The 41549-nt window shown below is 64.8% G+C and carries 36 protein-coding genes (2 of these 36 running past the window's edge); 13 read left to right on the top strand and 23 right to left on the bottom strand.

Annotation, left to right across the window (positions count from 1 at the left end; genetic code table 11):
* On the top strand, positions 1–1699 hold the 3' portion of the coding sequence (locus CK230_RS09850; protein ID WP_176480058.1) for a M23 family metallopeptidase. Its footprint begins 281 nt before the window's first position; 1699 of the gene's 1980 nt are visible here — the last part of the coding sequence; the start codon falls outside the window, past its left edge; the stop codon is at positions 1697–1699.
* A gap of 98 nt (positions 1700–1797) precedes the next feature.
* On the opposite strand, the gene CK230_RS09845 is transcribed toward CK230_RS09850, so the two are convergent.
* Positions 1798–3351: an MFS transporter gene (locus tag CK230_RS09845; protein ID WP_095816950.1), complete on the bottom strand. Its 1554-nt coding sequence runs from the start codon at positions 3349–3351 to the stop codon at positions 1798–1800.
* 268 nt (positions 3352–3619) lie between these two features.
* On the opposite strand from CK230_RS09845, the gene CK230_RS09840 reads away from it, so the two are divergent.
* Positions 3620–4252 (top strand): TMEM175 family protein, encoded by a 633-nt coding sequence (locus CK230_RS09840; RefSeq protein WP_095816949.1) that lies wholly within the window; start codon positions 3620–3622, stop codon positions 4250–4252.
* Here CK230_RS09840 and CK230_RS09835 read toward each other — a convergent pair.
* The 8 genes from CK230_RS09835 to CK230_RS09800 form a co-directional block, all read right to left on the bottom strand.
* Positions 4226–5761 carry a L,D-transpeptidase family protein gene (locus CK230_RS09835; RefSeq protein ID WP_095816948.1) on the bottom strand — a complete coding sequence of 512 codons (1536 nt, stop codon included), beginning with the start codon at positions 5759–5761 and terminating at the stop codon, positions 4226–4228. The two genes, CK230_RS09840 and CK230_RS09835, sit on opposite strands and share 27 nt — an antisense overlap.
* Before the next feature lie 129 nt (positions 5762–5890).
* Positions 5891–6259 (bottom strand): MmcQ/YjbR family DNA-binding protein, encoded by a 369-nt coding sequence (locus tag CK230_RS09830; RefSeq protein WP_095817018.1) that lies wholly within the window; start codon positions 6257–6259, stop codon positions 5891–5893.
* Positions 6260–6373: 114 nt separating this feature from the next.
* On the bottom strand, positions 6374–8980 hold the full coding sequence (gene clpB / locus CK230_RS09825; RefSeq protein ID WP_095816947.1) for an ATP-dependent chaperone ClpB: 2607 nt from the start codon (positions 8978–8980) through the stop codon (positions 6374–6376).
* Positions 8981–9291: 311 nt separating this feature from the next.
* A complete protein-coding gene (locus CK230_RS09820) occupies positions 9292–10332 on the bottom strand; it encodes a DUF4167 domain-containing protein (protein ID WP_095816946.1) in 1041 nt (346 codons plus the stop codon).
* A 305-nt stretch (positions 10333–10637) separates the two neighbouring features.
* Complete coding sequence (prmC, locus tag CK230_RS09815; protein ID WP_095816945.1) at positions 10638–11516, bottom strand: peptide chain release factor N(5)-glutamine methyltransferase; 879 nt, start codon at positions 11514–11516, stop codon at positions 10638–10640.
* Positions 11509–12588, bottom strand: a complete 1080-nt coding sequence (gene prfA, locus CK230_RS09810; protein ID WP_095816944.1) for a peptide chain release factor 1 — start codon at positions 12586–12588, stop codon at positions 11509–11511. Before prfA ends, prmC begins: the two co-directional genes overlap by 8 nt.
* 139 nt (positions 12589–12727) lie before the next feature.
* Positions 12728–14998 (bottom strand): phosphoenolpyruvate--protein phosphotransferase, encoded by a 2271-nt coding sequence (ptsP, locus tag CK230_RS09805; RefSeq protein WP_095816943.1) that lies wholly within the window; start codon positions 14996–14998, stop codon positions 12728–12730.
* Positions 14999–15081: 83 nt separating this feature from the next.
* Complete coding sequence (locus tag CK230_RS09800) at positions 15082–16335, bottom strand: aspartate kinase (RefSeq protein ID WP_095816942.1); 1254 nt, start codon at positions 16333–16335, stop codon at positions 15082–15084.
* A gap of 214 nt (positions 16336–16549) precedes the next feature.
* On the opposite strand from CK230_RS09800, the gene CK230_RS09795 reads away from it, so the two are divergent.
* Entirely contained in the window at positions 16550–16846 is a 297-nt protein-coding gene (locus CK230_RS09795) for a hypothetical protein (RefSeq protein WP_095816941.1), read from the top strand.
* 31 nt (positions 16847–16877) lie between these two features.
* Here the strand turns inward: CK230_RS09795 and CK230_RS09790 are convergent, their stop codons facing one another.
* Positions 16878–19112 (bottom strand): diguanylate cyclase, encoded by a 2235-nt coding sequence (locus CK230_RS09790; protein ID WP_141246011.1) that lies wholly within the window; start codon positions 19110–19112, stop codon positions 16878–16880.
* 471 nt (positions 19113–19583) lie between these two features.
* Here CK230_RS09790 and ubiG point away from each other — a divergent pair, with 471 nt between their 5' ends.
* Positions 19584–20333 carry a bifunctional 2-polyprenyl-6-hydroxyphenol methylase/3-demethylubiquinol 3-O-methyltransferase UbiG gene (ubiG, locus tag CK230_RS09785; RefSeq protein WP_095816939.1) on the top strand — a complete coding sequence of 250 codons (750 nt, stop codon included), beginning with the start codon at positions 19584–19586 and terminating at the stop codon, positions 20331–20333.
* Between the two features lie 12 nt (positions 20334–20345).
* On the opposite strand, the gene CK230_RS09780 is transcribed toward ubiG, so the two are convergent.
* Together CK230_RS09780 and CK230_RS09775 are read right to left on the bottom strand one after the other, a co-directional pair.
* A complete protein-coding gene (locus CK230_RS09780; RefSeq protein ID WP_095816938.1) occupies positions 20346–20849 on the bottom strand; it encodes a flavin reductase family protein in 504 nt (167 codons plus the stop codon).
* Between the two features lie 151 nt (positions 20850–21000).
* The gene (locus CK230_RS09775) at positions 21001–21933 is read right to left on the bottom strand and encodes a DMT family transporter (RefSeq protein WP_095816937.1); all 933 of its coding nucleotides are present in this window, start codon (positions 21931–21933) and stop codon (positions 21001–21003) included.
* A gap of 99 nt (positions 21934–22032) precedes the next feature.
* On the opposite strand from CK230_RS09775, the gene CK230_RS09770 reads away from it, so the two are divergent.
* Positions 22033–22527, top strand: a complete 495-nt coding sequence (locus tag CK230_RS09770) for a MarR family transcriptional regulator (protein ID WP_095816936.1) — start codon at positions 22033–22035, stop codon at positions 22525–22527.
* On the opposite strand, the gene CK230_RS09765 is transcribed toward CK230_RS09770, so the two are convergent.
* From CK230_RS09765 to CK230_RS09750, 4 genes are all read right to left on the bottom strand, one after another.
* Positions 22524–22949: a DUF1178 family protein gene (locus tag CK230_RS09765; protein WP_095816935.1), complete on the bottom strand. Its 426-nt coding sequence runs from the start codon at positions 22947–22949 to the stop codon at positions 22524–22526. The genes CK230_RS09770 and CK230_RS09765 overlap by 4 nt on opposite strands.
* Complete coding sequence (locus CK230_RS09760) at positions 22946–23812, bottom strand: carbon-nitrogen hydrolase family protein (protein ID WP_095817017.1); 867 nt, start codon at positions 23810–23812, stop codon at positions 22946–22948. The genes CK230_RS09765 and CK230_RS09760 overlap by 4 nt, the downstream gene beginning before the upstream one ends.
* Before the next feature lie 2 nt (positions 23813–23814).
* Entirely contained in the window at positions 23815–24078 is a 264-nt protein-coding gene (grxC, locus tag CK230_RS09755) for a glutaredoxin 3 (protein WP_095816934.1), read from the bottom strand.
* A 76-nt stretch (positions 24079–24154) separates the two neighbouring features.
* Positions 24155–24955, bottom strand: a complete 801-nt coding sequence (locus CK230_RS09750; protein ID WP_095816933.1) for a ComF family protein — start codon at positions 24953–24955, stop codon at positions 24155–24157.
* A 65-nt stretch (positions 24956–25020) separates the two neighbouring features.
* Between CK230_RS09750 and CK230_RS09745 the strand changes: the two genes are divergently transcribed.
* The gene (locus tag CK230_RS09745) at positions 25021–25893 is read left to right on the top strand and encodes a methyltransferase domain-containing protein (protein ID WP_095816932.1); all 873 of its coding nucleotides are present in this window, start codon (positions 25021–25023) and stop codon (positions 25891–25893) included.
* Positions 25894–25922: 29 nt separating this feature from the next.
* On the opposite strand, the gene CK230_RS09740 is transcribed toward CK230_RS09745, so the two are convergent.
* The 5 genes from CK230_RS09740 to argJ all read right to left on the bottom strand — a co-directional run bounded on the left by CK230_RS09740 (position 25923) and on the right by argJ (position 29127).
* A complete protein-coding gene (locus tag CK230_RS09740) occupies positions 25923–26108 on the bottom strand; it encodes a Flp family type IVb pilin (RefSeq protein ID WP_095816931.1) in 186 nt (61 codons plus the stop codon).
* Between the two features lie 105 nt (positions 26109–26213).
* Positions 26214–26534 carry a hypothetical protein gene (locus tag CK230_RS09735; protein ID WP_095816930.1) on the bottom strand — a complete coding sequence of 107 codons (321 nt, stop codon included), beginning with the start codon at positions 26532–26534 and terminating at the stop codon, positions 26214–26216.
* 153 nt (positions 26535–26687) lie between these two features.
* Positions 26688–27110 (bottom strand): (deoxy)nucleoside triphosphate pyrophosphohydrolase, encoded by a 423-nt coding sequence (locus CK230_RS09730; protein WP_095816929.1) that lies wholly within the window; start codon positions 27108–27110, stop codon positions 26688–26690.
* A complete protein-coding gene (locus tag CK230_RS09725; RefSeq protein WP_176480057.1) occupies positions 27107–27886 on the bottom strand; it encodes a GNAT family N-acetyltransferase in 780 nt (259 codons plus the stop codon). Before CK230_RS09725 ends, CK230_RS09730 begins: the two co-directional genes overlap by 4 nt.
* The gene (argJ, locus tag CK230_RS09720) at positions 27886–29127 is read right to left on the bottom strand and encodes a bifunctional glutamate N-acetyltransferase/amino-acid acetyltransferase ArgJ (RefSeq protein ID WP_095816928.1); all 1242 of its coding nucleotides are present in this window, start codon (positions 29125–29127) and stop codon (positions 27886–27888) included. The genes CK230_RS09725 and argJ overlap by 1 nt, the downstream gene beginning before the upstream one ends.
* A 188-nt stretch (positions 29128–29315) precedes the next feature.
* Here argJ and CK230_RS09715 point away from each other — a divergent pair, with 188 nt between their 5' ends.
* Positions 29316–29912 (top strand): TetR/AcrR family transcriptional regulator, encoded by a 597-nt coding sequence (locus CK230_RS09715; RefSeq protein ID WP_095816927.1) that lies wholly within the window; start codon positions 29316–29318, stop codon positions 29910–29912.
* A gap of 50 nt (positions 29913–29962) precedes the next feature.
* Here CK230_RS09715 and CK230_RS09710 read toward each other — a convergent pair whose 3' ends face one another.
* On the bottom strand, positions 29963–30883 hold the full coding sequence (locus tag CK230_RS09710; RefSeq protein WP_095816926.1) for a peptidylprolyl isomerase: 921 nt from the start codon (positions 30881–30883) through the stop codon (positions 29963–29965).
* Between the two features lie 262 nt (positions 30884–31145).
* Here CK230_RS09710 and secA point away from each other — a divergent pair, with 262 nt between their 5' ends.
* Complete coding sequence (gene secA, locus CK230_RS09705; RefSeq protein WP_095816925.1) at positions 31146–33878, top strand: preprotein translocase subunit SecA; 2733 nt, start codon at positions 31146–31148, stop codon at positions 33876–33878.
* A 283-nt stretch (positions 33879–34161) separates the two neighbouring features.
* Here secA and CK230_RS09700 read toward each other — a convergent pair whose 3' ends face one another.
* A complete protein-coding gene (locus tag CK230_RS09700; RefSeq protein ID WP_095817015.1) occupies positions 34162–36744 on the bottom strand; it encodes a LuxR family transcriptional regulator in 2583 nt (860 codons plus the stop codon).
* A 242-nt stretch (positions 36745–36986) separates the two neighbouring features.
* On the opposite strand from CK230_RS09700, the gene CK230_RS09695 reads away from it, so the two are divergent.
* From CK230_RS09695 to CK230_RS09675, 5 genes are all read left to right on the top strand, one after another.
* Positions 36987–37259 carry a DUF4242 domain-containing protein gene (locus tag CK230_RS09695; RefSeq protein ID WP_095817014.1) on the top strand — a complete coding sequence of 91 codons (273 nt, stop codon included), beginning with the start codon at positions 36987–36989 and terminating at the stop codon, positions 37257–37259.
* A 539-nt stretch (positions 37260–37798) separates the two neighbouring features.
* Positions 37799–38245: a hypothetical protein gene (locus CK230_RS09690; RefSeq protein ID WP_245429872.1), complete on the top strand. Its 447-nt coding sequence runs from the start codon at positions 37799–37801 to the stop codon at positions 38243–38245.
* 318 nt (positions 38246–38563) lie between these two features.
* Entirely contained in the window at positions 38564–39967 is a 1404-nt protein-coding gene (locus CK230_RS09685; RefSeq protein ID WP_095817013.1) for a lipopolysaccharide biosynthesis protein, read from the top strand.
* Positions 39967–41247, top strand: coding sequence for a GNAT family N-acetyltransferase (locus tag CK230_RS09680; protein WP_095816923.1), 1281 nt, complete (start codon positions 39967–39969; stop codon positions 41245–41247). Before CK230_RS09685 ends, CK230_RS09680 begins: the two co-directional genes overlap by 1 nt.
* Positions 41248–41316: 69 nt before the next feature.
* Positions 41317–41549, top strand: partial view of a YncE family protein gene (locus CK230_RS09675; RefSeq protein ID WP_095817012.1) — the 5' portion only. It continues 928 nt past the right edge of the window; the window shows 233 of its 1161 coding nt (coding positions 1–233); the start codon lies at positions 41317–41319; the stop codon falls past the right edge of the window.

Genomic DNA, 41549 nt, shown 5'->3' with positions numbered 1-41549 from the left:
ACCCCGCCAGATCGCCCGGGCGAAGGACCGGCGGCGCATGGAAGTTTCGATGGTCACCAAGGTCGGCGACCGTGACGTTATCCACACCATGCCTTTCGTGCAGATCAAGATGGCCTTGGCCGCCGGCCACACCACAAACCGCCCCTACCCGCCATTCGACCCCCTGCAGGTCTTCGGCGACGACAGCGACGACAATGCCCAGCCGGCAACGGCCGCCGCGGCCGCCGCGCAGATCTACGGCGCCAAGGTTGAAAGCGAAATGAGCCTCAAGACGGTCAATTTCCCGATCGAGACGGCTTCCTTCGACGAAAAGAGCGACCTGTCCGCCGACGAGGTGGAGAAGGTGGTACGGGACGCCAGCAACGGCCTGAGCGACGGCGCCGTGCAGGTGGCGGCGCTGCACTATATCGATCCGCAGCGATTCGGCGACGCCTTCGCCGAATCGATGGCCGGCTCCTATGACGTGAAGATCACGCAGGAAAACGTTTCGGTGACGCCTCGCGCCACTCTGGACGACCAGACCCCGGCCTTCGCCGAGGAAATCATTCCCTTCACCGAGGATACGGACATCGCCGAGGCCTATGCCGATTCGGGCTACACCGGCGCTGACGCCACCGGCATGGCGGAAGCGATCGGCAAGCTGTTGAACACCACGGCGCTCAAGGCCGGAACGGTGCTGCGTGTCGGCCTCGAAGTACGAGGCGACATCGCCAAGGTCGTGCGCACCAGCGTCTATGACAAGACCACGCACATCGTCACCATCGCGCTCGACGACCGCGGCCAGTATGTGCCGGCCCAGGAGCCGGAGCCAAATCCCGAGCTTTTAACGGCGTTCGACGATTCGCAGCCCGTGGTGGTGCGCGGCAACCTGCCCAATATCTATGACGGCATCTATCGCACCGCCTATTCCTACGGCATGTCGAAAGCGATGACGCAGAAGCTGATCAAGCTTCTTGCCTCCGACGTCGATTTCCAGTCGCGGCTTTCGCCGGCCGACCGGCTGGAAGTCTTGTTCTCGCAGCCCGACGGCGACGACCAGACCTCCGACAATTCCGAGCTTCTCTACGTGTCGGCGACCTTCGGCGGGCAGACGCGGAATTTCTACCGCTTCCAGATGCAGGACGGCAGCACCGACTATTTCGACGAGAACGGTTCGAGCGCCAAGCAGTTCCTGCTGCGCAACCCGCTGCCCAACGGGCGCTTCACCTCCGGCTTCGGCGCGCGCCGTCACCCGATTCTCGGCTATGTGCGAATGCACACCGGCACCGACTGGGCCGCCCCGATCGGATCGCCCATCATCGCGGCCGGCAATGGCGTCGTGGAGAAGGCCGGCTGGGCCGGCGGCTATGGCAAGCAGATCATCATTCGCCACGCCAATGGCTACGAGACGTCCTACAACCACCAGAGCGCTTTTGCCGAAGGCATCGAGCCCGGCGTCCATGTCCGCCAGGGCCAGGTCATCGGCTATCTCGGCCAGACCGGCCTGTCGACGGGCCCGCATCTTCACTACGAGCTGATCGTCAACGGCACCAAGGTCGATTCGATGCGCGTGCGCCTGCCGGTCGGCAAGGTGCTGAAGGGGGACGATCTCGTGGCCTTCAAGAAAGAGCGCGAGCGCATCGACGATCTTCTGAAGCAGGAAGACGGCAACTCGCTGAAGGTCGCCAGCGCCAAGGCTGATTCGCAGCTTCCGAACTGAGCAGTTCCAGGAACCGCTCTACCTCTTTCGACGCAATTCCAGACGGTAGCCTACGGCGAAGTCACCCGGCTTAACCGCTTACACTTTTCCTGGAATTGCTAATCACGCGATTCGTCTGTCTGCCGCGGCCAAGGCGATGCCTGTCCGGGAACCGTGAACCAGGCGATGAGGGAAGCAAGCACGCAAAGCAGCGCCGTGACCGCCGCGACCGCGGTGAAAGCCGAATCGCTTGCCGCCACCCTGGCCGCATCGAGATTGGCCGCAAGCCCGGAAGCGGGCGGCTCGCCGAAACCTGGCACCCCGGAAGCATTGCCGATGATCCGCGCGTAAACCCAGGCCGCCAGCGAACCCATCGCCGCCACCGCGATCAGGCCGCCGACGCGCGAGACCGCATTGTTGATGCCGGACGCGGCACCGGTGTCCTTGTCCTCGACGGACGTCATGACCGCGGTCGACAGCGGTGACACGACCTGCGCCATGCCTAGCCCCATCAGCGCCATCAGCGGAAAGGTCCCGGTCCAGAAATTGTGGATGCCGAAATGCGTGAGCAAAGCGAGGCCGGCAAAGGCGATGGCGACGACCATGCTGCCGCTGGCGATCGGAAAGCGCGGACCGATCCGGTCCGACCATTGGCCGACCGGCCCTGACAGAAGCGCGATCAACGCCGACAGCGGCAGGAAGATGAAGCCGACCTCGGCCTCGCTCAGTCTCCAGCCGGCGATCAGAAGCATCGGCAGGTAGAACAAATTGGCCGACAGCGCGAAATAAAGGAAGAATGTCGCCAGATTGGCGCCGGCAAAGGCCCTGGTCCGGAACAGGCCGAGATCGATCATCGGATCGCGCTGCCAGCGCTCATAAGCGATGAAGACAAAGAGCAAAGCCACACCGGCAACGATCGCGGGCGTTGACAGCATTCCGCCGCCTTCGGCGTTCATTGCCGTCAGCCCGTAGGCGAGCAGGCCGAAGGAAAGCGTCGCCAGCCCGGCGCCCCCGAGATCCAGGCTGCGTTTCTCGGTCGGCTTGTCGGCCGGCACCTTGGCCAAAAGCAGATAGATCGAGATCAGCCCGAGGGGCAGGTTGATGGCGAAGATCGCGCGCCAGACCCCATTGCCGAAAGTCGTCAAAACGAAGCCGCCCAGAACAGGGCCGAGCGCCGTGGTGAGCGCCGATGCGGCGGCCCAGATGCCGATCGCCCGGCCGCGCTCCTTCTTCGGATAGGCTTTGGCGATGATGGCGAGGCTGCCCGGCACCATGATCGCCGCGCCGATGCCCTGGATGGCGCGGAAGGCGATCAGCACTGCCGGATCGGGCGCCACCGCGCAGGCGAGCGAGGCGGCGATGAACAGCGCGATGCCGGTAACGAAGGCGCGCCGCAACCCGAACCGGTCGCCTGCAGCACCGCCCGCCAGGATGAGCGCCGAGAGCGTCAGCGCATAGGCGTTGGAAATCCACTGCGCTTCCGCCAGGCTGGCGCCGAGATCGGCGCGTAGCGCCGGCATGGCGATCGCCAGGATGGACCCGTCGATGAAACCCAGCGCCGAGGCAAGAATCGCTGCGACCAGCACGAACTTTCGCTGCGTCTGAGGGCAGAATGTACCCTTCGCGCGCGCGGGCGAATGCGAATCAACAGTCGTTTCGTTCGCGGATGACATGATTCCTGCTTAGCCCTCGGGAGTGATTGCAACAACGAGCCAGAGCATCACTGTTCTTGAAACCAGGCGACCGAGCATGATGCCGAAAAGTGTGAAGCGGTTTTTCGGGCGACATCATGCTCCATCTCTTTTGATTCAGAGACGGATTCAGATTTCAGGTCGATTCGACCTGAAATCGTCCGGCTCTGCCGGGTGGGGAGGTGGCACCAATCCTGATGCAAACCGCCAGCGGCGTGCTAGGTTCCAGCATTGCATAGAGGGGGAAGCCATGAAGCGGCCGCTCGAACCGTCGGCGGAAGGACGCGGGCGCATCGTCGGCATAACCGACGGCGTCTTCGCCATCGCGCTGACCTTGATCGTGCTGGAGATCAGGGTTCCGTCGCAGGAGGCGGTGCATTCGGAAGGCGAGTTGCTCGGAGCGATCCTCGCGCTGGCGCCGAGGTTCCTGACCTATGCGCTGAGTTTCCTGACGCTGACCATCTTCTGGTTCGGCCAGCAGGCCCAGCATGGCCTGATCGCAAAGTCGGATCGCAGGCTCGCGACATTGAACCTGTGCTTTCTCGCCTTCATCGCGCTGCTGCCCTTCTCGACCGACCTGCTGGCCGATTTCCTCGAGTTCAGGATCGCGGTGCTGGTCTATTGGCTGAACCTTTTGATGCTGGGCGCCACGCTGTTCGCCAGCTGGTGGTACGCCGACAGGAACGGCATGATCGCCGAGGACGTGGACGCTGAAACGCGGCGCACCGTCTACAATCGGATCGTCAAGGCGCAGGCGCTGTGGGCGGTCGGCGCAGCGCTGTGCCTGATCACGCCGCTGCTCGGCATAGGTTTCATCCTGCTGGTGCAGCTCATCTATGCCGCGGCACCGCGCGCCTCACTGCTGCGTAAACTCATCGGTTGAGGTCCCGCCGACCTCCGCGATTGTTGGTCCGCCGACAAATTCCACCGTGACGCCCGGCGACACCAGCTTGGCAAGCTCGCGCGCATCCCAGTTGGTCAGGCGCACGCAGCCATGGCTCTCGGTCTTGCCGATCTTGGAGGGCTCGGGGGTGCCATGGATGCCGTAGGTCGGCTTGTCGAGCGCGATCCACACCGAGCCGACCGGACCGTTCGGCCCCGGCGGGACGGTCAGGATCTTGTCGTTCTGGCCCTGCTTGAAATTGATGTTGGGATTGTAGGTGTAGTTCGGGTCGAGCGCGATGCGCGAGACAGCATGGATGCCGGTCGGCGACGGCGTGTCGGCCGAGCCGATGGTCGCCGGATAGGCCGCGACCAGCTTGCCGCTGCCATCATAGGCGTAGACTTCCTTCTTGGTCTTGTCGGCGACGATGCGCGTCACCGGCGTCGAGACCAGCTTGCCGAAATTGGCGACCTTGATCATCGTGCCGGGGCGATTGAAGTCGACGCCCTTGTTGATCGACTTCAGATAGGTCTCGTCCATGTGGAAACGCTCGGCCAGCGCCTCGGTGACCGAGGTGTAGCACATGCAGTCGAGCTTGGCCTTCTGGCTGTAGTCCTCGGGAACCGAGGCGACATACGGGCCGGCCACATCTTCTGGCGTGATCGTGTAGGACGCAAAGGGGTCGCCGCCCGACTGGGCGAGCGCCGCCTGGATGCCAACCGCATCGGTCGATTTCAGATTCGTGCCGTTTATTTCGTTATAGGCGGCCAGCGCCTTGTCGACATTGGAGCCGAAGCGCCCGTCGATCACGCCCGGCGAGGCGCCGCCGCGATCAAGCAGCACCTGCAGCGCGGCAACATCCTGACGCACCCCGAGCGACAGCGACGGATCGACACTGGCCTTGCCGCCCGTGTTCGGCGGCAACGAGGCCTCCGGATTGGTCTGCAGCACCTCGCCCTGGCCCGGCTGCTCCGGATCGATCGACGCCTCGTTCAGCGGTTGGCGCTTGATGGTATTGGAATTCGGCTCCCCCGGGTAGGTGGTGGCATAGCCTTCATCATTGTTGGGCGCCGGCGGATAGGCATCGACGGAACTGTCGTCGCCGTTGGGATCGTATTCGTCGACCGGCGGCGGGATGACCCGGCCATTCTCCTCCAGCTGCCGCCGGCGGAAGCGAGCCATGTCCTCGGGATTGTCGAGATAGTAGCGGTCGTCGTCCTCGGCCGGCGCGCGGCCGAGCTCCTGCATGCGCTGCCGGCGAAGTGCGCGGCGGTCGAGCCTGCTCCCCGGCGGCTGGATGGCGATGACCTTACCGGTGTCGGCATCGACCAGCACCCGATTGCCCCTGGCGTCGTAATAGATATCGATATTGCCTTCCTGGGCCAGCATCAGCGCGCCGCGCTCAGCCGGGCGCACGCCTTGCGGGCCATCCACGCTCGGCGCGGCGAACGCGCCGCAAGACGCCAGCCCGGCCGCGAGTGCCGAAAAGGAAAAGATCAAGCGCAGCATGAGGGTCAAGCTCTCCGGTCGACTCTGGTTTCTGGCGGGCGAATCTTCGCCAGCAAACCAGTTACCCAAATTAAGGTTCCAACATGAACCGGGCATGAAGATGGCGGCTTTCCAATGCCTTGAGGAACATTAGCTAGTCGGCGCGAGCCCCAATTGCCTGCGTGCCTGTCTGGTCAGCTTCAGGACGACCAGGCGGTGGCTTTCGCGCAGATAGTCCTGAAGCGCCGCATCATCCATGCTTTGGCTTGTCTGGCGCTGGATCCATTTCATGCCGCGCGAGGCGAGATAGGGCGCCGGCCGGCAACCTGGCTGATCCTTGAGCACGTCATAGGCCATCTCGGAACATTTGAAGGTGACGAAAAGCTCGCCGCCGTCGTTCCAGCCGCCGATGGCGAACACCTTGCCGCCGACCTTCCAGACATGGGCGCCGCCCCACTGGACGACATGCGTCGTCGCGGGCAATGAAGCGCAGAAGTGGTTGTAGTCGTCGAGCTTCATCGAGCCCTTCCCGGTCATCCGAATCGGCAGCTGATTATGGGCAGTCCCCGAAAATAGCAAAGCGCGCCGCACCGGTCGGGTGCGACGCGCCTGTTCATTCCAACGTGCCGGGGATCAGGCGGCGGCTTCCGTCGCCACCACGGTCGGTTTCGCCCGGAAGTTCAGCCGATCGGAACCCGCCGTGACCTTGACGGTCGAACCGTCGAGGATCTCGCCGAGCAGTATCTTCTCGGCCAGCGGGTCCTGCAGCTCCTTCTGCATCACCCGCTTCAGCGGCCTGGCGCCATAGGCCGGGTCGTAGCCCTTCGACGCCAGCCACTCGATCGCATCGTGATCGAGCGACAGCGTGATCTTGCGGTCGACAAGCAGGTTCTCCAGCCGCTTGAGCTGGATCTCGACGATGCGGTCCATGTCCTGCCGGCGCAGCCGGTGGAACAGGATCACCTCGTCGACGCGGTTGAGGAACTCCGGCCGGAACGAGGCTTTCACAACGGCCATCACCTGGTCGCGCACGGCATCGACATCCTGGTCGTCGCGAAGATCGACAAGGTAGTCGGCGCCGAGGTTGGACGTCATGATGATCAGCGTGTTGCGGAAGTCGACCGTGCGGCCCTGACCGTCGGTCAGCCGGCCGTCATCGAGCACCTGCAGCAGCACGTTGAACACGTCCGGATGCGCCTTCTCGATCTCGTCGAACAGCACGACCTGATAAGGCCGGCGCCGCACCGCTTCGGTCAGCGCGCCGCCTTCCTCATAGCCGACATAGCCGGGAGGCGCGCCGATCAGCCGGGCGACGGAATGCTTCTCCATGAACTCCGACATGTCGATGCGCACCAGCGCCGTCTCGTCGTCGAACAGGAAGCTGGCCAACGCCTTGGTGAGCTCGGTCTTGCCGACGCCGGTCGGCCCGAGGAACATGAACGAGCCGATCGGCCGGTTCGGATCCTGCAAGCCGGCGCGGGCACGCCGCACGGCCTTGGACACCGCCTGCACGGCTTCGCCCTGACCGACCACGCGCTTGCCGATCTCGTCTTCCATGCGCAACAGCTTCTCGCGCTGCCCTTCGAGCATCTTGTCGACCGGAATGCCGGTCCAGCGCGATACGACATGCGCGACGTGGTCAGGAGTGACCACCTCTTCCACCATGCCGGTCTTGCCGTCCTGGGCCTCGGCTTCCTTGAGCTTCTTCTCCAGTTCCGGGATCTTGCCATAGGCAAGCTCGCCGGCGCGCTGGAACTCGCCCTTGCGCTGCGCGATCGCCAGTTCGTTGCGCATCTCGTCGAGCTGCTTCTTCAAGTCGGCGGCGAGGCCAAGCTTCTGCTTTTCGGCCTGCCACTTTGTGGTCAACTCGGTCGATTCCTCCTCGAGGCCGGCGAGTTCCTTCTCCAGCCGGGCAAGCCGGTCCTTCGAGGCCTCGTCCTTCTCGACCTTCAGCGCCTCGCGCTCGATCTTCAGCTGCATGATGCGGCGGTCGATCTCGTCCAGCGCCTCGGGCTTGGAATCGACCTGCATGCGCAGCCTGGACGCGGCTTCGTCGACCAGGTCGATCGCCTTGTCCGGCAGGAAGCGGTCGGCGATGTAGCGGTTGGAAAGCGTCGCCGCCGAGACCAGCGCGGAATCGGAGATGCGCACCTTGTGGTGCTGCTCGTATTTCTCCTTCAGGCCGCGCAGGATCGAAACCGTGTCCTCCACGGTCGGCTCGTCGACGAAGACGGGCTGGAAACGGCGGGCAAGGGCGGCGTCTTTCTCGACATGCTTGCGGTACTCGTCGAGCGTGGTCGCGCCGACGCAGTGCAGCTCGCCGCGCGCCAGCGCCGGCTTCAACAGGTTCGAGGCGTCCATCGCGCCATCCGCCTTGCCGGCGCCGACCAGCGTATGCATCTCGTCGATGAACAGGATGATGTTGCCGCTGGCCGAGGTGACTTCGTTGAGCACGGCCTTCAGCCGCTCCTCGAACTCGCCGCGATATTTGGCGCCGGCAATCAGCGCGCCCATGTCGAGCGCCATCAACTGCTTGTCCTTCAGCGATTCCGGCACGTCGCCATTGACAATGCGCAGCGCCAGGCCCTCGGCGATCGCCGTCTTGCCGACGCCCGGCTCGCCGATCAGCACGGGGTTGTTCTTGGTGCGCCGCGACAGCACCTGGATGGTGCGGCGGATCTCGTCGTCGCGGCCGATGACCGGATCGAGCTTGCCCGCGCGGGCATCGGCCGTCAGGTCGCGCGCATATTTCTTGAGCGCATCATAGCCCTGCTCGGCACTGGCCGAATCAGCGGTGCGGCCCTTGCGGATATCGTTGATGGCCTGGTTGAGCGCCTGCGCGGTGACGCCGGCCTTGGACAGGATGTCGGCGGTCTTTGCCGACTTCTCCATGACAAGCGCCTGCAGCAGTCGCTCGACGGTGACGAAGCTGTCGCCGGCCTTCTTGGCAAGGTCCTCGGCGGTCGAGAACACCTTGGCGAGCGGCTGGGCAAGATAGAGCTGGCCATTGCCGCCTTCGACCTTGGGCATGGCCTCGAGCGCCGCCTCGACGCCCAGCTTGACGTCGCGGGCACTGCCCCCGGCACGCTCGATCAGGGACGCGGCAAGGCCCTCGTCATCGTCGACGAGCACCTTCAGCATATGTTCAGGCGTAAATTGCTGGTGGTTGCGCGAGAGCGCCATGGTCTGCGCGGACTGGATGAAGCCGCGCACGCGCTCCGAGTATTTTTCAAGATTCATATCTGTCTCCTTCCATCACCGGCCCGCTTTGCGGCACCGGATCAGATTGCGGTGACGGACCCGCTCAGAAGAGCCGAGCCCTGTTCAGCCGAGATATGGTGTATGGGGTGCAGTCCCTCAAGACGCCTTGATGTCGATCAAAGCAGAATATGCCACCGCATGTCGCCCCAAAAGTGCGCGGCGGTTTTGGGGCAAGCGACATGCATTGAGCAAAGAGAGCTAAAGCGCGCCGCGACGCGCTTTAGCCGCGCACGAACGAAAACGGCGGAGAAAGATCCCCGCCGTCTGCAAATGCCTGAATGGCGTTTCGGTCAGTGGTTCGCGTCGGCGGTCACAGGTTCGCCAGGAGCTTCGCCGGCGACCGGCGCCGGCTCACTGGCGACAGGCTCGCTCGCCGGCCTTGCCTCTTCGGCGGGCTTGGCGCCGGCCTCGCCGCCGTCGTTCGGCGCGTTATGTGCTTCGCCTGGATTTGCTTCGCCTGAATTTTCTGGGCTTGCGCTCTGCGGCTGGTCGCCCTGCTCGCCATTGCCGGCCTGGTCGGCATAGTTGCCGCGCGGGCGGCGCGGACGACGCGGCCGGCGACCGCCGCCATTGTCCATGGCGGCTTCGTTGAGCTCGGCCTGTGCGGCGAGCGCTGCCGGCGAGAAACTGTCGAACTGCGGCGCCTGCTCGGCCTGGGGTCCGGCCTCTCCAGCGGCCTCGGGCTGCGCCGTGGTCTCGTTGCGCCGGTTCTGGTCGAACTGTTGGCCGCCATGCTCGCCGCGCTGGCCGTTGTCGCCACGCTGGCCGTTCTGGCCATACTGGCCGTAGCCGCCGTTGCGGCGATCACGATGCCGGTCGCGGCCATTGTTGTCGCGGTTGTCGCGCTGGTTATTGTCACGCCGGTTGTTGTCGCGGCCGTTATCCTGGTTGTATGCAAGTTCCGCCGGCGTACCTTCGATCACAGGCTGCGGCCCCGAGCCGGTCGGCGCCTCGGCTCCACTGCCGCTGGTGTTGCCGACAGAATCGAACTCGTCACGATCCTCATCGAGATCGTCGTCGAAGTCGTCGCGGTTTTGCTGGGCGTTCTGGATCGGCATCTGCGCCTGCGCGGCGGCAATGATGCGATTGTAGTGCTCGGCATGTTGGAGGTAGTTCTCCGCCATCACCCGGTCGCCGGAGCTCTGCGCGTCACGGGCGAGTGTGGCGTATTTTTCGGCGATCTGTTGAGCCGATCCGCGGATCTTCACGTCCGGGCCGTTGCTCTCGTAGGTGCGGGTCAGGGGATTTGGCCCCTTGCGGTTGTTGTTGTTGCCACCGCCGCCATTGTTGTTGCGACCGCGCATGCGCCTGTTCTGCTGTTGTGGCCTCATTAGACTCTCTTCATAGTGAATTTTCGAAAAAACCATTCACGAACGGAGGCGCTCATGCAGCCAGCCGTTTCGTTTCTTCACCGGCGTTCGCCCGCATCAATTGCGTTGGCGCCACGTGCCATCCTGTTCCGGTTACATCACTTGCCGGATGATTCCCGCACGAAGCTTGGGCGTCGTTTGCGCAAGAAGGCAGCTATTTCCAAGGAAAACCGAATCGCTGGGAGCACTGCCTGCTTCGTCTCATCCGGTCGAGCCGGACCCTAACTGCATTCCCTTATATTGCCAAGCGGTTTTTTCGCGCTGCATCAGGGCTTTCGCCGCTCGAACACCAGAACTCTGTCATTGCCGCCGAGGTCGCGATGTGTCCCGGTTAACACATAGCCGGCTGCCACGAATATCCCGCTGACCTCGTTTTTCTGCGTGTGGCCGATCTCGACCGCTACTCTGCCTTGCGTTTCTAGAAATCCTGCCGCTTCGGCGGCGATGACCCGGTAAGGGTCCAAACCATCCGCACCGCCGTCAAGGGCCTGATGCGGGTCGAAATCCCGGACCTCGTCCTGCAGATTTCCAATCTCTCTGCTAGGTATATAGGGAGGGTTCGAGGCAATTACATGGTAGGACCCCGAAACTTTTTCGAACCAGTTGGAATGCAAGGCTTTGAAGCGCCCGCCGAGCCCCAGAACCCGGGAATTTCCGGCCGCGGTCGCCAATGCGTCTGGTGAAATGTCGACGCCCGTCGCGGTGGAAGCCGGAACGGCGGCGAGCAGGGCCAGCGCGATGGCGCCGGTGCCGGTGCCGAGGTCGAGAATGCGGCATTCGCCCAGCCGTTCGGCAGTTGCCCGGGCGAAAGGCAAGATGGCGTCGACCAGCGTCTCGGTGTCCGGCCGCGGCTCGAGCGTCTCCGGTGAGAGCGACAGTCGCAAGCCGTAGAATTCGCGGTAGCCGAGGATGCGGTGCACCGGCTCGCCTGCGACGCGACGCCTCAGGGCCGCTTCGATGGCCGAAAGCGCCGCGGAACCCACCTCGTGCCCCGGTTCGGCAATGGCCTGGGTGCGGGTCGTGCCGGAGAAATGTTCCACGATCAGCCGGGAATCGAGCGCGGGATCGTCAATGCTGGCGGCGGCCAGACGCTCGCGCGCCGCCCTGAGCAGCGGGCCGAGCGCGGCAGGCAGTCGATCAGCCATCGAGGCTCATATCGGCAAGCAGCTTCGACTGATGGTCGGCGATCAGCGCGTCGATGACCTCGTCGAGCTCGCCCATCATCACCCGGTCGAGCTTGTAGAGCGTGAGGTTGATGCGGTGGTCGGTGACGCGCCCTTGCGGGAAGTTGTAGGTGCGGATGCGCTCCGACCGGTCGCCGGACCCGACCTGCGATTTTCGCGACGACGAGCGCTCCTCATCCGCGCGGCTACGCTCCAGGTCGTAGAGACGCGCGCGCAGGATCTGCATGGCGCGCGCCCGGTTCTGGTGCTGCGACTTCTCCGCCTGCACCACCATGATGCCGGTCGGCAGGTGGGTGATGCGAACCGCCGAGTCGGTGGTGTTGACGTGCTGGCCGCCGGAACCCGAGGCGCGCATTGTGTCGATGCGGATATCCTCCGGCCGGATATCGATATCGACCTCCTCGGCCTCGGGCAGAACGGCGACCGTCGCCGCCGAGGTATGGATGCGCCCGCCGGCTTCGGTTTCCGGCACGCGCTGGACGCGGTGAACGCCGGATTCGAACTTCAGATGCGCGAACACGCCCTTTCCCGACACCGAGGCGATGATTTCCTTGTAGCCGCCGACCTCGCCGTCGCTTGCCGAAACGACTTCGAACCGCCAGCCGCGCGAGGCGGCATAACGCTCATACATCCGGAAGAGATCGCCGGCGAACAGCGCCGCCTCGTCGCCGCCAGTGCCGGCGCGGATTTCGAGGATGGCGTTCCTCTCATCGGCCGCGTCCTTGGGCAGGAGCAGGATCTGGATATCCTTCTGCAGCGTCTCGATGCGGCTCTCCACCTGAGGCAGGTCCGCCTCGGCCAGGGCCCGCATGTCGGCGTCGGTCGCCTTGTCGGCGAGCATCGCCTCGAGATCCGCCTGCTCCTGCTCGGCGGCGCGCAACGACCGGATCTTGCCCACCATCTCCTGGATGTCGGCATATTCGGAAGCCATCTTGACATATTGATCAGCGGCGGGTCCGGCCGCCATCTGCGCTTCGAGCATGTCGAAACGCTTGACGACTTGATCCATACGGTCGCGGGGCAGGTTGATCATGGTCTTCGAACTTCGATGGAATTCACGTCAGGGCGAGTCGAAAATGGCGAGTTTCGAGAACCGGAGCGGAATGTACATTTAGGTACGTGAGCACCGGAAGCGCAGAAAATCGCCATTTGCAGACCGCCCTCACGTGAATCTAGAGCGGAATAGAACGGTCGTCGGCAAAGGCTTGCAGCAGCGCCCGCATCGGCGTCCCCTGGCTGGGCGCCATCAGATTGTCCTTGAAGAAGTCTTTCAGCTCCTGCAGCGGCAGCTCGGTCAGCATCGCCTTGACCGGGCCGATCGAGGCCGGCGACATCGAGATCGAGCGGAAGCCGAGGCCGATCAGCGCCATCGCCGAAATCGGCTTGCCGGCAAGCTCGCCGCACAGTGTCACCGGCGTGTTGTTGCGGGCTCCGGCATCGGCGATCGTCTTCAGCACCCGCAGGAATGGCGCCGAAAGCGTGTCGAAGCGGTCGGCAAGCTGTGTGTTGCCGCGATCGACCGCCATGATGAACTGGAAGAGGTCGTTGGAACCGACCGAAACGAAGTCGACCGCCTTCATCAGCTCGTCGAGCTGGAACAAGAGCGAGGGCACTTCCAGCATCGCGCCGAGCTTGAGGCTGGTGGGCAGGTGATGGGCAAAGCGCGACAGATGCCGGACCTCGCGGTCGATGATCTCGCGCGCCTGCGCGATCTCCGACAGCTCGGTCACCATCGGCAGCATCAGCTTCAGCTCACGGCCGCCGCTGGCCTTCAGCAGCGCCCGGATCTGTGTCCTGAGCAGGCCGGGACGATCGAGCGTCAGCCGGATCGCACGCCAGCCGAGCGCCGGGTTTTCCTCTTGGATCGCGCCCTTGAAATAAGGCAGCACCTTGTCGCCGCCGATATCGATGGTGCGGAAGGTGACCGGCTTGCTGTGCGCGGCATCGAGCACGTCGCGGTAGAGCCGCTCCTGCGCCTCGGCGCGCGGGAAGGTCGAGGCGACCATGAACTGCAATTCGGTGCGGAAGAGCCCAATACCGGCGGCGCCCGACTCGGTCAGCTGCGGAAGGTCGACGGCGAGACCGGCATTCATCAGGAGATCAACCGGCACTCCGTCCTTGGTCAGCGACGGCTTCTTGCGCAGCTCGCGATAGACTTCCTGCCGCCGCGCCCGGAAACGGACCTTTTCGGCATAGGCGGCCTCCAGGTCGGACTGTGGCCGCAGATGGATGGCGCCTTCCTCGCCGTCGACGATGATGGCATCGCCGTTTTCCGCCATGGAAACGGCGCCCTTCATCTGGCCGGCGACGGGGATGCCCATGGCGCGGGCGACGATGACGACGTGGCTGGTCGCGGCGCCGTCCTCCAGCACCAGGCCGCGCAGCTTGTCGCGCGGATAGTCGAGCAGCTCGGCCGCGCCCATCGAACGGGCGACGATGATGGCGTCCTTCGGGAGCGCGGCTGCGACATCCTCCGGGCCGCGCCCCATCAGCTGGCGCAGCAGCCGGTTGGCAAGGTCGTCGAAATCGCTCATCCGCTCACGCAGATAAGGGTCGGTCATGTGCAGCATGCGGGCGCGCATGTCGCTCTGCACCTTCTCGACCGCCGCCTCCGCGGTCAGGCCGTTGCGGATCGCCTCTTCCAGCCGGCGCACCCAGCCGCTGTCATTGGCGAACATGCGGTAGGCCTCGAGCACCTCGCGGTGCTCGCCCTCGAAGGCGACCTCGCGCCGCTCCAGCATGTCGTCGATGGAGAGCCTGAGCGAGCCGAGCGAAGACTGCAGCCGGCGCACCTCCTCCTCGCTGTCCTCGTTGAAGAGGTTGGTGACGACGATGCGCGGCTCGTGCAGCACGACATGGCCAAGGCCGACGCCGTCATTGAAGGAAAGGCCGGTGAAGCTCACCGGGCGGCGCAGGTCGAGCTCCAGCCCCGGCTTGGTCAGGCGCGCGAGATCGCCGGTGGCGATCATCTCGGCGATCACCATCGCCGTCGTCTCCAGCGCCTCGATCTCGTCTTCGCGGTACTGCCGCATGGTCTTGTTCTGGACGACCAGGACGCCGAGCGTGCGCCCGGCCCTCAGCACCGGCACGCCGAGGAAGGAATGGTAGATCTCTTCGCCCGTCTCCGGCAGGTAGGCGAAGGCCGGGTGCTCCTGCGCGTTGGACAGGTTGAGCGGCCGCGCGCTGGCGGCGATCGTGCCGACCAGGCCCTGTCCGAGCCTGAGCTGCGACAGGTGGACGGCGTTGGGGTTCAGACCCTCGGTGGCGTAGAGTTCGAGCACCGAGTCGGCGCGCAGCACGTAGAGCGAGCAGACTTCGGCGACCATGTTGGAGGCGATGTCGCGCACGATGCGGTCAAGCCGCTCCTGCGGCTCCAGCGGCTCCTGCATGAGCTCGCGAAGCCGTTTGAGCAGAACGCGCGGGCCACTGGCCGTATCACGCATCGCGGCTTGTTCTCCAATGGGCATTTCGCCCGCCGCAGTTTCTCCCGCGGCCGGCGTTCACGCAACAACTGACTCAGTTCTTGCTATTGCTTATCCAGACCGTAGACGGAATGCAAAGTACGAACTGCAAGTTCCGTATAGGGACCGTCGATCAGTATCGAGATTTTGATCTCGGAAGTGGTGATGGCACGGATGTTGATCGCCTTGTCGGCCAACGCCTTGAAGGCGGTGGCGGCGACGCCGGCGTGGCTTCGCATGCCGATGCCAATGACCGAGACCTTCGACATGCCGGCTTCCGACTGCACGACATCGTAGCCGACTTCGGCTTTCAGCTTCTCCAGCACGGCAAGCGCCTTGTCGACGTCGCCGGAAGGCACCGTGAAAGTCATGTCGGTGAACTTGCCGTCCTCGGAGATGTTCTGGACGATCATGTCGACATTGATGTTGGCCTCGGCCAGCGGGCCGAAAATGCCGGCGGCGACGCCTGGACGGTCGCCGACGCGGCGCAGCGAAATCTGCGCTTCGTCCTTGGCGTAGGCAATTCCGGTGACGACCTGCTGTTCCACGATCTCTTCCTCGTCGCAAATAAGCGTTCCGGGCGGATTGAGCAAATCCCCCATTCCGGGCGCATCGGGATCGTCGAAGGACGACCGCACGAAGGTACGCACCCTGTGTACCATGGCAAGCTCGACCGAGCGCACCTGCAGCACCTTGGCGCCGAGCGAGGCCATTTCGAGCATTTCCTCGAAGGAAATCTTGGCGAGACGCCGGGCTTTCGGCTCGATGCGCGGATCGGTGGTGTAGACGCCGTCGACATCGGTGTAGATGTCGCAGCGGTCGGCCTTGACCGCTGCCGCGATCGCGACGGCGCTTGTATCGGAGCCGCCGCGGCCGAGCGTCGCGATGCGGTTGTCCGGCCCGATACCCTGGAAACCGGCGATGACCGCCACCTGACCCTCGCCGAAGCGCTTGATCAGGAAGGCGCCGTCGATGTCGAGGATGCGCGCCGCGCCGTGTGCATTGTCGGTCTTGATCGGGATCTGCCAGCCCTGCCACGAGCGGGCATGCACTCCCATGCTCTGCAGCGTGATCGCCAACAGGCCGGCGGTGACCTGTTCGCCCGAGGCGACGACCGCGTCATATTCGCGCGCGTCATGCATCGGCGAAGCCTCGCGCGTCCAGGCGACCAGTTCGTTGGTCTTGCCGGCCATCGCCGACACCACGACCGCCACTTCATGGCCGGCATCGACCTCGCGTTTGACATGGCGCGCCACATTGCGGATGCGGGCGATGTCGGCGACCGAGGTTCCGCCGAATTTCATCACGATACGCGCCATGGAAGCGAAATGCCTTTGACTGAAGCCGGCGCAAGGCCGGAACCGGAGGAAACGCCAGGGTTACGCCGGCGCGGAAATGCGCGGCCTCCTTAGCCAAAACAGCAAGGCTTCGCAAGCGAGCGCGCCTATAGCCGGCCCGGCGACACTCATCCTGACTGATTCCTGTCGCCGATCATGTCATAAGACCGACGAAACCGGCCTTTGGAGATTCTTCATGACCGAGACCCTGGAAATCGTCACCTTCCGCCTCAAGCCCGGCACCGAAGCCGGCTTTGTCGCCAATAACGGGATCATGACCGACTGGCTTGTCCGGCAGCCGGGCTTTCTTGCCCGTCACCTCGGGAAGCGTGAGGATGGCACCTGGGTGGACGTCGTGCGCTGGCAGAGCCTGGATCAAGCCCAGGCGGCGGCCGACCGCATCATGGCCGAGATCGGCGACAGCGAGGCCATGCAGGCGATCGAGCCAGGCAGCGTTGTCATGAGCCATGCCGAGGTTGCGCTGTCGCGCTGATGCATCTCGCCCGAAGCGCGGGCGCCGAAGCTCAGCCCTCGGCCGCGCTTCTGCCGGGGCTGGAAAGGTCCCAGTCGGGATCGGTCTTGCGCAATCCCGCGACGACCCGGTCGCGCCCGTCCGCCTTTGCCTGATAGAGCGAACGATCCGCCGCGTTGACGATTTCGGCCCATGAGGCGCCGAGCTCTGGGAAGGCGGACACGCCGAACGAGGCGGTGATGGTGCCCAATGTGCGCCCGCGATGCGTCAGATGCAGCTGCTTGACCGCCTTTCGCAGCGCCTCGGCGCGCTCGGCGGCATCGACAAGTGACGTTCCGGGCATCATCACCGCGAACTCCTCGCCGCCATAGCGCGACACCACGTCGCTTTCCCGGGCATGGTCGAGCAGCGTGCTGGCCACCTGCTTGAGCACGAGATCGCCGGCCTCGTGACCGAATGTGTCGTTGAACTGCTTGAAATGGTCGACGTCGAGCATGATCACCGCCATCGGCTGCCCCGAGCGCTCCAGGCGCCGCAGTTCGCGGCTGCTCGTTTCCTCGAGATAGCGGCGGTTGTAGAGCCCGGTATTGGGATCGCGGATCGATTGCTGTCGAAGCGTTTCGCGCAGCCGCAAATTGGCCAGCGCCAGCGCCAGCGTGTCGACGACGCCGCGCAGCACCTGCCTTCGCTCGGCCAGCCAGTCCGGCCTGTCGGCTGCATTGGGCTCGGTGAGATGGACGATGCCGAGCGTCTCGCCCTGCGCCGCCAGCGGCATGCAGACATAGCCGCGCCCGCCATTTTCGGTGATGTGATTGCAGCGAGGCGTCAACATGCCCGGGCCGGCGACATGTTCCTGGCCGCGGCGCAGCGCCCAGCAATCTTCCGGGACAAATTGGCCGACGCTGGAGCGGACATCGCCCCAATGCGCCATCTCCTCGACCAGGTTGCGCGAGGCGCTGGTCAGATGGACCGTTCCGCTCAAGCCGCCGAAAAAATCCGGCATCGCCGAGCCGACGACCGAGAATGCCTCCTGGAAGGTCACGCAGGCCTGCAGCAGCTCGCCCAGCTTGACCAAGCGGTTTGTGGCTTCCGACGTCTCTCTCAGCTCACGGTTGAGCACGGCCAACTCCTCGGCGCGGTCATTCACCGCCCGCTCGGCGCTGCGCAGTTCGCTGATGTCGCTGAGCGTCAGCACGATGCCGCCATCGGCCCGGTTGAGCGGATTGCAGCTGGCGATCACCGGCAGCTGCGAGCCGTCGGGCTTCACCAGACGCACTTCGCCTTGATGCCGCCGCCCCGTGGCAAGCGCCAATTCCACCGGGGACGCTCCCGTCCCGAGCCGGTCCCCGGTCGGTCCCCGCATTTCCAGGACCGATCGCCAGTCCTGCCCCTCGATCTTGCTCGCGTGTCGCCCGGCGATATCGGCGGCGGCCGGATTGACCGACATGACCCGGCCGTCACCGTCGATGACGGCGATGCCCTCGGCCACCGTGCGCACGATATCCTCGATGTAAGCTTTCTGATCGACGAGTTGCCGTCGCGACGATTCGAGCTCCGCCGCCATCGTGTCGAAGCCTTTCGCCAGCTGTCCGAATTCGTCCCCGGAGGCGTGGCCGATGCGGGCGCCGCTATCGCCGCGCGCCAGCGCTTCGATGCCGCGATTGAGGCTGGAAAGACCGGCGCCAAACCGGTTGAGCAGCAAAAAGGCGGAAAATGCCGCAATCAGCATGGCGGCGGCGGTGGACAAGCCGACAAGCCAGAGCATGGCATTTGTGCGATTCCGGGCTGCATGCAACAGGGGCGTGTATTCGAACAGGACGGCGCCGACGGTCTTGTTGGATGCGTCCTCGATCGGCACCGCGACAAGATTAATGGCCTCGAACACGTCATCGCTGTCCTCGACAAAATCACGCGGCTGACCGTCATCGATGGTGTGACCGATTTCGTTGCCGCGATCGTGATCGAAAGGCTTGCCGACATTCTGTTCCTCGCCCGGTACGTCGGCGAGGATGGTCTTGTCGCGATCGACGACGACGAGATCGCGCTTTGAGTTGCTGTGCTGCAATCTTACGAATTCGCGCAGCGCCTCGCGTCTTTCGAACAATGGTCGTGGCGCGTCAGCAGTCTTGAAGGCGATAGCCTCCGCCAATTGGCGCGCGACGCTCGCCTCCGCCAGCGCGGCTGATCTGGTCAGCGACATCTGGGACAGAATCGCAACAGCGCCCACCACGCCGATCAGGGCCGCGGCGCTCAACAGCGTGGCAGTGATCTGGGTCCTGATGCGCACCAAGCCTCTCAAGACTCGCGATGGTGGCAAATGTACATGCCAAATTCCGATCGTGCGCGGGGAAATCGTCAGGCCAGTAAATTTGACGTTAAGCGGAGCGAGCCGCGGCAACCCTCAGTCCGGTCGCGCCACGCTTCGGCGCCAGAGGATCGATGGGATTGCATGATGGCCTCCTTCCTGGGCACATGCCTCCCATTCGCCCGACATGGCGATCGCGTTTGCGCGCAGCCCGATCAAGCTGCCATGTTCTGACATCGGTCAACAGCCGGCGGGAATGCTGCCGGCAACGCGTGTGGCAGCAGCCGAAAAACCCTGCCTTGACTTTTGACGCCAAGGACCCGACTTCCTAACGCTCTACAGCGCCGCGCGTCCTCTCGGACGCGCAAAGGACGCTGTGGCATTTTGATTTTGCGCATGATCCTTTCCGAAAATCGAAGCCGATTTTCGGGGTTATGCGCCGGAGGCTTGCCTATGCCAGAACCCCGTCGATCGACCATCGATGCCGGAGAAGTCGAACGCTTCTCAGCCCTTGCCGCCGAATGGTGGAACCCGAACGGCAAATTTCGTCCGCTGCACAAGTTCAATCCCGTGCGGCTCGCCTATATCCGCGACCAGGTGGCGGCGCGCTTCGGCCGAGATCCCCGCGCCGCGCGGCCTTTCGAGGGCCTGCGCTTCCTCGATATCGGCTGCGGCGGCGGCTTGCTGTGCGAGCCGATGGCCAGGTTGGGCGCTGAAGTGGTCGGCGCCGACGCCTCGGCGACCAACATCGAAGTGGCCAAGCTGCACGCGGCGGAGGTCGGCGTCAGCATCGATTATCGGGCCACGACGGCCGAGGAACTGGCCGATGCGGGCGAGACCTTCGACGTCATCCTCAATATGGAAGTGGTCGAGCATGTCGCCGATGTCGATTTGTTCATCGCCAAATGCGGCCAGATGGTGCGCCCCGGCGGCATCATGTTCGTCGCCACCATCAATCGCACGCTGAAGGCGCTCGGCCTCGCCATCATCGGCGCCGAATATGTGCTGCGCTGGTTGCCGCGCGGCACGCATCAGTTCGGCAAGCTGGTGCGGCCGGACGAACTCGAAAAGGCGCTAGGCGCCGCAGGCCTCACGGTGATCGATCGCACCGGCGTCATCTACCATCCGCTGGCCGACCGCTGGCAGCGCTCGAAGGATATGGACGTCAACTACATGGTGCTGGCGGAGAAAGCCTCGGTTTGATCGCGTCAGACCTCAGGCTTCCAACGGCCGGTAGCCGCCCCGCCAGTAGATCAGGGCCTGCCCGGAATCCTGCGTCCTCACCGCCTCGACCGAGCCGATGACGATCGAATGCGTGCCGCGGTCGATCATCTCGTCGAGCCTGCAATCGAACGCGGCCACCGCATCGGTAAGCAGCGATGCGCCGGTCTTCAGCGTCGTCCACTCGACGCCCTCATAGCGGTCCTTGCCCTTGATGCCGCCGAAGCCGGAGAAGCGCTCGGCCACCCGCTGGTGCTGGGGCCCGAGCGAATTGACGCCGAAATGCCGGTAGCGCTCGATGATCGGCCAGGTCGACGAGGAGCGGTTGACGCAGGCAATCACCTTCGGTGGCTCCGCCGAAAGTGACACCACGGAAATGACAACGAGGCCGGTGCGGTCGTCGCCGACCCCGGCGGTGATGACGCTGACATTGCCGACGATGAGCCGCATGGCGGCGCGGAAATCCGCGACGCTGACCGGACCTTCTGCGTTGGCCATGGCTTTCTCCTTTTGCAATCCCAGGAAAGATGCGCAGTTGTTCTCTGTCTGGAACAGCGTCAAGGCGAACTTAGGACTGGGACAGCGAGCCAAGGCGCCGCCACCATCGCCGCCGGCATCCGCAGCCGGAACCCGCCGACAGCAACGAGGATTAGCTACGGGATGATGCCGGCTCGATCCGAAGCGGCGCAGGCGCGCCGGCCTGGCTTTGCGCCTTGGTCGTGATGAACACGCCGGCGGTGATGATGGCCGCACCGAGCCAGGTCAGAAGCTGGTAGTGCTCGCCGAGGAGGATCGTCCCGGCGAACAGGCCGATGGCCGCTGCCACATAGCCGATCTGGCTCAGATAGACCGGGCCGCCGACCGCCTGCAGCCGGAAGAAGAAGACGAACATTGCCGAGGCCGAGGCGACCTGTCCGACGATCACCAGCGGCACGCCGGCGAACGGTGCGAAGGCCTGCCAGCCCAAAAGGGTCAAAATGCCGACGAGGAGCAGCGTGGCCGAGGCCAGATGGCTGCCGACGGCGAGCTCGATCGGGCCGGTGCCCTCCGGCCAGTCGACGGTGCGATAGATGTTGCCGGCGGCGAGGCTGACCGGGATGAGCAGCCCGATCGCCACCCAGAAGTAATCCGCCGCCTGGCCCGCCTCGCCGCGCGTCAGCGCGACCATCACCGCGCCGACGAAGCCGACGCCGATGCCGATGACGCCGAGCAGGTTCGGACGCCTGACGCCGAGCAGGATCGAGAACACCAGCGTGATCACCGGCGACAGCGTGAACATGATGCCGGTGTAGCCGGCGCCGAGATGCGGGATGGCGGAGAACATCAAAAGATTGGGGATGGCATAGGAAACCGCCGCGGTGACGAAGAAATAGCGCAGCTTGTGCGGCGTCAGCCGGATGCGCTCGCCGCATAGCAGAAGCGCGAGGAGCAGCACGCCGCCGGCGCCGAACGAGATGGTGAAAGCCCAAACCATGGCGGGCACGCCGGCTCCGGTGGCGAGCTTGCCGAAAGGCAGCGTCATGCCGAGCAGGCCGCCGGTCACGACCAGAAGGCCGATCGCCGAATCCCAGAGAAATTTCATCGGGCTGTCCTGTCGCTGCGTGACCGCTTGGCGGCCGCTTCTTCCTAGGGTATGATAACGTAAAGATTCTTAATGTCAAGATACTTTGCGGTGAGCGATATGGATCGAGCAGGCAGGGCCATGGAGCAGTGGCGGCGCGAACGGCCGGATCTCGACGTCTCGCCGATGGGCGTCATCGGTCGCCTGAACGAAGCGTCGTCGCTCATCGCGCGCGATCGGCTCGCGCCGGTCTTCGCCCGTTTCGGACTGCAGTCCGGTGAATTCGATGTCCTGGCGACGCTGCGCCGCTCAGGCTCACCCTACGCGCTGACACCGACCGAGCTTTACGAGGCGACGATGGTGACGTCCGGTGCCATGACCGCCCGCCTCGATCGCCTGGAAAAGGCCGGACTAATCCAGCGCGCCCCGCACCCAAGTGATCGGCGCGGCGTGGTTGTGCAGCTCACCGCGAAAGGCCGCGAACTCACCGACACCGTACTTGCCGCCCATGTCGCCAACGAGCATGAAATCCTCGCCGGCCTGACGCAAGAGGACAGGGAAATGCTGGCTAAACTGCTGGAAAAACTAATCGGAAGCCTGAGTTCGCCGTCCTAATTCCGGTCGTCCGGGAAACTCGGGATCGGCATGAATTCGACGCCATCCTCGACGAGGCTTTCCGCCTCTTCCGGCGTCGCCTCGCCATAGATGCCGCGCGGATCGGTCTCTCCGAAGTGGATCTTGCGCGCTTCCTCGGCGAACTTGTCGCCGACATAGTCGGCATTCTCGCGCACCTTCTCGGCCAGCGCCTTCAACTGCGCCAGCGCCTGCTTCTGCGCTTCGCCCATGGCCAAAGCCATCTTCTCCTGCCTGCGCGAGGTCGAGACGGCCGGCGCCATCAGCGCCTTCTCTATCTTGTGCGAGCCGCAGGTCGGGCAATCGACGAAGCCGCGCTTCTTCTGGGTGTCGAAGTCGTCATTGCTGCGGAACCAGGCTTCGAATTCGTGCTCGTGCTCGCAGATCAGGGAAAAGCGGATCAAGAGGCAGCACCCCTGAGACGCAGCGCCTCGCCGTCGCCGGCATTGACGGTGAAGTCCCGCGCATTCCTGAGATTGGGGATCTTGCGGCGCGCGGCAAGCGACTGTGCCGGGTCGATCTCGGCGATGATCACGCCGGGCTCGTTATGCGCGGCCTCGGCGACGATGCGCCCCCACGGGTCGACGATCAGAGAATGGCCATAGGTCTCGCGCCCATCCTCATGCAGGCCGCCTTGCGCGGCGGCGATGACATAGGCGCCGTTCTCGATGGCGCGGGCGCGCAGCAGCACATGCCAATGCGCCTCGCCAGTCTGGCGCGTGAAGGCGGCTGGCACCGTCAGCACCTCGGCCCCGGCCATCGCCTCGGCGCGGAACAATTGCGGGAAGCGCAGGTCGTAGCAGACGGCAAAGCCGAGCTTCGTCCCTTCGATATCGGCCACAACCGCTTCCGTTCCGGGCTCGTAGGCCGCTGACTCGCGCCAGCTCTCGCCATTGTCGAGGTCGACGTCGAACATATGGATCTTGTCATAGCCGGCAATCGCGCCACCGTCGGGCGAAAACAGGAAGGCGCGGTTAGCGAGCTTGCCGTCGGCGCGACGGATCGCGGTCGAGCCGATATGCAGGTGGATGCCGAGCTCCTTCGCCAGCCTGCGCGCGGTGGCGACAACAATGTCCTTGTCCTCGGTGGTGAAAGCGGCAGCACCCGCCTCCTTGTCACGCACCAGCGCGCCCGTCATTTCCGGCGTCTGGACATAGGTCGCGCCCTGGCCGGCGGCCTGGCGGACCAGGATTTCCATGTCGGCGGCGTTGCGCTCGGGGCTCGTGCCCGAACGCATCTGCACGGCTGCGGCCTTGAAACTACCCATGATCATCTCCCGTTGGCGAGCATCACATCCAGCCGGCCCTGCGACTCCAGGTCATGGAGATCGTCGCAGCCGCCGACATGCGTGTCGCCGATGAAAATCTGCGGAAAGGTGGTTCGCCCATGCGCCCGCGAGATCATTTCCTGGCGCAGTTCCGGCGAGAAGGAGGCATCGTGCTCGGTATAGCTCACACCCTTGCGGTCGAGCAGCCGCTTGGCGGCGCTGCAGTAACCGCACATCATCCTTGTATAGATCGTCACATCGACCATCGGTCACAATCCTGCCAGTGCATGTCGCCCAATGGTTGTATGAAAGCGATCTGCACCAAAAACAACACTTGGGTTTCTATATAGTCGCGGACTCATCGGCCCGAAAGTCCCCAGGCAGGACGCGGGCGAAAGTGAGGACATCGACCGCTCCGGCGCCGCCCCGCTTCAGCGCCTTGGCGATCGCCCTCACGGTGGCGCCGGTGGTGTAGACATCGTCGACCACCAGCACCCGGCGGCCCGAGATTTGGATCTCGGCGTCCGGTGGAACGCGGAAGGCGGCGCGCACATTCTCTTCGCGCTCATGCCGTTCGAGCCCCACCTGCTGGCGCGTCAGCTTCACGCGTTTGACCGCGGATGGCGAGAATGGCAGCCGGCTGAGCTTTGCAACGGCGCGTCCAAGCTCCGCAGACTGGTTGAACTGGCGCCGGAAGAAGCGCCGCCAGTGCAACGGAACCGGCACGACCAGATCGGCCTCGGCAATCAGCTCCGCGCCGGCGCGGACCATCCAGTTCGCCATCCACGGCGCGAGATCGGTGCGGTCCTGATATTTCAGCCCCTGAACCATCTGCCGGGCGACGCCCGAATAGACGACGGCGGCCCGCGCTCGTTCGAAGGGCGGCGGATCGGCGATCGCTTCCGCCGACAGAAACCCCTCGCCCATGTCGTGGGTGAAGGGCGTTCCCATCACCGGGCACCACGGTTTTTCCAGCAGCCTCAGATTCGGCCAGCAGGCGCCGCACAAAACGCCGGGCTGCGACACATGGCGACGGCAGCCGGCGCAAACCGGCGGAAACAACAGACGCGCCGGCCAGGCCAGCGCCTGCCGCGTCATGTCCAGAACCGCGCTGGTCTTGATCTTGTGCACCGGATCGGCCACGTGAAAGGAAACCCCGCGCCACATTAACACCACTCCGGCGGGCGCGGACAACAGGAAGCTTTTGATTGCAGCCTTTGATCGACACTGAGCTCTGGCTCGCGCGCAAGCGCCGGGCTCTCGCCCGCCCCGTCGAGGGTGCCGATTTCCTGATGCGGCGAGCGGCCGAAGACCTTGCCGACCGGCTGGCTGCCGTGGAACGCCGCTTCGGCAAGGCGGCCGCGCTGTTCTGCCAGACGTCGGCGGCCGCCGAGGTGCTCGCAGCCAGCGGCAAGGTCGGCGAGATCGTGCGTGTCGAGATGGATGAAGCGCTTCTCGCCGGCGGCCTCGGCCTGGTAGCGCCGCCGGAGACCGTGCCGTTCGAGGAGGGCAGCCTCGATCTCGTCGTCTCCCTGCTCTCGCTGCACGCGATGAACGACATTCCCGGCGTGTTGGCGCAAATCCGCCGGGCGCTGAAACCGGATGGGCTTTTCCTTGGCGCTCTCGCTGGCGCGGGTACGCTCGCGGAGTTGCGCGAAAGCATGCTGACGGCTGAGACGGAGCTTTCCGGCGGCGCGAGCCCGCGCATCCTTCCTTTCACCGACGTGCGCGATGCGGGTGGGCTGTTGCAGCGCGCCGGCCTGGCATTGCCTGTCGCCGATGTCGAAACGGTCGCCGTGCGCTACGATACGCTGTTCGATCTCGCTGCCGATCTGCGCGCCATGGGCGAAACCAGCCCGCTCATCGACCGCAGCCGGCGGCCAGGCAGCAGACGCCTGTTTGCCCGTGCCGCCGAAATCTATGCCGAACGGTTCTCGGACCCGGATGGCCGCATCCGCGCAAGCTTTCCGGTTGTCTGGATGTCCGGTTGGGCGCCCGACGCCTCGCAGCAAAAGCCGCTCAAGCCGGGGTCAGCCAAGGTATCGCTGAAGGCGATCCTGGAGAACCCGCCGAAGGGTTGACCGCGTCTCTGATTGCCGGGTCGGCTTCGTCAGTGGGAAAAGGCCTGGACCAGCCTGCTGTTGTTGTCGCTGAACAACCACTGAAGCGCGTCCGCGGCCCTGCCCACGCCGCCGATGATTGTAAGCGACAGCACGGCAACGATCAGGCCATATTCGATGGCCGTGGCGCCTGTCTCATCTCTTACGAATTGCTGCAGCAGGTTTTTCATGGTCATCGATCCCTTATGCAGAAATTCTAATGTCCTACCCGTTAAGAAAGGTTAACGGCAAAAGCTTAACAGCGAGTGAAATGCCGGTGTCCCGAAAAATCATTAACCATGTCAGCACTCGCCGCTGCGGCTGCCGTCATTGCGGATGACGCAGATTGAACTGGGCATCGGCTGCAGCACACTGCGGCGCACGGTATATGTATTGGTACGATGGCCGATCGATCCGGTCGGCGTCATGTCGAGCCCGACAGCCAAGCCGTCGCGAGCGCCCTGCGATCGCGTCTGGCTGTCCAGGAAAGGCGTTGCGATCAGCGCCAGCGCCACGGCGGCCGAGCCGAAGAGAAGCGTGATTCGCAGGATGCCCATGCCGGCATCCGCGGCGCGGAAGCCTCGGTCGGGCCGGATCGAGTCCCAGTCTCTTTCAAGGCTCATGCCGTGTTTCCCACAGTCATCGACGATCTCGCCGCGCGAAACGGCCCCGTGCAATTTTTCACGTCGAGATAAATCTTCCATTAACGCTGGCTAAAGCAGCTCCGGAAAAGACGCTTCCAGCAAATGTGACAGGCCCCGAAGGCTGGTCGCGAATTACAGCAGGTCGATGAGGAACTGGATCAGCGGTGCGTCGGCCGGCGGCATCGGGTAGTCGCGCATCTGCCTAGGCCTGACCCATTTCAGCCCCTGCCCTTCCCTGGGCTGCGCGATCCCGCGAAAGCGGCGGCAGACATAAAGCGGCATCAGTAGATGGAAATCTTCATAGGAATGGCTGGCGAAGGTGAGAGGCGCCAGGCACGGAATCTCGGTCTCGATGCCCAGTTCCTCATGCAGCTCCCGGACCAGGCACTCCTCCGGCGTCTCGCCGGGCTCGACCTTACCGCCCGGGAACTCCCACAGGCCTGCAAGCTGCTTGCCCTCGGGGCGCTGCGCCAGGAGCACGCGCCGGTCGGTATCGACCAACGCGCAGGCGGCGACCAGCAGCAGGCGCTTTCCGGCTGGCTTGCTGTCGCTCATGCGCCCGGCGGCCGTCGATAGTGGTAGCGGTAGACTTCCTCGAAGCCGAGCGACCGGTAGAGCGAGAGCGCCGGGGCATTGCCGGCCTCGACCTGCAGCCAGGCCTCGCGCGCGCCACGCAGCCGCGCCCATTTCAGCGCCGACAGGATGAGATTGCTGCCATGGCCCTGTTTGCGCGCCGATTTTTCGGTGGCGACCTCGAACAGGCCGGCGAGATCGCCGTCATGGACGCAGATCAGCGTCGCCAGCGGCTCATTGCCGTCCTCCAGCGCGAAAAGCCCAGCTTCGGGCTGAATGGCGCCGATGACCTCGGACAGGCCGGGCCGCAGCGAGGCGTCCGAGCCGCTGGTTCTCAACGACGCGCCGATGAAGCGGCTGATGTCCTTGAGCGGTATCTGGTCCATGGCCGCGCCGAGCTCGAGATCCTTCAGCGGCAGCCGCATGACCATGGATTCGTCGAACCTGTTCCAGCCAGCCTTGTCGAGATGCGTGGACAAGACCTGTCCCGACAGCGGCGACATGCGAAAGGTCAGCGGCCTGCCATAGGCATCGAAGCGGCGCGCGGCGCGGCCGATGCGCTCTTCGATGGCGTGCGTGTCGCCCGGATCGAGCGGATTGACCGAGTTCAGCCGCTTGGCGGGGTGCCCGGCGGTCAGCCGCACCACCCAGGTGCCGTCATAGTGGACGGCCGCCGCCGGCCAGGCGCGAAAGCCCGCCGCCTCGTAGCGGCGCACGACCGCCAGCACGCTTGCCGGATGCCTGGACACCGGCGCCATCAGCTCCGGTAATCGCCGTTGATGGCGACATATTCCTTGGTGAGGTCGCAGGTCCACACCGTCGCCTTGCCGCGACCGATGCCGATATCGGCGCGGATGCGGATCTCGTCGCGCTTCATGTAGGCAGACGTCGCTTCCTCCGAATAGGCCGGATCGCGCTCGCCCTCATGCGCCAGGCGGTTGTCGCCGAACCAGATCGACAGCCGGTCGCGGTCTGCCGGCTCGCCGGCCTTGCCGACGGCCATGACGACGCGGCCCCAATTGGCGTCCTCGCCGGCGACGGCTGTCTTGACCAGCGGCGAATTGGCGATCGACAGCGCGATGCGCTTGGCCGAACGCGCCGACTTGGCGCCGGTCACCGTGACTTCGACCTGCTTGCGCGCGCCCTCGCCGTCGCGCACCACTTGCAGCGCCAGCGACTTCAGCACCTTGCCGAGCGCCCTGCGGAACGCGCCGAGCCGTGCATCCTTGGGATCAGCGATCGCCGGCGCGCCGCGCGCGGCGGCCTTGCCGGTGGCGAAGATGAGCAGCGTGTCGCTGGTCGAGGTGTCGCTGTCGACGGTCACCGCGTTGAAGGTCTTGGCCGTGCCCCGCGACAACAGGTCCTGCAGCACGGAAGCGGCGATCGGCGCGTCGGTGGCAATGAAGGAAAGCATCGTCGCCATGTCGGGCGCGATCATGCCGGCGCCCTTGGCGATGCCGTTGATGGTCACGTCGGTGTCGCCGAGCTTGACCGTCGCCGTCGCCACCTTCGGATAGGTGTCGGTGGTCATGATGGCCTTGGCGGCCTCGGTCCACAGATCCGGCTTGCCGTCCTTGACCAGGCCCGCGAGCAGATGGCTGAATTTGGTGGTGTCGAGCGGCTCGCCGATAACGCCGGTCGAAGCCAGGAACACCTCGCTTTCGGAACATCCTGCGGCCTTGGCCGCCGCCTCGCCGGTCAGCGCGGTCGAGGCCTTGCCCTTCTTGCCGGTGAAGGCGTTGGCATTGCCGGAATTGACCACCAGCACGCGCGCCTTGCCGGCGGGCAGGTTCTGGCGGCAGAAGTCGACCGGCGCCGACGGGCATTTCGACCTGGTGAACACGCCGGCGACAGCCGTGCCCGGATCGAAGACCATGGCGAGCAGGTCGGTTCTGTTCCGGTATTTGATGCCGGCCTCCGCGGTCGCGATGCGCACACCCTCGATGACCGGCATCTTCGGATACTTCTTCGGTGCGAGCGGCGAGATCGTAGCGGACATCGGAACCCCGGAACGGCGATAAAGCGAAAGGAAGGCCGGTTTGCCCGATAGCGCGCCCCGGCGCAAGGGGCGTTCTGGCCGCGCCTTCGCGCCTTGGCCGGCGGTTTTGCAATTGGAAACGCGTCGTTTCGTTTCGCCCGCGAAGCCAATATGATCGGCGGCAGATTCACCGGCTAAGGAAGACTGGAATGGGCGAAGCCGCCGCTCGCGGGCGCAAGTCGATCGGCGCAAAACGCAATCCAGAGAGCGCCGATGCCATCATCGAGGCGGCCGAAGGCGTATTGCGCGAGGCGGGTTATGCCGGCTTCTCGATCGAAGCCGTCGCCCGGCGGGCGCGGGCGGGAAAACCAACCATCTATCGCTGGTGGCCGAGCAAGGCGGCGCTGCTGATCGAGGTCTACCAGCGGCAGAAGCATGTCGAGACGCCCGACACCGGAAACGTCGAGGATGATCTGGCCGGCTTCCTCAGGAATCTGTTCGCGCATTGGCGCGACACCCCATCGGGCAACATCTACCGCTCACTGATTGCCGAGGCGCAGTCGGACGAGACGGCCGCGGCGGCACTTGCCGAATACTCAAAAGGACGCCGCAGCCATACCCGCCTGATGATCGAGCGCGCCAAGGCGCGCGGCGAGGTGGCGGCCGATGTCGATGCCGGGATCGTCGCTGATCTGATCGCGTCCTACGCCTGGCGGCATCTGCTGAGCAACCGCCTCGGCGAAGACGAGGCGGCGATCCGCGCTGCCGTGCGCTATGTGGTGCGAGGGATAGCCCCCGCCCCATAACGAAAGGGCGCCCGAAGGCGCCCTTTGCAAACTATCGGCCGGCGGCCGGATTACTTGCCAGCTTCCAGCGTGTCGATGTCCTTCTTGAGCTTCTCGTCCGGAATCTCGACCTTGGCTGCCGCGCGCAGCTCCTTGACCATGGCGAAATACTTGTCGCGGATCACCGCCTGCTTGGCCTGGTCCTTGACGTCGTCGAAGGCCGGCGGCTGCTTGGCGCGCTTGTCTTCGAGCTTGATGACGTGCCAGCCGAACTGCGTCTGCACCGGCTCCTTCGTGTATTTGCCGACGTCAAGCGCGAAGGCCGCCTTGTCGAATTCCGGCACCATCTGCCCCGGTCCGAACCAGCCCAGATCGCCGCCACTGGTTTTGCCCGAGGGGTCGTTGGTGTGCTCGTTGGCGAGCTTCTGGAAGTCGGCGCCACCGTCGAGCTGCTTGATGATCGCCTCGGCCTCTTCCTTCGTCTTCACGAGGATGTGACGCGCATGCACTTCATTGACCGGCGGCGTGTTGGCGATCTCCTGGTCGTAGCGGGCGCGCACTTCGGCGTCCGTGACCTTGTCGACCACTTCCTTCTCGACGACCTCGCCATGCAGCGCGCGCGCCTGCAGGAAAGCCATGCGGCGCTGGAAGTCGGCGTCCTTGTCGAGGCCGCTGTCGACCGCCTTCTTGGCCATGACGCGGATTTCGATCGCCGCCGAAAGGGCGGCCGCGCGGCGCTGGTCCGGCGGCAGCTGAGCGAACTGTTGCGAGAGTTCGCCTTCGGCGAGCCGCAGATCGGCCTCAGTCAGCTTCTCGCCATTGATGGTGGCGACCACGGCATTGGGATCGACCGGCGCGGCGGGAGCGGCGGCAGGCGCGGCAGCCTCCGCGGGCTTGGTCTCCTGCGCCATCAGCGGCGACAGACAGAGAGCCGAGAGCCCGAAGGCCAGACCGAAGCTGGCGAGCGAGGCGCGGCGGAACGACAGGGACATCAAGATAACTCCAATGGGATTGCCAATGAGGATCGCGTGAGCGGAAGGGTTCCAGATCAGTCGAATTGTGGCGGAATTTGGCGCTGCCCGTAGGGCTAACGCGGCGTTGACATCGATTGAGCCCCCTCTTATCTGTCCAACGACTTGGCGTCCAGAACCGTTTTCCGGGCGCTTTTTGCGTTTGTCCGCATTCACGCGGATTTGATGGGCCCGCCAGGCGCCTGTCGCAAACGGCCAAAATTGCTATCGAAAGGACCATTGGATGGTCAGTCTCGGCGGTCTCGCCCGTAAGGTTTTCGGTTCCTCCAATGACCGGCGTGTCAAGTCGACCCGGCCCAGGGTCGAGGCCATCAACGCCATGGAAAACGAGATGCATGCGCTTTCCGACGCCGAACTCGCCGGGCGCACGGAGAAATTCCGCCAGGACCTCGCCAACGGCGCTTCGCTCGACGATCTCTTGGTTCCGGCCTTCGCCACGGTGCGCGAAGCGGCCCGCCGCGTGCTCGGCATGCGGCCTTTCGACGTCCAGTTGATCGGCGGCATGGTGCTGCACAATGGCGGCATCGCCGAGATGCGCACCGGCGAGGGCAAGACCCTGGTCGCCACCTTGCCCGTCTATCTCAATGCGCTCGCCGGCAAGGGCGTGCATGTGGTTACCGTCAACGACTACCTCGCCAAGCGCGACGCCGAATGGATGGGCCGCGTCTATAAATTCCTCGGCCTGACCGTCGGCATCATCGTGCACGGACTTTCCGACGACGAGCGCCGCGAGGCCTATGCCTGCGACGTCACCTACGCCACCAACAACGAGCTCGGCTTCGACTATCTGCGCGACAACATGAAGTATGAGCGCTCGCAGATGGTGCAGCGCGGCCATTCCTACGCCATCGTCGACGAGGTCGATTCCATCCTGGTCGACGAGGCGCGCACGCCGCTGATCATTTCCGGTCCGCTCGAGGACCGCTCGGAAATGTACAACACCATCGACGCCTTCATGCTGAAGCTCGGCCCGGCCGACTACGAGGTCGACGAGAAGCAGAAGACGACGATCTTCACCGAGGACGGCACCGAGAAGCTCGAAAACATGCTGCGCGACGCCGGCCTGTTGAAGGGCGAGTCGCTCTACGACGTCGAGAACGTGGCCATCGTCCACCACGTCAACAATGCGCTGAAGGCGCATCTGCTGTTCCAGAAGGATCGCGACTACATCGTGCGCAACGGCGAGATCGTCATCATCGACGAGTTCACCGGCCGCATGATGCCCGGACGGCGCTATTCGGAAGGCCTGCACCAGGCGCTCGAGGCCAAGGAGCATGTGCAGATCCAGCCGGAGAACCAGACGCTGGCATCCGTCACCTTCCAGAACTACTTCCGCCTCTACAAGAAGCTCGCCGGCATGACCGGCACGGCGCTGACCGAGGCCGAGGAATTCGCCAACATCTACAATCTCGAGGTCACCGAGATCCCGACCAACCTGCCGGTCATCCGCAAGGACGAGGACGACGAGGTCTACCGGACGGTCGAGGAGAAGTACAAGGCGATCGTCAAGGAGATCCGCGAAGCCAGCGCCAAGGGCCAGCCGACGCTGGTCGGCACCACCTCGATCGAGAAATCCGAGCAACTGGCCGAGCGCCTGCGCAAGGACGGCTTCAAGAATTTCGAAGTGCTGAACGCCCGCCACCACGAGCGCGAGGCGGCCATCGTCGCCCAGGCCGGCAAGCCCGGCGCCATCACCATCGCCACCAACATGGCCGGCCGCGGTACCGACATCAAGCTCGGCGGCAACGCCGAGATGCGCATCGCCGAGGAACTGGGCGACATGCCCGAGGGCCCAGAGCGCGAAGCCCGGGAAAAGGAAATCTACGACGATGTCGAACGCCTGAAGGAAAAGGCGCTGGCTGCCGGCGGCCTTTACGTTCTGGCCACCGAACGCCACGAATCGCGCCGCATCGACAACCAGCTGCGTGGCCGCTCCGGCCGCCAGGGGGATCCGGGCCGCTCGAAATTCTTCCTGTCGCTGCAGGACGATCTGATGCGCATCTTCGGCTCCGAGCGCATGGACGGCATGCTGCAGAAGCTCGGCCTCAAGGAAGACGAGGCGATCATCCATCCCTGGATCAACAAGGCGCTGGAGAAAGCGCAGAAGAAGGTCGAGGCGCGCAACTTCGACATCCGCAAGAATCTGTTGAAGTATGACGACGTCTCGAACGACCAGCGCAAGGTGGTGTTCGAGCAGCGCATCGAGCTGATGGACGGCGAAGGCCTGTCGGAGACGATCACCGAAATGCGTGAAGGCGTCATCGACGAGGTCGTCGCCAAGAACATCCCCGAAAACGCCTATGCCGAGCAATGGAACGTCGCTGGCCTCAAGGATGAAGTGGCGCAGTACCTCAATCTCGACCTGCCGATCGAGGAATGGGTCAAGGAAGAAGGCATCGCCGAGGACGATATCCGCGAGCGCATCGCGGCCGCGGCCGACGCCGCCGCCAAGGAGCGCGCCGACCGCTTCGGCCCCGACGTGATGAATTATGTCGAGCGTTCAGTGGTTCTGCAGACGCTCGACCATCTGTGGCGCGAGCATATCGTCAATCTCGATCATCTGCGCTCGGTCGTCGGCTTCCGGGGCTATGCCCAGCGCGACCCGCTGCAGGAATACAAGGGCGAGGCCTTCGAGCTGTTCCAGGGCATGCTCGGCAATCTGCGCCAGGCCGTCACCGCGCAGCTGATGCGCGTCGAGCTGGTGCGCCAGGCGGCCGATGCGCCGCCGCCTGAAACGCCCGAGATGTTCGGCAGCCACATCGACGGCTCCACCGGCGAGGACGATTTCCAGGGCGGCGAGACCGCGCTTCTCATGCGTCAGGACACCAGCGCCGTCGTCGCGCCGGAAAACCGCGACCCGAAGAACCCGGCGACCTGGGGCAAGATCGGCCGCAACGAAGCCTGCCCCTGCGGCTCCGGCAAGAAGTACAAGCACTGCCACGGCGCCTTCGCCTGACGCTTGTTTCCTTCTCCCCGCTTGCGGGCCTCAATGCCGTCATCCTCGGGCTTGTCCCGAGGATCTACCGGCCTCCCCGAACTGGTCGCGCTCTATCCGTGTGCGACGGCGGATCCTCGGGACAAGCCCGAGGATGACGGCCCCTGCGGATGACGGCGTTGTGTTGGCCTTCGCCGATAAACCCATAGGCGATTGCCCTGACGCTTGCGGGGAGAAGGTGGCCCGCAGGGGATGAGGAGCATCGCCGGTGCTGGCGATGTCCTTCAGGCGCAGAAACCAAATCTCACACCAGCCCCGACGCGCGCGCCGCCGCCGCCGCTTCGCCGCGCGAGACAGCTTCAAGTTTCCCGAGCACCGCTGAAACATGGTGGTCGACCGTCTTCGGCGAGATGGTCAGATGCGCGGCGATCTTCTTGTTGGAGAAGCCTCGTTCGATCAACTGCAGGACCTCCATCTGGCGCTGCGTGAGGCCGGCCTGGTTGGCGCGCGTCGCCTGTCGCGGTCCTCTCGCGATATGGCTGACGCCGCTCTGCCGCAGCAGGCCGCGCACGTGCTGCGCCACCGGCCTTGCGCCGAGCGCCTCGAAAATGTCCAGCGCTTCACGCCGCGCGGCCTCGTCGCCTTGCAGCAAGGCAAGCGCTCGTTCGAAAGGGGCGCCCATATTTGTCCAAAGCGCAGCGGCGGCGCGCCAGTCGCCAACCAATTGCAGGCGGTGCGGCTCGGCCATGCCATCGGCCTCGCCGGGATCGCTTTCAGGCGACAAAAGCCGCCGCCAGGTCGCCAGCTCACCGAACACCGCCCGCGTCGGCGCGAGGCCTTCGGCAAGGGCGATCAGATGCAGCGCTTCATCCCTGTCGCCCTCGCCCAGCCATGCCAGCTCGGCCATCACCCCGGCAAAAGGCACTAGCCGTTGCAGCTCCATGCCCTTGTCCAGGAACCGCCTCATTTCTTCCACGATCGGCTCGGCCGGGTCGCCGCGGCGGATGCGCAATCTGGCCAGGGCCACCAGCGACGGATAGCGTACCAACGGCGTCGTTGCTTCATCGTCGACAACCTCATGCGCCATCGCTGCGGCATCGTCCCAGAGGCCGAGCCTCAGCAGAAGCTGCGCCTGCACGCCGCGCATGTAATCGCGCCATGTCGCCAGATCGTTCTCGATGCAATAGGCAATGCCGCGACCCAGGAACGACGCCGCCTCCTTGAAGTTGAGCCTGTTCATCTCGACGCAGGCGCAGTTGGTGAAGGCGCGCGCAGCGTGTTCCTGGAAGTTTCCCGACAATGCGATTCCCAGGCTGCGGGCGAGATCGCGCCGCCCTTTGGTGAAATCCAACCATTGCCCGGCGGCGCCGACATTGTTCAGCGCATGACACAGAATATCCGGCCGGTTGAGCCGCTCCGCCAGCTCGACCGCCTTGCCGCCGAGCGAAAGCGTATCCTCGAGCCGCTCGGCAAGCATCGCCAGCTGCGAGAGGTTCGAGTAGGCCATCGCCAGCTCGGCGCTGTCGGGGGCAGTCTCCAGAAGCTCGACCGCCTGCTCGCCGAAACGGTCCGCGGCACCGCGATCTCCGAGCAGGTAGGCGAAGCGCGACAAACACCTGAGGCTGTCGCCTTCCTTGACACGGTCGCCCAACGCCTGGCGCAGCTGGCGCGCCCGGCCCTGCGCCTCCATCGCCGCGTCGACGCGGCCGATCAAGTGGCACTCGAAGGCGTGGCCCTCATAGAGCTCGGCTCGCTTCTCGACCGGCAGCATATCCGCATAGCGCAGGGCAACCTCGTAATAGCCCACCGCGTCGCGATGCGCGCCGACCCGCGAAGCCTCGCGCGCCGCGGCCGGCGCGAGCTCGCGCACCACGTCCAGGTTCTGCGCTTCCACCGCATGGTGCACCAGCCTGGCAGTGGCCACTTGCGGGTTTTCGCGCAAGGCCGCTAGGGCGCGCTCATTGTACTCCCGCCGTTTGCTGGGCGTCAGCGCCATCTCGATGGCCGTGCGGGCGATCTCGTGCCGGAAGGCATAGCCGTCGCCGAAATCCTCGAGCAGCCCGTTGGCGACGCATTCGGCGAGCTGGCCGGCGGCGGCAATCCCGCAAAGGCCGCTCAGCGCCCACGCGTCGGCGCGGCGCGGAAACACCGAGACGGCGTCGAGCATCGAGCGCGCGCCGGGCGACAGTTTTTCAGCGCGCGCCAAAACGGCGTCACGCACGCTCGCCGGCAACGCGCCATCGCCTTCCGCGGCGAGCAGCTCGGTGACGAAGAAGGCGTTGCCGGCGCTCGCCCGGTAGATTGCGTCGCCGTCGCGCTCGGCGGTTGCGGCGAGCGAGAGCACGGCGCTTTCGCTGAGCAGCGGCACGTCGATACGCACCGCATTGCCGGCCGGGATCTCGCCGAGCGCCCGGCGCACGCGCATCTGCCCTTCGCTGCGGTCGGTTCGCGCCGTGATCAGAAGCAGGATGTGGGTGTTTGCGATGCGCCGGCCGAGGAAGCGCACGAAATCGAGCGTCGCGTCATCGGCCCAGTGCAGGTCTTCGATGATGAGCAGGCAAGGGCCATTCGCCTCGAAGACGTCGAGCGCCTCGGAAAACAAGGGCAGCCGCTGTACCTGGCGGTCGTCGATCGCTCGCGACAGTTCCCACTGCGCGTTGCGCGCCAGATCGTGAAGCGGACCAAGCGGATCGGGAATGGAGAGGTCTTCGCAGGCGCTTCGCAGCACCGTCAGGCCGTCGTCCAGCCGGTTCGCGAACGCCTCGACGAGCGCCGTCTTGCCGGCGCCGGCCTCGCCCGAGACGACCGCGACGCGGCCGCGGCCCCCTGTTGCATCCGCCAACAAGGCATCCATCTGCTGCAGCTGCGGCTGCCGTTCCAGAAGCATCATCGCTCTCTCGCGAAATCGGAATTCCCACCACGGCGGGTCGCCGCCGCGATAGCGTGGGAAACGGGACTGAAATGTGACTTTCCACACATTCCAGTGCCATCTTCCACATAAAACGTTCCAAAGATAGGGAATCGTCCCGGACAATATGGGGAATGGCTCCGATGCGCGGTCTTTGCCGAAATGGTGGGATCGGCCTTGCTCGAAACGAGCCCAATCCAATCACGAAAGGAACGACGATCGTGCCACGCTATCTCGTTGAACGCACTTTCCCGGAAGGGCTGAACGTACCGATGAACGATGCCGGCGCCACCGCGATGGGCGGCGTCATCGCCCGCAATGCCGAGAAAGGCGTCACCTGGGTGCAATCCTTCGTCTCGCCCGACAAGGGCAAGAGTTTCTGCATCTATGACGCGCCCTCGCCGGAGGCGATCCGCAGCACCGCTCAGAAGAATTCGCTTCCCGTCGACAAGATCACGGAGGTGCGGGTCCTCGACCCCTACTTTTATCGCTGACCGGGCGGACCGTGTCGGACAGACCATACCCGTCGCCGCCGGACCTGACGCCGTGCCGGATAGCGAGAGTGTATCCGCCGCGGCGGATTACCTCCCGCCACGGCGCGGCTACATGCGACGGGCCTTGTCGGCGCTGCTTTCGCCGTTGCGAAACCGGCGCCGCCTTCTGCCGCCTCGGAACGATTACCTGAGACGCGATATCGGCCTCGATGAGCGGGAAATGCCGCGCGAATACTGGGAATATTGGTGGCATCACCACTGATCCCGCCCAGAGCAATTCCAGGAAAGGTGTGAAGCGGCTTTCCGTCAGGAATCGCGTCAAATCAAGAGATAGAGCCGTTCGCCGTTTCTTTGAGACGGTGAACGGCTCTGGGCGGGATCAGTGTCCATCCTTTTAACGACAAGCGTCGCCGGCGCCCGGAGTTGGCCTTGGCGGGCCGGCCCGCCGTAGCGCGCCTCAACCGCATTGGAGACATGAAATGACCATTCGCAATTGGACCAGGTGCCTTGTCGGCGCCTCTGCCGCGATCACCCTGCTGATGGCGGGCGCCGCCATGGCCGAAACCGTCAACCCGCTCGCCGAAAAGGTGCGGGCGCTCGACAGCCGCTTCGAGGACGTCGCGGTGGCGAAGGCCGAAGGCTATGCGCCGATCCCCTGCGCCAGCGGCCTCACCGGCGGCGCCATGGGCATCCACTACGTCAACGCCGCCTACCTCAAGGACGATGCGGTCGACGTCGCCAAGCCGGAAGCGGTGATGTACGAGCCGATGGCCGACGGCACGCTGAAGCTGATCGCCGTCGAATACATCACGTCGAAAGGCCCGGCCTCGCTCGAAGGCCATCTCTTCAACTTCAACACCGCGCCCAACCGCTACGGCCTCGGCCCGTTCTACGAGCTGCATGTCTGGGCCTGGAAGCAGAACCCGACGGGCGCCTTCGCCGACATGAACCCGAACGTCTCGTGCGACGCGATGAAGGGGATGTGAGCGCCTATTCCTTCTCCCCGTCACTATACGGGGAGAAGGTGACCCGAAGGGCCGGATGAGGGGCAGCGCCGGCGATTCCGACTTGCCGCCCCTCGTATCCGACAGAGAATGATCACTCAGTTTCGGAAGCCTCCCCCAGCAAGCTCTTCGACACGCGATTCATCCCAATTTTCCGAGGCCGGCGCTGCCCCTCATCCGCCTGCCGGCACCTTCTCCCCGTATAGTGACAGGGAGAAGGAAGCACCCGCACCCACCCTTTCTTAAGGTGTTTCGGATAGACCCGAACGCTGGAAAAAGGCGGAAAACGGAGAGTTGTGGGTGCGCTTTTCCGCGGCAACGACTGCCGGGCGGTTCTTGCCGCAGCGCTGGGCGCTGCGCATCACGCCGCTGCTTGGCCGCGTCGATGCCATCCTCTTCACCGCCGATGCGCGCGGCGAAGCCGGGCGCATGTCGCTGATCGCCTTTTCCATCCGCATCATCAGCGCCTTCATCGCCTTTGTCAGCCAGGTGCTGATGGCGCGCTGGATGGGGTCGTTCGAGTACGGCATCTCGGTGCTGGTCTGGGTGACGATGGTCATCGTCGGCAATCTCGCCTGCCTCGGCTTCCACACCTCCGTCATCCGTTTCATTCCGGAGTATCGTGAGCGCGGCATGCTTGCCGAGCTGCGCGGCATCGTGCTCGCCAGCCGCCTGTTCGTGCTCGTCGCCTCGACGCTGATCGCCGGCCTCGGCGCCCTTGGCGTGTGGCTTGCCTCGGACTGGATCGAAAACTACTACGTCATCCCTTTCATCCTCGGCGTCATCTGCTTGCCGATGATCGCGCTCGGCGATCTCCTGCAAGGGCTGGCGCGTGCCAATTCCTGGGCGCTGCTGGCGCTGTCGCCGACCTATCTGGTACGGCCGGTGCTGATCCTGGCGTTCATGGCGCTGATGCTTGGCCTGCACTATGTGCCGGACGCCAGGACCGCGATCTTCGCCTCGATCGCCGCCACCTATCTCACGACGCTCGGCCAGCTGATGGCCGTCACCTCGCGCATGGACAAGAAGGTCCCGCCCGGGCCGATGACGGTGCATTTCGGCCAGTGGATCCTCGTCTCGCTGCCGATCTTCCTGGTCGAGAGCTTCTTCTTCCTGCTCACCAATGCCGACGTGCTGATGGTGGGCGCCTACCTCCCGCCCAACGACGTCGCCGTCTATTTCGCGACGGTGAAGACGCTGGCGCTGGTGCATTTCGTCTATTTCGCGGTCAAGGCCGGCGTTGCCCAGCGCTATGCGCAATTCACCCATGGCGAGCCGGACAGGCTTGCCGCGTTCGCCCGCGAAACCGTCTCCTGGACCTTCTGGCCTTCGCTTTTGATGGCGCTGCTGGTGCTGGCGCTGGGCGAGCCGATGCTGGTGCTGTTCGGTCCCGAATTCACCGCTGGCTATCCGCTGCTTTTCCTGCTTGTGCTGGGCGTCGTGGCCCGCGCCGCCGTCGGCCCCTGCGAAAGCCTGCTCACCATGAGCGGCAACCAGAACATCTGCGCCGCCGTCTATGCCATGACGCTCGCCCTCAACATCGGCCTCAACGTGCTGCTGATCCCGCTGTTCGGCCTCTGGGGCGCTGCGATGGCAACGAGCCTCGCCATGGTCTTCGAGGCCAGCGCGCTCTCCTTCACCGTCTGGCGCAAGCTCGGTATCGTGATGGCGATCTTCGTGCCTGCAAAGAAGGAAATTGGCTGATGGCCGCCGTCCCGTTGCTCGAAGAGACCAGCGGCGGTCCCGCCGGCGCCATGGTCTCCAACCTTGCCGGCCTGGCGCGTGAGGTCGACCCGGCCCATATCGAGCTCTTCGCCAGCAACAGGCCGGAGCGCAAGCTCGCCATCTATCCGGCCTCGGCCGGTTTCGACCTTGTCGAGGAGCTCGATTATCTCAGCTCCCGCACAGCCGAGCCCAATGTCTTCTTCAACCCGCGCTTCCTGGCGCCCGCGATGCCCCGGCTGGAGGACCGCGAGGTGCGGCTGGCCGTCATCCGCGACGGCGACGAATACCGCAACCGGCTGCGCCTTCTGGTGCCCTTCTCGGTCGAGCGGCCGGCGATCCCGCTCGGCGTTCCGGTGATGCGCACATGGTCGAGCCCGTTCGGCCCGCTCGGCACGCCGGTGGTCGACCGCGACGATCCCATCGGCGTCATCGAGGATTTCTTCTCGATGCTGTCGAGGCCGCATCTCAAGCTGCCAAAAGTCTTCGTGCTGCCCGACATGCGCCTCGACGGTCCGGTGGCGAGCCTGCTCACCTCCTTCGCCGACAGCCGCGGCCTGACGCTGGTGACCACCGGCAAGGTCGAGCGTCCGGTGCTGGAGAGCGAGGCCGACGGCGAGGACTACCTCAAGGCGTCGCTGCGTTCGCATCACTATCGCGAATTCCGCCGGCTGAAGCGGCGCCTTGCCGACCACGGCAAGCTGGAGCACATCGTGGCCCGCGGACCGGACGAGATCCGCCACGCCATCGAAAGCTTCCTGACGCTGGAAGCAGCCGGCTGGAAAGGCCGCGAGCGCACCGCCATGGCGATCGACCGCTACCGCGCCGCCTTCGCCCGCGAGGCCGTCCACCGGCTGGCCGAGCAAGACATGTGCCGCATCCACATGCTGACGCTCGACGGCCGCACCATCGCCTGCCTGGTTGTTTTCGTCGAGGCCGGCGTCGCCTACACTTGGAAGACGGCCTATGACGAGACGCTCTCGGCCTATTCGCCGGGCACGCTGCTGATGATCGAGGTGACCAAGCAGCATCTCGACGATCCCAACATCGTCATGACCGATTCCTGCGCGGTTCCGGATCATCCCGTGATGAGCCGCCTGTGGAGCGAGCGCAAGCCGATGGGCACGCTGGTGGTCGGGCTGACACCGGACGCCGACCGGCTGGCCCGCCAGGCGGCCTCGCAACTGCATCTTTACCGCGAGACCCGCAACATGGCGCGCCTGCTGCGCAACCGCATGCGGAGCCTGTTGAAAAGGCGCTAGATCAACGGCGGCACACAAGCTATGGGTCCGGGCGGGGAATATCGGGCGGGCCTTCACGAAACCATCCAGATGATCAGAAGTCTTTTGCGTCACACCAGTTTCCGTGCGGCTCTGCTGCTGCTTGCGCTGATGCCCACGCGCGCCTTGGCCGGCTCCTGCCCCGAAGACTGCAGCGAACCGCCGCCGCCCGCCGTCAACATCTACAAACACACCGCCGCCGGTCATCTGAGCCCGGTGACCACCGGCGCGCTGCCGCGCGTCTATGTGCCCAACCGCTCTTCCAACAGCGTCTCGGTGATCGA

Origin of the sequence: Mesorhizobium sp. WSM3859 (assembly GCF_002295065.1) — a bacterium.
Taxonomy (GTDB): Bacteria; Pseudomonadota; Alphaproteobacteria; order Rhizobiales; family Rhizobiaceae; genus Mesorhizobium.
The sequence above is the reverse complement of the archived record's forward strand: the minus strand, read 5'-3'. Positions and strand labels throughout refer to the sequence as shown.

Excerpts from the sequence above, each read along its gene's own strand:
- CK230_RS09845 (WP_095816950.1), bottom strand. The coding sequence starts at position 3,351 with ATGTCATCCGCGAACGAAACGACTGTTGATTCGCATTCGCCCGCGCGC.
- CK230_RS09840 (WP_095816949.1), top strand. The coding sequence starts at position 3,620 with ATGAAGCGGCCGCTCGAACCGTCGGCGGAAGGACGCGGGCGCATCGTC.
- CK230_RS09835 (WP_095816948.1), bottom strand. The coding sequence starts at position 5,761 with ATGCTGCGCTTGATCTTTTCCTTTTCGGCACTCGCGGCCGGGCTGGCG.
- CK230_RS09830 (WP_095817018.1), bottom strand. The coding sequence starts at position 6,259 with ATGAAGCTCGACGACTACAACCACTTCTGCGCTTCATTGCCCGCGACG.
- clpB (WP_095816947.1), bottom strand. The coding sequence starts at position 8,980 with ATGAATCTTGAAAAATACTCGGAGCGCGTGCGCGGCTTCATCCAGTCC.
- CK230_RS09820 (WP_095816946.1), bottom strand. The coding sequence starts at position 10,332 with ATGAGGCCACAACAGCAGAACAGGCGCATGCGCGGTCGCAACAACAAT.
- prmC (WP_095816945.1), bottom strand. The coding sequence starts at position 11,516 with ATGGCTGATCGACTGCCTGCCGCGCTCGGCCCGCTGCTCAGGGCGGCG.
- prfA (WP_095816944.1), bottom strand. The coding sequence starts at position 12,588 with ATGATCAACCTGCCCCGCGACCGTATGGATCAAGTCGTCAAGCGTTTC.
- ptsP (WP_095816943.1), bottom strand. The coding sequence starts at position 14,998 with ATGCGTGATACGGCCAGTGGCCCGCGCGTTCTGCTCAAACGGCTTCGC.
- CK230_RS09800 (WP_095816942.1), bottom strand. The coding sequence starts at position 16,335 with ATGGCGCGTATCGTGATGAAATTCGGCGGAACCTCGGTCGCCGACATC.
- CK230_RS09795 (WP_095816941.1), top strand. The coding sequence starts at position 16,550 with ATGACCGAGACCCTGGAAATCGTCACCTTCCGCCTCAAGCCCGGCACC.
- ubiG (WP_095816939.1), top strand. The coding sequence starts at position 19,584 with ATGCCAGAACCCCGTCGATCGACCATCGATGCCGGAGAAGTCGAACGC.
- CK230_RS09780 (WP_095816938.1), bottom strand. The coding sequence starts at position 20,849 with ATGGCCAACGCAGAAGGTCCGGTCAGCGTCGCGGATTTCCGCGCCGCC.
- CK230_RS09775 (WP_095816937.1), bottom strand. The coding sequence starts at position 21,933 with ATGAAATTTCTCTGGGATTCGGCGATCGGCCTTCTGGTCGTGACCGGC.
- CK230_RS09770 (WP_095816936.1), top strand. The coding sequence starts at position 22,033 with ATGGATCGAGCAGGCAGGGCCATGGAGCAGTGGCGGCGCGAACGGCCG.
- CK230_RS09760 (WP_095817017.1), bottom strand. The coding sequence starts at position 23,812 with ATGGGTAGTTTCAAGGCCGCAGCCGTGCAGATGCGTTCGGGCACGAGC.
- grxC (WP_095816934.1), bottom strand. The coding sequence starts at position 24,078 with ATGGTCGATGTGACGATCTATACAAGGATGATGTGCGGTTACTGCAGC.
- CK230_RS09740 (WP_095816931.1), bottom strand. The coding sequence starts at position 26,108 with ATGACCATGAAAAACCTGCTGCAGCAATTCGTAAGAGATGAGACAGGC.
- CK230_RS09735 (WP_095816930.1), bottom strand. The coding sequence starts at position 26,534 with ATGAGCCTTGAAAGAGACTGGGACTCGATCCGGCCCGACCGAGGCTTC.
- CK230_RS09730 (WP_095816929.1), bottom strand. The coding sequence starts at position 27,110 with ATGAGCGACAGCAAGCCAGCCGGAAAGCGCCTGCTGCTGGTCGCCGCC.
- CK230_RS09725 (WP_176480057.1), bottom strand. The coding sequence starts at position 27,886 with ATGGCGCCGGTGTCCAGGCATCCGGCAAGCGTGCTGGCGGTCGTGCGC.
- argJ (WP_095816928.1), bottom strand. The coding sequence starts at position 29,127 with ATGTCCGCTACGATCTCGCCGCTCGCACCGAAGAAGTATCCGAAGATG.
- CK230_RS09715 (WP_095816927.1), top strand. The coding sequence starts at position 29,316 with ATGGGCGAAGCCGCCGCTCGCGGGCGCAAGTCGATCGGCGCAAAACGC.
- CK230_RS09710 (WP_095816926.1), bottom strand. The coding sequence starts at position 30,883 with ATGTCCCTGTCGTTCCGCCGCGCCTCGCTCGCCAGCTTCGGTCTGGCC.
- secA (WP_095816925.1), top strand. The coding sequence starts at position 31,146 with ATGGTCAGTCTCGGCGGTCTCGCCCGTAAGGTTTTCGGTTCCTCCAAT.
- CK230_RS09700 (WP_095817015.1), bottom strand. The coding sequence starts at position 36,744 with ATGCTTCTGGAACGGCAGCCGCAGCTGCAGCAGATGGATGCCTTGTTG.
- CK230_RS09690 (WP_245429872.1), top strand. The coding sequence starts at position 37,799 with ATGGCGGGCGCCGCCATGGCCGAAACCGTCAACCCGCTCGCCGAAAAG.
- CK230_RS09680 (WP_095816923.1), top strand. The coding sequence starts at position 39,967 with ATGGCCGCCGTCCCGTTGCTCGAAGAGACCAGCGGCGGTCCCGCCGGC.